We start from the raw sequence: 57,671 nt of genomic DNA on the forward strand, positions 1-57,671 counted from the left end.
CCCCCCAGCCGATAAAAGCAAGGAAGATGACGATGGCGCAGACACGCCCAAGCCAGGATTCAACAAAAACGCGACGCAGATAGGAAATCATGAACCCAAGGATCCGTTGAGACAGAACACCATGCCACGGGCAAACCCGGGCGCGGCACCATAAGCGGACCAGCCGCTCTTGACCAGCGGTAACGAACCGTTAAGGACCGAAACACGCACGCAGCATCTTGCCCCACAGCCCGAGTGTATGGTTTAGCCTGTTCCGACGGCCTCAGTGACGCAAGGATGATGCGGGCACAGGCAGCACGGAAGGACGAGGCGTATGACCAGACAGATTATCGTCGGCAACTGGAAGATGAACGGCACCAGCCGTGATTCGCAGGCGCTTGTTGAAGCTCTGCTGGCAGGGCTCCCGGCGACTGTGCCGGATATTGTAACCTGCCCGCCCTTCACGCAGCTTGCGCTACTGGCAGACAAGCTGAAAGGCTCTCCCATCGCTCTGGGTGCGCAGGATTGCCATAAGGATGTGTCTGGCGCGCACACCGGGGATATTTCTCCCGCCATGCTGACGGACCTTGGCGTATCCTACGTTATTCTTGGCCATTCCGAACGCCGGCAGGAACACGGGGAACTGGATGAAACCGTGCGTGAAAAAGCGGTTGCCGCCACAAAAGCCGGCCTGACCCCCATTGTCTGTATTGGTGAGACGGAAGACCAGCGTGAAAGTGGTGAGCACTTCGACACGCTGGGCTGGCAGATCAAAGGCTCCCTGCCCGACAATTTCTCCGGTATTCTGGCCTATGAGCCGATCTGGGCCATTGGCACAGGGCGTGCTGCGACTGAGGACGAAATTGCCGAAACCATGAAATTCCTGCGTGAAGAGCTGGTTCGTCAGTTTGGCGAGGCTGGCAAAACTGTCAGGATTCTGTATGGTGGCTCCGTTAATGCCAAGAATGCGGCTTCCATTCTGTCGATTGCAGATGTAGCAGGTGCCCTTGTAGGGGGTGCCAGCCTGAATGCAGAGGCATTCCTATCCATTATCGGCGCGGCTTCTGCTGCCTGATTTCCGCACTTTATCGGGAACTCGACATGACCACAGCCCTGCTGATTCTGCATATTTGCGTGACCATAGCCCTGATTGGCACTGTGCTGATCCAGCGCAGTGAAGGGGGCGGCCTCGGCATTGGCAGCAGTCAGGGTATGGGGGCATTCATGTCCGGCCGTGGCACAGCCAACCTGCTGACGCGCACCACGGCAGTGCTCGCCGGGCTGTTCATGCTGTTGTCTCTGGTGCTGGCGATTCTGAACCGTGGGTCTTCCACTGGTGCCGGGCATGACATTCTGGCTCAGCCCCCGGCTCCTGCCGCTGTCACAGCGCCTGCTCAGCCTGCCGCACCGCCGGCTGCTCCGGCACCGTCCAAACAGTAACATGTTTCCCGCTCTCTCCCTCCTTCCCGGAGCCGGAGAGAGGAAGAGTCTTTATTCCTCTGCGCTTGCATAAAGCTGCGGAGGAATTTTTGTGTCCATCTTTACCCACCCGGCTTTGTCCGTGTAGGAAGTCTGTTCATGACCCGTTTCGTATTTATCACCGGCGGTGTGGTGTCCTCTCTTGGGAAAGGCATTGCGTCAGCGGCTCTTGCTGCACTCCTGCAGTCGCGTGGCTATAAAGTCCGCCTGCGTAAGCTTGACCCCTATCTGAACGTCGACCCCGGCACCATGAGCCCGTATCAGCACGGGGAAGTGTTTGTCACCGATGACGGGGCCGAAACAGATCTTGATCTGGGCCACTACGAACGCTTCACCGGCGTTAACGCGACCAAGGAAGACAACACCACCACTGGCAAGATCTATTCCGATGTCATCGCGCGGGAACGCCGTGGGGACTATCTGGGCGCCACGGTGCAGGTTATCCCGCACATTACCGATGCCATTAAAGACATTGTGGTTGCCAATACGGATGATGTGGATTTCGTGCTGGTCGAAATCGGCGGCACGGTAGGCGATATTGAAAGCCTTCCGTTCCTTGAAGCCATTCGTCAGTTGCGCAACGACCTTGGTCCGGATCAGACCATGGTGGTCCATCTCACGCTGCTGCCGTGGATCCCGTCTGCTGGTGAACTGAAGACCAAGCCGACTCAGCATTCCGTCAAGGAACTGCAGAATGTCGGCATTCAGCCGCAAATCCTGCTCTGCCGCTGTGACCGCGCCATTCCGGACACCGAGCGTCGCAAGATTGCCAACTTCTGTAACGTGCGCCCCGAGGCTGTGATTGCCGCACGGGATGTGGACACCATTTATTCCTGCCCCCTCGCCTATCATGCTGAAGGCATGGATACCGAAGTCCTGCGTTATTTCGGTCTGCCCCACACAGAAGAACCCGACCTGTCCGGTTGGGAGAAAATTGTGGATGCCATCCGCCGCCCGGACGGGGATGTCCGCATTGCGGTGGTTGGGAAATATACGGCCCTGCTCGACAGCTATAAGTCTCTGAACGAGGCCCTGTTGCATGGTGGTATTGCGCACCGTGCGAAAGTGAAGCTGGACTGGGTGGAAGCTGAAACGCTGGAAGAATCCCCCGAGGCTCTGGAACGTCTGTCCACGGCACATGGCATTCTGGTGCCTGGTGGTTTTGGCGAGCGTGGTTCAAAAGGCAAGATTGCTGCTGTCCGGTTTGCCCGTGAGCGCGGTATTCCGTTCCTTGGTATCTGCTTCGGGATGCAGATGGCGGTCATCGAATGTGCCCGTAATCTCGCAGGCCTGCCCAATGCGTCTTCCACCGAATTCGGTGAAGCTGATGAACCGCTGGTTGGTCTGATGACGGAGTGGGCACGTGGTAGCGAGCGCCTGCGCCGGAGTGAGGGTGGAGAACTGGGCGGCACCATGCGGCTTGGTGCTTATCCGGCGACACTGACGGAAGGGTCTCGTGCGGCTGAGATTTACGGCACGACCAACATCCGTGAACGCCATCGTCACCGCTATGAAGTGAACATTCACTACAAGGACCAGCTTGAAAAAGCCGGGCTGAAATTCTCCGGTCTGTCTCCCGATGGGATTCTGCCGGAAGTGGTGGAGTATCCGGATCATCCGTGGTTCGTAGCGGTGCAGTATCATCCGGAACTCAAGTCCCGCCCCTTTGCACCGCATCCGCTGTTTTCCGGGTTTGTTGGTGCAGCACTTGAAAAGGCTCGTCGCGCATGACGCACGCTGCAGCACATAATTTTCAGCTTCAGTCTTTGACGGTCGGGAACGATCAGCCTTTTGTGCTGATTGCCGGGCCGTGTCAGATTGAATCCGCAGCTCATGCCATGGAAACGGCAATTGCGCTGAAAGAATTATGTGCTGCGGCGAATATCGGGCTGATTTACAAAAGCTCGTTTGACAAAGCTAACCGTACCAGCCTGTCCAGCGCCCGAGGCGTTGGTATGAAGGATGGTCTGGCTATTCTGGCAGACATTCGGAAAAGCCTGAACATTCCGGTGCTGACGGACGTTCATGCTCCGGAACAGTGCGCTCCGGTTGCAGAAGCTGTTGATGTTCTGCAAATCCCGGCCTTTTTGTGCCGCCAGACCGATCTTCTTCTGGCTGCGGGCAAAACCGGGGCCGTGGTGAACGTCAAAAAAGGCCAGTTTCTTGCGCCATGGGACATGCAGCACGTTGCAGCCAAAATTGCCTCCACGGGCAACCAGCGCATCATGCTGTGTGAGCGCGGAACCAGCTTTGGCTACAACACGCTGATTAACGATATGCGCGGTCTGCCCATTATGGCGCAGACGGGCTATCCGGTGGTGTATGACGCCACGCATTCTGTCCAGCAGCCGGGTGGACTGGGTGGCTCTTCCGGTGGTCAGCGGGAATTTGCCCCTGTTCTTTCCCGCGCGGCACTAGCGGTCGGGGTTGCGGCCCTGTTTATCGAAACACATGAGGACCCGGACCACGCTCCAAGTGATGGTCCGAACATGCTTCCCATCAAGTCTCTTCCGGCCCTGCTGAAGCAGTTCCGTGAGATTGATCAGCTCATAAAAACGGACACTAACACTTATTGACTGATTACCAATTAGGCATCGGTCACAAGTGAAAAGCGGAAAGAGGGTCTTCTGGGCCAGCTTTCCGCTTTTTTTGTAGCGGCTGTTTCATTTGTGCAGCGTGACAAGGATATCCGGCTTTATTTTTGGTCCGGATTAGTTGGAGTTTTTTGGATAAGGCGTGGAGAATGGAAGATAACGTTTCCCCTTCCGTTTAGTGCTTTTCCAAAAGTGCACTGCGTCGTGTTAGATTTCCGAAGGCTTTCAAACGGTAATTCTGTGAGGGGGGCAGATCTCCCGGTAGCCGACTCATTGCTAATCGGAATACCCCCTCAATCCCATGCACGGTTTGTCATGAAAGCGTGGCGTAATGTTACTGCGCGCCAAAAATGCCTTTACGCCAAGCGTGCAAAAAAAAATGGGGAGCCGCAGAGGCTCCCCATCAAAGAATGCCAGAAGTAAGGTCGCTGCCTTACACGTCCAAATTGGCAACCTTCAGAGCATTGCCAACAATAAAGTCACGACGGGGTTCCACCACATCACCCATCAGGGTCGTGAACACCTGTCCGGCTTCCTCAACGTCACCCACTTTAACCTGCAACAGGGTGCGCATGGCCGGGTCCAGCGTGGTTTCCCACAGCTGTTCATCGTTCATTTCGCCCAGACCTTTAAAGCGGTTGATGGCCAGACCACGGCGGCCCTGTGCAAGCAGGCGCGTATAGAGTTCAGACGGCCCTTTCAGCGGCAGCTCCGTGGTTTCCAGACGCAGGCTAACACCTGTGCCGAATTCACGAACCAGACGGTCCAACTGATTGGTCAGCCAGCGGGCATCGCCACCGGCCAGCATGTTCGGGTCAATGCGGTAGACTTCCCCGACGCCACGTACGCTGCGAGCCAGTTCCAGCCCATCGGTGCTGGCAACGGCTTTCCAGCCGCGCTCGTTTTCAGCAGATGCAGCATCCAGACGTTTCTGAAGATCAGGAATACGCTGCTGGAGCGTTTCCAGATCAGACGTCAGAGCACCAGCCAGTGCTGCCTGCTCGATAATCCAGTTCGGCACGCGGTTGGACAGGCGAGAAACAGCCTGCGTTGCTTGACGGATAAACGGCAGATCGGCTTCCAGATCAGCCCCGGACACCACCTTGCCGTCCGCATAGACAAAGGCTGCGTTGTTCAGAGCCTTATCCAGAAGATACTGCTCCAAAGCCGCATCGTCTTTCAGGTAGCGCTCTTCATTGCCGCGTTTGGCACGGTAGAGCGGTGGCTGAGCGATATAGAGATAACCGCGTTCAATCAGTTCCGGCATCTGGCGAAAGAAGAAGGTCAGCAGGAGTGTGCGGATATGGGAGCCATCCACGTCAGCGTCAGTCATGATGACGATGCGGTGGTAACGGAGCTTCTCAATAGAGAACCCACCCTGATCGGCCTCACCGCGGCCAATGCCGGTGCCCAGTGCGGTAATCAGCGTGCCAATTTCCGCAGAACCGAGCATGCGGTCAAACCGGGCGCGTTCCACGTTAAGGATTTTGCCTTTAAGCGGAAGAATTGCCTGAAAGCGACGGTCCCGCCCCTGCTTTGCCGTTCCGCCGGCGGAGTCACCCTCAACGATAAAGATTTCAGCTTTAGAGGGGTCGCGTTCCTGGCAATCGGCCAGCTTGCCAGGCAGGGAGGAGATGTCCAGCACGCCTTTCCGGCGGGTTAACTCACGAGCTTTACGAGCAGCTTCACGCGCAGAGGCTGCATCTAGCACCTTGCCAACAACAATCTTGGCTTCCTTGGGGTGCGTTTCAAACCAGTGGCCAATCATATCGGCCGCGGCCGCATGCACCACCGGCTGCACTTCGGAGGAGACCAGCTTGTCTTTGGTCTGGGAGGAGAATTTCGGGTCAGGCACTTTGACGGACAGAACAGCCGTCAGACCTTCACGCATATCTTCACCCACCAGAGAATGGGCGTCTTTTTTGGCAATGCTTTCCGCATATTTGCCAACAATACGTGTCAGCGCCTGCCGGAACCCTGCCAGATGGGCACCGCCATCACGCTGAGGGATATTGTTGGTGAAGCACAGCATCGTTTCGTGAAAGCTGTCATTCCAGCTCAGCGCGAACTCAACCTTGATCCCGTTATCCGCGTTTTCCATGCTGCCCGTAATGGGGGGCGTAACAATGGGAGTGCGGGAGCGGTCAAGCCATTCCACAAAGGCTTCAAGGCCGCCTTCGTAATAGAAAATTTCTTCCCGGACCTCTTCTGTGCGGGCATCGCGCAGAACAATTTCGAGCCCAGAGTTCAGGAAGGCCAGCTCACGCAGGCGACGTTCCAGAATGGCAAAATCGAAAACTGTTCGGGGGAAGGTTTCGCCGCTCGGCTTGAAGGTGACCTGTGTGCCACGTTCTTCGTCAGACGGGCCAACAACTTCCAGAGGCCCTTCCCGCTCACCGTGCCGGAAGCGGATGACATGCTCCTGCCCGTTACGCCAGATGCGCACTTCCATGGATTCAGAAAGCGCATTCACCACCGCAGCGCCCACGCCGTGCAGGCCGCCTGAAACCTTGTAGGAATTCTGGTTGAACTTGCCGCCCGCATGCAGGCGCGTCAGCACGACTTCTGCAGCGCTGATGCCTTCTTCGGTGTGCATGTCGGTCGGGATGCCGCGGCCGTTATCCCGCACCGTCACGCTGCCATCGGCATTCAGGGTCAGAATACAGCGGGTTGCATAACCCGCCTGGGCTTCATCAACAGCGTTATCAATAATTTCAAACGCCATGTGGTGCAGGCCGGAACCGTCATCAGTATCACCGATATACATCCCTGGCCGCTTACGAACGGCATCTAGCCCTTTCAGCACAGAGATCGACGCGGCGTCATACTCTTCCATTCCGGTGGATGGTGTGGGCTGAGAAAGGTCTGTCATATGGTAACGGTACTCCGGAAAAGAAGAATAGGACCTGATGTTGTCTTATACTCCGGCCAGCGCAGTCCGACCAGATTGGAAGCTCTCTTTTATGGGATTGTTTCCCGATTTATCCGAGAAATTCTCCTTGTTTTAGTGCGACAAATCGTGCCTGCGTCCGTAAATCCTCAAAAGGTGCTTCATCAGTTCCGGTCAGGATCACAGTGGTGCGGAAGTCTTTGACAATTTCCAGCAAAGAACCACGTCGTGCGCGGTCCAGATGCACCAGTGGTTCATCCAGCAACAGGACCGGCGGCATCCCGCGATAATCTTCCACCAGCCGGGCATGAGCCAGAACTGTGCCCATCAGGAGGGTCTTTTGCTGACCCGTGCTGGCAGTGGCCGCCGGAAGGCCTGTTTGCAGATCAGAGAGCCGGAAATCTGTACGATGCACACCAAATGTGGCGCGCCCGCGTTCCCTGTCCTGCTGCCGATTGGCGGCAAACTGCTCGCGCAGCCAGTCTTCCACAGTCAGCGCCGGGTTGTATTCCAGCTGGTCTGCCACACCGCAAAGCAGCGTAACATTCACGCCGGGAAACGCGCCCAGACTGGACTGCGCAAACAGGCAGAGCTGCTGCACCATCTCGCGCCGACCAGCAGCAACGGCGACGCCATGTCGAGCCATGGAAGCCTCCAGCCCGCTCAGCCATGAAGATTCAGAAAAACGGGTTTGGAGTAGCCGGTTCCGCTGCGTCATAGCGCGGTCATAGGCTAACAGTTCGCGTGCATGATGCGGTGTGACGGCCATGACCAGTCGGTCCAGAAAGCGTCGTCGGCCAGAAGTGCCCTCGCTGAAGAGGCGGTCCATCTGAGGCGTGATCCACACAGCCGAGAGTGTATCGTCCAGCGCATCACGATTACGGACCTGCTGGCCATTCAGCAGATAGACGCGGCGCGCGGACTCTCCTGCCCCGGCCATGCCAGTGCCGAGTTCCAGAACATCCTGATCAAAGGAAAAACGGGCAGAGATACCCCAGCTTGCGGTGTTGTCGCGTCCCAGCTGCGCTAACGGCGCGCCACGCAACCCACGACCTGGCGTCAGAAGAGAAAGGGATTCAAGCAGGTTGGTTTTGCCGCTTCCGTTCTCGCCGGTAAGCACAACAAGAGAAGCGTCTGGTGACCACACCAGACGCTCATAATTACGAAATTCGGAAAGGGTCAGTTTAAGAAGCTGAGCCACTTTTTACCCGATAAGGCTCAGAAAGATGCCTATCGCCTTAAACGCGCATCGGCATCAGCACGTACAGTGCTGAGGGGCTGTCGACATCGCGGACGATTGTGGGCGCTGAACTATCAGAAAACGCAAACTCAACGTCCTTTTCCACCTGATCAGTAATGTCGTTCAGGTAACGGGCCTGAAAGCCGATCTCCAGAGCTTCCGCATCATAAGAGATCCGGGTCTTGTCCAGCTCTTCCGTCGCCATACCCTGTTCCGGACTGCTGGCAGAGAGCGTCAGAAGGCCAGGTTCCAGCGCCAGTTTGACCGGACGAGACCGCTCCTGACTGATAGCGGCCACACGCGCGACCGCGTCCGAGAAGTCTTTTTTGCCAACGCGCAGAATACGCTTGTTGTTGAGCGGAATTACGCGGTCATATTCCGGGAAGGTGCCATCAATCAGCTTGGAGGTCAGCATGACCGGGCCGGCCGTGAACTGTACGCGGGTCTCCGAGAGGGCCACCTCAATTTCTTCTGGTGCCTCATCAATCAGCTTGCGCAGTTCCGCCACCGTTTTGCGTGGAATAATCACGCCCGGCATGGTTTCAGCGCCCGCGGGAAGTTCTGTTTCCACACGAGCCAGACGGTGTCCGTCGGTTGCAACAGCACGGAGCAGCTTTCCGGCGTCCGTGTCAGCAGCATGGAAGAAAATACCGTTCAGGTAGTAGCGTGTTTCCTCAGTGGAGATCGCGAAGCGCGTCCGGTCAATCAGCGAACGCAGCACCCCTGCCCCGACTTTGAAGTGACACGGCAGATCACCTGTGCCCATGGACGGGAAATCGTCAACGCTCAGTACGTTCAGGCGGGTAGCGTAGCGGTCTGCGCGGAGCAGCAGCGGCCCTTCACTGTCGGCCTGATCCAGTTCCACTTCCACACTGTCGGGCAGTTTGCGAACAATTTCATACAGAACCGACGCCGGGACGGTTGTCGCACCATCCCGTTTGATGGTCGCCGGAATTTCTTCCACCACCTCGATTTCCATATCGGTGGCTTTCAGGCTCAGTCGCCCGTCTGCCGCCTGAATCAGAACGTTAGCAAGGATGGGGATGGTGTTACGCTTTTCAGCAACACTCTGGATGTGTGCCAAAGCTTTGAGCAGTATTGCGCGCTCAGCTGAAAACTTCATCTATGCCTCTTTCCTGCATGACCGGCCCCACGCAGGAATTCAGGCGGGCCGGGATCTATCCTGTTGAAAACTAACAGCAGTAACGGTGCAGTCAATCTTTGAGTGCCTGCATCCCCGTGTGGGTGTGCAGGCACCTGTCGGTCTAGCTTTCCAGCATCCGACGCATCAGTTCGACATCCTCTGCAAAAGCGGGATCTCGCTCCATTAGTTCCGCCACACGCGAGACAGCGTGCATGACGGTTGTATGGTCACGGTTTCCGAATTTGCGGCCGATCTCGGGTAAAGAACGGCTGGTGAGCTGTTTGGCGAGATACATGGCAACCTGACGTGGCCGGGCAACGGCTCGGGCACGACGCGCAGAGGACATATCCGTCAGACGGATATTCCAGTGCTCCGCTACCCGCTTCTGGATTTCCTCAATCGTCACACGACGATCATGCGCTTTGAGGATGTCGTGCAGAACGTCCTGCGTGGCTTCCAGTGTCACTGGGCGCCCAAACAGATTGGCATGAGCAATCAGGCGGTTCAGGGCGCCTTCAAGCTCACGCACGTTCGACGTGATTTTATGCGCAAGGAATTCCAGAACTTTGCCGGGCACAACCACGCCGGATGCAGCGGCTTTGGATTCCAGAATGGAAATACGAAGCTCAAACGTGGTGGCGTGAATATCCGCTACCATGCCGCAGCCCAGCCGGGTCCGCAGACGATCTTCCAGCCCGGACAAATCAGACGGCGATTTATCCGCAGAGACCACAATCTGCCGTCCGGCATCCACCAGCGCGTTAAACGTATGGAAGAATTCTTCCTGTGTATTGTCTTTGCCGATCAGGAACTGAAGATCATCAATCATCAGCACATCCACGGAGCGGAGCTGTTCCTTGAACTCCATGGTCGACTGAGACCGGATGGCCGCAATAAAGCGATACATGAACTTTTCAGCGGACATGTAGGCAACAGAGACATTGCCGCTCTGCACCAGTTCCGCGCCAATGGCATGCATCAGATGCGTTTTACCGAGACCCACCCCGCCATACAGAAAGAGCGGGTTAAAGCCGACGCTGGAGGGCTTTTCCGCCACACGCCGTGCGCAGGCATAAGCAAATTCATTCGGCTTCCCCACCACAAACGTATCAAACGTAAAGCGGGTATCCAGTGTGGTGACGAGGTCACTCCGCACTTCCGGCGCGCTGCGGGGGGCGTCTTCCACCTCAATGCTGGGGGCCGCAACCGGCGCGTCCTCGGTGGCAAGTGCAAGTGGCGGTGCCACCGGGTCACCAGGGCGCGCAACCTGAAGCTCTACCCGACGAATGGTGGGCTGAACCTGATTCCATAATTCGCTCAGGCGGTCGCCATACTGGCTGCGTACCCAGTCACGCAAAAAACGGGTAGGAAGGAGGAGTGTAATCTCGTCACCATCCACAGGCCCCAGCGCGATCTTGGTCAGCCAGGTGCGGTATTCAACCTCCCCGACTTCCCCTTTCAGCCTTGAACAGATCTGTAACCACGATTCCTCAAGCGCCTTGCCATCCTCTGCTTGGGGGAAAGCCCTTTCGTCATCGTCCACTCCGATTGTCATCTACGCTCCCGAGCGGTCATAAACGCGGCCAGCCGCGCGTGATTTTCGATAAGGGGCCGCTTGCACGGCCACCAGGCAGCCGGGCTTCCGGCAGGCCTACACTGCCGCCATAAAACGCGGCGCAGGAGCGCGCATAAAGACGCTCTCCTGAGGGTGGAGACTAGCTGCCAGAACTAAAGCACGGCCGAGGGAGGAGCAATGAAAATCTCTGTGCTCTTGCCCTCATCTCTGCCATGCCATGCCGAGGGCTACACAAAAGTAAAGCCGAACCACCCCAGGATGATTCGGCTTTACAAAACGCATGTGTCTAAAGGCTGCGGATGCAGCCTGAAGGTCTCAGGCGGTGGCCAGAGACTTCACACGAGCAGACAGGCGGGAAATTTTGCGTGCAATGGTGTTTGCATGCACAACGCCCTTGATCACGCCGCGCTGCAGTTCCGGCTGAGCAACGCGCAGAGCTTCACGAGCTTCGTCATGGTTGCCAGCAGCAATTGCAGTTTCGACCTTCTTGATGAAGGTGCGCATGCGAGACTTGCGGGCTGTGTTACGAGCAGTCCGCTTTGCGGTCTGCCGGATGCGCTTACGCGCTGAAGCGATATTCGCCATGAGTTTCTATTTTATCCAGCACAAAAGAAATGGTAGCAGCCCGGCAATGCCAGGGTGGCTGCAAAGATGTAGCGGTGCTGTAATCCACAGCGGTATCCACAGTCAAGTCGCTTCCCTCATTATAGAGGTAATTTCACCTTATTTTCTGCCGCAAGGGGCAGAAAAATGTGGAACGTCCTGCTTGTGTGATCTGCTCAACCCCAGTGCAGGCCGGAGGCCCGGGGCAATCCGGGCATGGTTGTCCCTTGCGCCCATAAACGCGCCAAGCATGCTGAAAATAGCCCAGCCCGCCTTCCGGGCGCACATAATCTTTCAGGCTTGAGCCGCCAGCGGCAATCGCTTCATTCAGAACATCCTTAATGGCCTGAACGAGCCGCTTTGTTTCCTGAGGCTTCAGGGTGCCGGCTGCGGTCGTGGGATGGATGCCCGTGCGATACAGGGCTTCACAAACATAAATATTGCCCAGACCGGAGACAACTTTCTGATCCAGAAGCGCCGTTTTAATAGGAGATTTCCGACCTTTGAGGGCAGTGTGAAGCACAGGCCCCGTAAACGCAGGTTCCAGCGGCTCCGGCCCCATAGCGGCGAGAAATTTATACTGCTCTTCCTGCTCGGTAGGCACGATGTCCAGCATCCCGAAGCGGCGCGGATCAACAAACCCGCAGCGGCGCCCATCCGCCGTGATGAAGGTGGCATGTTCATGCAGCGCAGGCGCCGTCGGAGAATCGAGAATAATGCGCCCCGACATGCCCAGATGCAGCACGACAGACAGATTATTCGACAACCGCATGAGAATATATTTCCCGCGGCGACGAAAGCCCGTAACGGTCTGCCCGACGACGGAAATACGAAAATCGGCAGGAATCTGCCATCGCAGGTCCGGCCGACGGAGAATGACATCGCTGATTTCGTGGCCTTGCAGAGCGATCTGCATACCACGCATCACGGTTTCGACTTCAGGGAGTTCCGGCATGAGTGCAAAGCAGGGTATAGGGTAACACCATGACCGACAATAGCTTTGCGCCCTCCCCCTCATCTTCCGCCGCGCCGCAGGTGGAAGAAACCGATTTCGGCTTCCGCTCCGTCCGGAAGGAAGAGAAGAAACCCCTCGTCCGCGCTGTGTTTGACAGCGTTGCGGGTAAATATGACGTCATGAATGATCTGATGTCTCTGGGGATTCACCGGATCTGGAAACGTATTTTTGTCACGGAACTGGGGCCTCAGCCCGGTCTGTCCCTGCTGGATCTGGCAGGTGGCACGGGTGACATCAGCTTTGGCTGGCTGCAGGGCGGCGGCGGTCCGACCATTATGACCGATATTAACGCCAGCATGCTCTCCGTCGGACGTGACCGTGCATTGAGCCGGGGTTTTGTCTCAGACCTCTCCTTCGCTGTGGTGGATGCGGAAGCCATTCCGCTGAAAGATATGTCGGTTGATCGCGTTTCCATCGCCTTTGGCCTGAGAAACTGCACCGACAAGATGGCAGTGATTCGGGAAGCCCGCCGCGTGCTGCGTCCGGGTGGCCGTTTCATGTGCCTTGAATTCTCCCGCGTGCAGGTTGCCGCGCTGGCTCCTATTTATGATGCCTGGTCCTTCAAGGTTCTGCCGACTATGGGCAGCATGGTGGCGGGTGACCGGGAAAGCTACCAGTATCTGGCAGAAAGCATTCGCACCTTCCCGGATCAGGAAACGCTGGCGGAAATGTTCCGTGAGGCTGGTCTGTCTCATGTCCGCTATCAGTCCCTGTCTGGCGGGATTGCTGCCATTCACTCTGGCTGGCGTCTCTGACCCTTTATGACTACCCCCCCCGCCCTTCGCTCTGTTCTGCTGATTATCAGCGGAAGCATCGCCGCCTTTAAAGCGCCGGAACTCATCCGGTCTTTGCGGGCTGATGGCATACAGGTGCGCTGTGTGCTCACACAGGGGGGTAGTCAGTTTGTCACACCGTTGACGTTGCAGGCGCTCAGCGGTCAGCCTGTTCATACGGATCTGTTTTCCCTCACGGCTGAGCAGGAGATGGGGCACATTGCTCTTTCCCGCTCGGCGGATCTGATTGTTGTTTGCCCTGCATCAGCCAATCTGCTTGCCCGCATGGCAGGAGGGCTGGCGGATGATCTGGCCAGCACAGTGCTGCTGGCGACGGATACCCCCGTTATGGTGGCTCCGGGCATGAATGTGCGGATGTGGGACCATCCCGCTACGCAAGCCAATATTCAGACGCTCAGGCAGAGAGGCGTGACTTTTCTTGGTCCCGTTGCCGGTGAGATGGCTTGTGGTGAATATGGCCCTGGCCGGATGGTGGAGCCTGCCGATGTGCGGGATGCTATTCTGGCATTTTTCCGCCAACAGAGTCGTCAGGTCGGCCCTTTGGCAGGCAAAACTTGTCTTGTAACGGCAGGCCCGACACATGAGCCTCTGGACCCCGTGCGGTATCTCGCCAATCGCTCATCAGGCAAGCAGGGTTATGCGCTTGCTGAAGCGCTGGCGGATCTGGGTGCGGAAGTGACGCTTATCAGCGGCCCAACAGCTTTACGTCCCCCGCCCGGCGTGACTGTTTCCTTTTGTGAGACAGCGCGTGAGATGCGTGATCTCGCTCTCAAGGCCGCGCAAAAGACGTCATTTGATGCAGCCATCTGCACGGCAGCCGTGGCGGACTGGCGACCTGCGCATGTGCAGGATCAGAAAATCAAAAAAACAGGCAAGGATGACCTGCCCCCGCCGCAGGCCCTATTGCCGAACCCGGATATTCTGGCCGAACTTTCAGAACCCTCGCCTTCCCGTCCGCGTCTTGTTATTGGTTTTGCAGCCGAGACGGAAACGGTGGAGGCCCATGCCCGTGCCAAGCTGGCTCGCAAGGGATGTGACTGGATTGTTGCCAACAATGTTGGGGCGGGTTCGGATGTGATGGGCGGTTCCGAAAATCAGGTGATCCTGATCACGCCGGATAAGGCAGAGCACTGGCCGCGCCTGAGTAAGGAAGACGTGGCCCGCAGGCTTGCCAGAACGCTTGCAGACTGGTTTTTAAAGCCTCACAAGTCGTTATAAGAACTATGAGATATGGAGTGCCTGATGCCTGCAACTGAATCCCGGAACACCGGCCTTACAGTGCGGGTGCAGCGCCTGCCACACGGGCAGGATCTACCGCTGCCGTCTTACGCCACGGCAGGTGCAGCCGGGATGGATCTTCTGGCGGCCGTGCCGGAGCCTGTCACGCTCCAGCCGGGTGGTCGTACTGTTATACCGACCGGTCTGTGCATTGCTTTGCCCCCCGGATACGAGTTGCAGGTGCGCCCCCGTTCCGGCCTTGCGTTGAAGCACGGGATTATTCTGCCGAACTCGCCCGGCACTATTGACGAAGATTATCGCGGTGAAGTCGGCGTCATTGTTCTGAATGCGGGCGATCAGCCCTTTACCGTTGAACATGGTATGCGCATTGCTCAGGCTGTTATTGCGCCGGTTGAGCGTGTCTCCTGGGCCGAGTGTGACAGTCTGGACGCAACCGCCCGCGGCACAGGCGGTTTTGGCAGTACAGGAACCGGACTGCCATGACGGCAGCGCGACCAGATTTTTCTCTTTCTTCTCAAAACCCGTCTACGCGTCTGCCGTTACGCCACCTGAATACAGCAGACGCCATCCTTCTGATCTGCGTGGTGGGGCTGGCTATTCTGGCCGGCAACAGTGTGCGGCATATGTTAGCACCACTTGCTGCTCCGGCGCAGGCTCCGATCCATCTCGATGTCCTGTATCTGCCCGGCTATGCCTTGCGGACCACTCTGAGGATGTTCGCGGCCCTCGGGGTCTCCCTCGTTTTTACCTTTCTTTACGCAACACTGGCTGCCAAAAGCAGCCGGGCGGCACAAATTCTGGTGCCCTTGCTGGATATCCTCCAGTCCATTCCCATTCTGGGCTTCCTGAGTTTTACGGTAACTTTCTTTCTCGGGCTCTTTCCCGGACAGGTGCTGGGGGCCGAACTGGCAGCCGTCTTCACCATCTTCACCTCTCAGGCATGGAACATGGCCTTTGGGATGTATCAGTCCTTACGGAGTGTCCCCACAGAGCTTGAAGAAGCCGCACGATGCTTCGGGCTAACCGCCTGGCAAAAATTCTGGCGGCTGGAAGTGCCTTGCGCCATTCCCTCGCTTGTGTGGAATTCCATGATGTCCATGGCCGGTGGCTGGTTCATGGTGGTTTATTCAGAAACCCTTACGGTCGGCAACACTCAGGTGGCCCTGCCGGGGATTGGGTCTTACGTTGGTGTTGCCATCAGGCAGCAGAATATCGGCGCTGTGCTGGCAGCCATCCTCGCCATGATGGTTATTATTCTGGTGTATGATCAGATTCTGTTTCGCCCCCTCACCGTCTGGGCAACGCGCTTCCGGCTTGAAACAACGGTGCAGGATGAAGCGCTGGCAGAGCCGTGGGTGCTTCGGCTGCTTCGCCGCACACGTGTCCTGCGGAACAGTATCAATCTATTCCTGTCTTTTATGCGCAAGATCGGCTCTCTCCCTCTGGGACGCCGACAAGGACGGTTTCAGTCTTCGCAGACGGCCGTTTCAAAACGGCTCTCTGATGCTCTGTGGTGGGGGGCGCTTGGGCTGATTTTCCTGTGTGCGCTGGAACAGGCGTGGGTTTACGGCAGGACGGCGTATACGCTCGGGCAAATTGGGCATGTTGTCGTGCTGGGGTTTTATACGCTTCTGCGTGTTGTCAGTATGCTGTGTCTTGCCTCACTCATCTGGGTGCCTGTAGGCGTCTGGCTGGGGCTCAAGCCTGTGCGGGCGCATCGGGCACAACTGATCGTGCAATATTGCGCAGCATTCCCGGCCAACCTGTTTTTCCCCATTTTTGTGGGCGGAATTATTTATTTTCATCTGGCACCTGATATCTGGCTTACCCCTTTGATGATGTTGGGGGCGCAATGGTACATCCTCTTCAATGTCATTGGGGGCACCTCATCTTTTCCGCCCAATTTGCTGGAAGTTGGCGAAAATTTTGAAGTCAAAGGCTTGCTCTGGTGGCGGAAAATCATTCTGCCCGGCATTACGCCTTATTACCTTACAGGGGCTCTGGCGGCCTCGGGCGGGGCATGGAATGCCGCTATTGCCTCAGAAGTGGCGCAATGGGGGAGCGTGACGCTGAAAGCGCACGGCCTTGGAGCCTATATTGCGCAGGCCACGACCGAAGGCGACATTAGTGAGGTTGCGCTGGGTGTTGTCGTGATGGCGTTGTTTGTGCTCATCCTCAACTGGCTGGTTTGGCGTCCTCTTTCCGATTACGCACACCGCCGACTGAAACTGACCTGATACAGGACCGAACCATGACGTCCCCTTCCCTTGCCGATCACCAGACAGCCAGACAAGCCACAGCGCTGGTTGAGGCGCGGCATGTCAGTCAGTCCTATCATAAAGACAGTGCTGTTGATCTGCTGGTGCTGGATGATGTCAATCTGACGCTCAACACGGGCGAGATTGTTGGTCTGCTCGGCCGGTCCGGTTCTGGGAAGTCAACATTTTTGCGGATTCTGGCCGGGCTGCTTTCTCCCTCATCTGGTGAGGTCCTCTGGAAAGGTGCCCCCCTGAAGGGGTCAGCCGATGGCGTAGCCATGGTTTTTCAGTCCTTCGCGCTCTTCCCCTGGATGACAGTGGAAGAGAATGTGGCTCTCGGGCTGGAAGCCAAGGGTGTTGCTGGCGAAGAGCGTGACAGGCTGGTGGAAAATGCCATCGATCTGATTGGCCTTGGCGGCTACGAAAACGCATGGCCAAAGGAGCTTTCTGGCGGGATGCAGCAGCGTGTGGGGCTGGCCCGTGCGCTGGTCGTGCAGCCGGATCTGCTTCTGATGGACGAGCCTTTTTCCGCCCTGGACGTGCTGACTGCTGAAAATCTCCGGACAGATCTGGTTGAGCTCTGGTCAGAAAAAAAGCTGCCCGTTCAGGCCATGCTGGTGGTGACCCACAATATTGAAGAAGCTGTTCTGATCTGTGATCGGATCATGATTTTCTCTTCCAATCCCGGCCGTATTGCCCATGCGCTGACGGTCCCGTTTGCGCACCCCCGTGACCGGGAAGATCCAGCCTTCCGTCAGTTTGTGGACCATATCTATGCGCTGATGACACAACGTGCGCCGATTATTTCTGAGGCTGATCTGGCTATGGGCGTGAAGCAGGCCATCCAGGCAACGCCGTCCCTCATGGCTTTGCCTATGGTGTCCATCACGATGATGATCGGGATGATGGAAGCGCTGGCGGCCCCTCCACTCAATGGCCGGGCTGACCTGCCCATGCTGGCAGAAAAGCTGCAACTGGAACTGGATGACCTGTTCCCGTTAGGCGAATCCCTCGAATTACTGGGCCTCGCGGAACTGGAGGATGGTGACATCCTGCTTACCAATGAAGGGGTGCATTTTGTGCTGAGTGACCTTGATGAGCGCAAAGCCATCATGAGCCATGCTTTGCTGCATCATGTGCCACTGGTCAAAATGATTTGCACTGTGCTGGATGAGCGCCCGTCTCACAGCGCAAATGCTGACCGCTTCCGGGATGCGCTGGAAGAGGCGATGTCACCCGACTATGCCCGCCAGACGCTCCAGACCGTTATAGGCTGGGCACGCTTTGCGGAACTGTTCGATTTTGATGAGGAAGGGGATCGCTTCTATCTGGAAGAAGCGATCTCTGAATAAATCAGCAGTTCAGACGTCTGCGCGTTTGAAGTGGGACGCGTAGAGTTTGCGGGCCTTAGCAACCTTAGGTGCAATAACGGCCTGACAATAGCCTGTGTTCGGATTGCGCTCATAGTAATCGAAATGCATGGCTTCAGCGGGCCAGAAGGTCTCTAACGGGACAATCTCGGTGACAATCGGCGCATCCCATAGGTCAGCCTTTTCAATTTCCGCCTTAACCATCAGGGCAGCGTTTTTCTGCTCTTCATCCGCGTAGAAAATGGCAGAGCGATATTGTGTGCCAATATCGTCCCCCTGCCGGTTCAAAGTGGTGGGGTTGTGGAGTGTGAAGAAAATTCTCAGCACATCCTCATATCCGATTACGTTCGGATCGAACTCCAGCCGAATGACTTCTGCATGGCCGGTCTGGCCGGTGCAAACCTGTTTATAGGTCGGTTCTGCCGTATGGCCGCCCGCGTAACCGGGGGCGATGGAGAGAATCCCCGCCATGTCCCGAAAAACAGCTTCCATGCACCAGAAGCACCCGCCGCCAAGAACGATAGACTGGGACATGCTCATTCCTTCACTGTATTGCGTTCTGAGGCCTGTGGCGCTCCTTTAAAAAGCGTCACAGGCCTCAAAGCTAGGTGGTTCAGGCGATGCGGGCGAGTGCCGCTTTCAGCCGAATACTTTCACCTTGCTGCGCCTCCAGACGACCCCGCATTTCCTGAACGATTTCAGGTTTAGCGCGTGAAACGAAATTTTCGTTCCCGAGTTTTTTCTCAGTCTTGGCAATTTCATCGTCTGCCTTGGTAAGCTCCTTCTTCAGGCGCTCCTGCTCGGCGGTAATATCAATCAGCCCTTCCAGCGGAATGATCAGCGTTGCTTCATCCACAACGGCCTGAGCCGAACCACGCGGCACGTCACCCTGTTGCGGGGCAACATGAGAAACCCGCGCCATGCGGCCAATGGCTTCCTGCCAGCGTTCAGCCCGCTCCATGGTTTCCGGTGCAGCATCCTGCAGGAAAACCGGGGCTTTCTGTGACGGCGGGACATTCATTTCCGCACGGACCGTCCGGATTTCAGAAATCAGCCGGATGATGTGATCGCACTCTGCCTGAGCTGCTTCAGCCCCAGCTACAACGATCGGCTCTGGCCATGCCTCAGAAATCAGGCTGCCCTGTTTACCAAAACCGAATTCGGTCCAGAGTTCATCCGTTACAAATGGCATGACGGGCTGCAACAGCCGCAGAATAATACCCAGAACATACGCGGCAACAGCGCGGATTTCAGCGGCTTCTGCTGCATCATCGGACGCAAAAATTGGCTTGGCGAATTCAAGGAACCAGTCACAGAAGCGGTTCCAGACAAAGCGATAGCAGCTCAGCGCGTATTCATCGAAGCGATAGGCTTCCAGAGCTTTGGTTGCCTCCTGAATAGCCGTGGAAGCTTCCGCAATAATCCACTTACCAAGAGGAGATGTCACGCTGTGCGGGTCAAATCCGTCCTGCGCCTTCACGCCATTCATTTCACAGAAGCGGGCCGCGTTCCAGATTTTGGTGACAAAGGCGCGGTAGTCTTCAACCTTTTTCCGGCCCAGCTTCACGTCACGGCCAATGCCTGTCAGCGCGCAGATGGTGAAGCGCAGCGCATCAGCACCGTAGGCGTCAATAAGCTCAAGCGGATCAATCCCGTTGCCTTTGCTCTTGGACATTTTCTGGCCGCGTTCATCCCGCACCAGACCGTGGATGAAAATGTCGCGGAACGGCACGTCATGCATGAAGTGCTGGCCCATCATGATCATCCGGGCGACCCAGAAGAAAATGATGTCAAAACCGGTTACCAGAACGTCGGTCGGATAATAGCGTGCGAGTTCAGGTGTCTTATCCGGCCAGCCCAGTGTGGAAAACGGCCACAGACCAGATGAGAACCACGTATCCAGAACATCTTCATCCTGAGACAGGGTTTCGGTCTTGCCGTAATGGGCATCGGCCTGCTTCTGCGCGTCCTCTGCATCATGCGCCACAAACACGTGCCCGTCCGGGCCATACCATGCCGGGATACGGTGCCCCCACCAGAGCTGGCGGGAAATGCACCAGGGCTGGATGTCTCGCATCCACGCAAAGAACGTATTTTCCCACTGTTTGGGCACAAAGGAAATTTTACCGCTGGTGACGGCCTCAATGGCAGGTCCGGCCAGCTTGCCGGCATCGCAATACCATTGTGTGGTCAGACGCGGTTCAATAACTGCGCCGCCCCGCTCTGCATGGGGAACCTGATGGCGGTGCGGCTCAATCTTCTCCAGCCATTCCAGTCTTTCCAGCTCAGCGACGATGTTCTTACGGGCGTCCTCTCGGGAAACACCTGCCAGACTTCTCACAAAAGCCGGGTCAGCAAGACCGTCAACGCTGGTCAGTTCTTCTTCAATTTCGTCCAGAACAACGCGTGCCTGCTCATCCAGAATGGAGAGCATAGGCAGGTTGTGTCGACGCCCCACCTCGAAATCGTTAAAATCATGCGCCGGGGTGATCTTCACCGCACCGGTGCCTTTTTCCGGGTCGGAGTGCAGATCGGCTACGATGGGAATCAGGCGTCCCGTCAGTGGGAGGCGAACAGACTGGCCAACCAGCGCTGCGTAGCGCTCATCTTCCGGATGGACAGCAACAGCGACGTCGCCCAGCATGGTTTCAGGCCGTGTCGTAGCGACCGTAATGGTTTCACCGGCTTTGCCCTCAACGGGGTAACGGATGTACCAGAGCTTCCCTGCGACGTCTTTGCTTTCGACTTCAAGGTCGGAAATGGCGGAGCGGAACATCGGGTCCCAGTTGACCAGACGACGGTCCCGGTAAATCAGCCCTTCCTTATAAAGGGTGACAAAAACCTCCTTGACCGCGCGGGACAGCCCTTCATCCATGGTAAAGCGTTCACGCGGCCAGTCGAGAGACGCCCCCAGTCGACGCAACTGGCGCGTAATGCCGCCACCAGACTCTTCTTTCCATTTCCAGACGCGCTGGACGAAAGCTTCGCGCCCCATCTCCTGTCGGGTGGTGTTTTCTGTGGCCAGTGCCCGCTCGACAACCATCTGCGTGGCAATGCCAGCATGGTCGGTGCCAGGCTGCCACAGGGTATCAAACCCCTGCATCCGCTTCCAGCGCACCAGCGTGTCCTGCAGGGTCATGGTCAGAGCATGCCCCATATGGAGGGTGCCTGTCACATTCGGCGGTGGAATCATGATAGTGAACGACTTCTTGCCGCTCTGCGGGTTAGCCGAAAATGCCTTTTCGCTCTCCCACAGCTCGTAAAGTTTCTTCTCTGTCTCAGCAGGCTCAAAAGTCTTGTTCAGCATGATATCCAACCAGAAAACATAAAAAGGCGGAAGGCATGTCCTGCCCCCGCCTTTGCAGAGTTATAGTCCGAGCTTCCCGTGCAGGAAACATCTGACAGGGCTACTTTTCATCGAAGGGACAAAAAACAAGACTGTCAGACTAAAAGCCGATCTATATTTGTTGGCAACCCGGTGCCAGTTTTTAACGACCAGGCTGGTTCACAGCATAGTCGTTCAGCCCCCACAGACGATCTTTTACAGCTTTGTAATAAGCTTTGTCGTCATAGAGTGGAACGTTCAGTTGGAGATCTGCTGCTGTCAGACGACCGATGGCAGAGGCGACATTATAGGACGCGAGAACCATGTTGCTCAGGCTCTGCACCAGTGCGACCTGAGCCTGAAGCAATGTTTCCTGCTGCTGCAGGACTTCCAGCGTTGTGCTGGTGCCCACAATAGCCTGACGCTCAACACCATCAAGAGCGACCGTACCGGCTTTAATGGCCATCCGGTTGCTGGAGATAGCCGCCTGATAGGAAACCAGCTTCTGCCAGTTTGAAACGGCGTCCTGTGCGGCTGTCCGGCGCTGAATATCAACTTCGCGATGGGCTGCCTGCGCCTGCTGTTTGGCCTGCCGGACAGCCGCATATTCCGAACCACCCTGATAAACAGGAATATTGAAATTCAGCATGGCATATTTATTTTCATCAATCTGATGATTCAGGCTTTGGTTGATTTGCCTGCTGTAAGCTGCCGTTGCTGAAATCTTGGGCATGATAGCCGCCATAGCCACAGCGACTGCATCTTTCTGAGAGGATTCGGTGAAAAGAGCGTTAATCACGTCAGGATTGTTCTTGACCGCCATAGCGGCCGCAGTCTGTTCGTTTTTAACGGGCAGCACGAGAGGTTGAGGTGGCACAAGATTAGGGGGAGGAGCCATCCCCACAATCTGCATGTAGGTGGCTTGCGCTGTCTGAAGGGTGCCTTCGGACTGCTGTCGCGTGGCTTTCGCTGACGCGTAAGCAGATTCAGCCTGAGCCACGTCGGTCCGGGTAATTTCCCCGACCTTGAAGCGTTCATTGGTAGCCCGCAGCTGCTGCTGCAGAACGCGTTCGTTATTGATGTTGAGCTGCAGAAGCTGTTCGTCTTCAATTACGCTCACATAAGCGTTTACAACATTTTTGAAGACCTGCTGTTCAACTGAAATCAGGTTGGCGCGTGCTGCCATGACTTTATTGACGGCCTGATGCGTGGACGCTGTCGTTTTGCCGCCACTATAGATCGGCTGCTGAATAGTAACACCTGCTGTATAGCCGGGGGTATCATAAACACGTAGATAACCAGGCTGATCTGCTGAGCCTTGATAATCGTTTGTCCCCTTGTAATAACTGAGACCGACACTCCCTGTCACTGTAGGACGCCAGCCAGCCAGCGCTGTGGGGACTTGCTCATCTGTTGCACGTAATGTTGCACGTGCCTGCTGCAGTGTGGGGTTGGTCAGATAAGCTGAGGCAAGAGCTTCCTGCAGCGTATGCGGAATAAAGCTGGGGGAGCCGCTTCCATCATACTTCTGGGCCCACGCAGTGGAACTGCAAAGCATGGCGGCCATGCCCATCCCGACCCCGTAAATACGCCGCATTTGTTTCTCCTGCCTAAATTAGAGCACAAATAAATAGTTGCCACTTCATGCCACGATGAAGGGTGCATTTCTATCTTTTATCATCTAAAAAATCTGAATCATGACAAAAGCTGGCGTTTCATTGCGTTAAAAAGCGCAATTACGAAAATCAAAAGAAAACCGACTGGCCATTACAGTTTTCTGCAGTTTTCCTGGAAACGCATTCGCTTAGGCAGCTTTACAAATAACTACCCACTAAATTTTGGAAAAACCACATGAGATTTTTAGCTTAACTAAAAACTGGAGGTCCGGGCGGGAATCGAACCCACGTACGCGGATTTGCAGTCCGCTGCATCACCATTCTGCCACCGGACCGGCGTGGTGTGTGGGCCTTATCTCTCTTAAAGCCGCTTTGGTCAAGTCATTGTATGAATGATTTTTAGCACACTTCATGACAAGGCTTTGCGGCGTTTTTTTATCGGTCTTCAACCCGGAGAGCGGGCCGTAAGTTTGTTTGGTGGCCACCCTCGTGGCATCCGCCAGATACCGGACAGGTAAACTCACCGGAGATGCTGGATTTCATCCTATCCGCCTGCGTGCTCTTTCTGTCCCACATCCAGACTTTGCAGGATATGCTTGCGCAGGAATGCCGGCAGCAGGCGTTCAGCAACACGCAAGACCCGAAATGGCCAGGGGAAAATAAGCTCTTCCTGCCCGTTCTTGATGGCTTTCATGATCCGGCGAGCAGCACTGCCTGCTGAGACCAGAAACGGACGCGGCCCTTCCAGTCTCTGGCTCATCGGGGTGTCGACAAAACCCGGCACAACGAGGGTCAATTGAATATTTTTGGGTCGCCAGGCCAGATTGGCGGCCTGAGCAAAGCAGGCGAGGCCTGCCTTGGAGCTACTGTAGGATGCCGCAAATGGTAGTTCATAGAAGCCGGCGACAGACCCAATCAGAACAATTTTTCCGTAGCCTTGATGGAGCATGCTTTGTGCTGCTGCCGTCGCAAGCGTTACCGGCGTTGCATAATTGACCAGCGCGAGCTTCAGAACGCCGGCAGGGTCTTCTGTCTGCTGATCGGGTGATTTGATATCGGACAACCCTGCTCCCAGGATAACCAGATCGAGACCGTGTCTAGCCTGATCTTCCCGGATAGCGCTAAGGGCTGCCTCACCATTGGAGAGATCAATCTGACGAGGGAAAACCTCAGCTCCACGGGCGCAGCACAGCTTGGCAATGGTGTCCAGCCGCTCTTTATTGCGCCCCCAGAGCATGAGGGTGCGGCCCGGTTTCGCATAGCGTTTTGCCAGCTCCATCCCAATGCCGCCAGTGGCTCCGGTAATCAGCACAGACCGGAGTTCGTGCCCGCTCGTTGAGACCTTGTTCACACTTCCCCCTTTTCCATTCCGTCGGAATGATGCATCACCTTGCGGTTTCCAGGCCCAGTTTGATGGAGTACCGATGACTACCCCGAACCAGATCGTCGTTTCCGCCGTCTCGGGCGCTCGTCAGCTTTCGCTCTTCATCAAGCTTCCGCGCCTTCTTTACAACGACCAGCCCAGCTATGTCCCGCCTCTGGATATGGAGCAGCGCGATATGCTCCACCCGCGTCGGTCGCCGTTCTTCAGCCATGGCACAGCATGTTACTTTCTGGCCTGGCGGGATGGGAAGCCCATCGGGCGAATATCCGCTCAGATTGATACACTCGCTCTTGAGCAACCTGGCCCCAGAACAGGTTTTTTTGGTGCACTGGATGCTTTGGACACCGAGTGCGTCAAACCCCTGCTGGATGCGGCAACGGGCTGGCTCAAAGCGCAGGGTATTGAACGGATCAGAGGACCTTGGACCCTGAATTATCATGGTGAATCGGGCACTATGATTGAAGGGCAGATGGAACCTCCCATGATCGGTACAGGCTGGCACCCGGCTACACTGGGGCCAGCTATTGAACAGGCCGGCTTCTCGAAAGCCATGGATCTGCTGTCTTACAGAATGGAAACCAGCCCGGCAGCCGAGCAGGCCAACCGGATTCCCGCCAATCTGCGCCAGCGGCTGGGTGGCATCACGGTGCGCGGGCTACGCAAGGACCATATTGATGAAGACGCGGACATCCTGCGGTCGATCTATAACGACGCATGGGAAGGCACGTGGGGCAATGTCCCCATTACAGAAATTGAAATCCGCTCCCTGCTCAAAGCGTTAAAGCCCGTTTTGCGGCCGGAGCAGTATGTTCTGGTTGAATTTAAAGGGGAGCCGGTTGCGATTGCGCTGGTTATCCCGAATATTTTTGACCTGAATGGTGATGTTGGCGGTGCGCCCTCCCCGCTTGGCTGGGTCAAGCTGGCGTCGCGTTTGATTGCGCATGATTTTTATTCTGCGCGCGTAATTCTTCTGGGCGTAAAGAAAAAGCTCGCTGGTACGGCCCTCAGCGCCATTATTCCCGGGTTGCTGATTGATGAGCTAATGAAGCGCGGTCGGGACCTGCCTTATCGTACGATTGAGCTGGGCTGGGTGCTGGAAACCAACATGCCTATTCGCAACCTGATCGAGCGGATTGTGCCTGTTCCCTACAAGCGGCATCGCATGTACGAAAAGCTGCTTTCCTGATGGCGTCAGGTCAGGCTGAAAATTCTCTTTTCAGCCTGATCGTCCCGCTTAAAGATGGCTCCAGCCACCTTTGGTGAACGTCATGGACTGGCCATTGCCGTCAAGAACCTGTACGCCCACTTTTCCTTCGTGAAACTGGCCAATACGAGTTACCGGGACGGAGCCGTGAGGGGTTTCTAATGCCCCAGCCTGTTTGAGGGCAGCCTCGTGGGCAGGCGGGACTGCAAACAAAATCTCGTAATCGTCGCCACCCGTGAGGCATACGTCCAGCCAGTCGGGACCACAGGCTATAGCTGCATCGGACCGTGGAACAGCATGAGCAGTCAGGGTCACAGCCAGCCCATTCTCACGCGCAAGGTGGCCTGCGTCCTGCAGGAGGCCATCAGAGACGTCCATGGCTGCGGAGGCCAGACCATAGAGTGGCAGGCCTATACGGGGCTGAGGGAGCCTGTAACGGCTTGCAAGGTAACCGGAGGGGTCACTCAGATGCCTTTGCAGGACACGCAGACCTAGCGCGCCGTCACCAATCGTTCCGGTCACCCAGAGGCCATCCCCGGCCTGTGCGCCGACGCGTCGGATAGCCTGCCCGCGAAGAACGGAGCCCAGAATGGTCAGAGAAAGGACGAGAGGCCCCGACGTGGAAGTTGTGTCCCCTCCCAGCAGACTGAGGCCAAAATGCTTCTGATCAGCCTTCAGACCGCTACAGAAGGCTGTAAACCATGCATCATCCAGTCCCGGAGGGCGGGCCAGTGTAAGCAACCACCCCTCAGGGGTCGCGCCCATGGCGGCAAGATCGGACAGATTGCAGCGGAGGAGCTTGCGCCCGATTGTCTCAGGGGGATCGTCTGGCAGGAAATGAACGTTTTCCACCATCGCATCGGCGGCAATAACCAGTTCCATGCCTGCCGGGGGTGTAAAAACAGCAGCATCATCCTTCAGGCCCAGCGCTGCCGGGCCTGCAAGCTCGGAAAAGTGCCGATGGATGAAGCTGAATTCCTGCGGCAGATCAGTCAGCGGGACCACCTTCTTTTTCTTCGTCTTCCGTCGGACCGCTGACCAGTCTTTTCATAATGGTATCCAGCACTCCGTTAACCAGCTTGGGTTCATCACCCGAGAAGAAGCCGTGTGCGATGTCCATATATTCGTTAATCAGCACACGTGCCGGCACGCTGGCTTCCAGCGCTTCCCCTATAGCTGCCTGAAACAGGGCACGCAGAACCGGGTCCAGACGCGCCACAGGCCATGAGGCCGGAAGTGTTTGAGTCAGCTGTTCCAGAATAACACCGCGTTCCGCAACACCTTGCCTGACAATGGTGCAGAAAAGCTGCGTGTCTGCCTCAGGGATGCATCCTTCGTCATAAGACGCATTATCCAGCGTGGTGCCAAACCGGTGCACCAGAAACTGCTGAATGACGCTTTCCGGGCGATCTTCATTCTGCTCAATCTGAAAAAGAGCCTGAATGGCGGCAACGCGGGCAGCGGTGCGGGGCCGTTGCGCGCCTTTAAGTTCTGAATGGTCCTGCAGCTCTGTCATTCCCTATCTCCTGCTACCCGTGTGAGGGAGCGGGGTTTCATGGCTTCTTTATGCCACGAGGTCCAGTCTTTTCCTGCGAATCAGGCTCTAACGAGTCCATTGACGTCAGAATTTCCGAAAAATCCCGCCCTTCCGTGAAGTCTCTATAGACACTCGCAAAGCGGACATATCCGACAGTATCGACCTCTCTTAACCCATCCATCGCCAGTTCCCCGATACGCGCGGAGGGCACCTCTGTTTCCCCGGCCGCCTCAAGCTGCCTTACCAGACCTGTGACAATCTGTTCGATTCTGCTTTCAGACACAGGACGCTTGCGCAGAGCGATCCGGATGGAACGGGTGATTTTCTCCCGCTCGAAAGGCGCACGCCGACCATCAGCCTTGACGACAATCAGATCGCGCAGCTGTACACGTTCAACTGTTGTGAAACGCTGGCCGCAGGACAGACAGGCTCTGCGCCGGCGAATGGCAGAACCTTCCTCGTTGGGACGACTGTCCTTGACCTGACTATCCGGGTTCCCACAAAAAGGGCAACGCATCGTGACGTGAGCCTTTCTCACTCTGGCACTGAAAGGGCCGATGCTTTTTCAAGCTTGGCCTTCTGGCGCGACATTGCGGTATAGTGACCGCAATAAAATTCTTTTGCCCCACCAGTTTATACCGGTCCCGGGCTATTAAAAACTGGAGTTACGATGAAAATGCGTTTTCGTGCTGGCTGTGTCGCTGCAATGCTGGCTGGCTTTGCTCTCGCAGGCCCCGTTTTGGCGGAAGATCGGGACCCTGATAAATCCCTGCCCGGCCAGACTGACGCTCAGAAAGATATCACCATTACCAACACGAGCATGCAGTTCATCAAGAGCGAAAACCGCATGGCAGGCGTTTATTTTACAATCGCGAACGATGGTGGCAATGCCCACCTGATGACCGATGTCCGGTCTTCTGCATGTCGGACACTGGTGGGGCACCACTCTGATCAGGAAAGCACGCCGGGCACACTGTCCCTGTTTACGCATCTTTCCTTACCCGCGCATACAACGCTCGTGTTTCCGCGTGGAGGGTATCATCTGCTGTGTCTGGATCCGGACGCCTCCATCCAGCCGGGGCAAGATGTTTCCTTTACCTTCAGCTTTCTGGGCGGTTCGTCTAAAACCGTAACAATGAAAATGGATCAGGCTCAGTAAGCGCGCTCTGCTAGCAGGGTTTGTTTTCCTCCCGGCTGCTGCCTCATCATGAGACACAAGCCGGGAGAGAAAAGTAGTGCAAACGTTAAACGGAGCTGGGGTTCGTCAGCGTCCGCTTAACGGCCTGATGCCAGCCCGCAATCATGGTTTTACGCTGCTCGTTGGCCATGGAGGGCTTGAACAGCGCGCCGCGGGCCCATTCAGACGCCAGCGTCTTTTCATTTTCCCAGACCCCGGTTGCCAGACCGGCAAGGAAGCCGGCACCCAGAGCTGTCGTTTCAATGTTGCTCGGACGCTCAACATTGACTTGCAGCATGTCGGCCAGGAACTGACAGAACCAGTCATTGGCGGCCATACCGCCATCAACGCGCAGAGCTTCAGTGGTCCCTGCCCCGTCCTGCGTCATGGCTGTGACCAGATCCAGCGTCTGATAGGCCACAGATTCCAGAGCCGCACGCGCAATATGAGCAGCTGTCGCATCAAGCGTCAGACCGCAGATCAGGCCGCGAGCATCCGGGTCCCAGTGCGGAGCGCCAAGCCCGACAAATCCCGGCACCATGTAAACGCCATGGCTGTGTGGCACGCGCGTCGCCATATCGTCTGTCTGTGATGCATGCGTAATCAGATGCAGGCCATCACGCAGCCACTTGATAGCGGCACCCGCCACAAAGATGGAGCCTTCCAGCGCGTAAGACGTCTTGCCGTTGATACGGTAAGCAATGGTCGTCAGCATCCGGTTTTTGGAGGTGACTGGCTTTTCACCCGTATTCAGCAGCACAAAACAGCCTGTCCCGTAAGTCGCTTTCGCCATGCCCTGAGAGAAACAAGCCTGCCCGACAACAGCGGCCTGTTGGTCCCCTGCCATACCGGCAATGGGGATGGTACGGCCGAACAGAGCGGGATCTGTCTCACCAAAAATGGTGCTGTTGTCTTTTACCTCTGGCAACAGAGCAGCCGGAATACGGAACAACCGCAGCAGATCATCATCCCACTTCTGTGTGTGGATATCGAACAACAGGGTTCGCGCGGCATTGGTGATATCCGTGGCATGCACCTTCCCGCCCGTCAGACGCCAGAGCAGGAAGGAATCAATCGTGCCGAATGCCAGTTCGCCTTTTTCGGCTCTGGCGCGTGCGCCGGACACATTATCAAGCAGCCAGGCCAGTTTGGTGGCGGAAAAATAGGGGTCCAGTAGCAGGCCCGTCCGTTCACGGACAAGCGCTTCAGCTCCTTCATCCCGCAGTTTCTGGCAGACAGATGCTGTGCGGCGATCCTGCCAGACAATGGCACGATGGATCGGCTTACCCGTTGCGCGTTCCCACACGACGATGGTTTCGCGCTGGTTGGTAATACCAATCCCGGCAATGCGGCTGGTGCCACCGGCTTTTTCCAGCGCTGCTGTGGCTGTGGCCTTTGCGTCGTTCCAGATGTCTTCCGGACAATGTTCTACCCAGCCGGGTTCAGGATAGTGCTGAGCAAACTCCTGGCGAGCACTTGAAATTTCCTGGGCATTTCGATCGAACACAATACTGCGCGTAGAGGTCGTGCCCTGATCAATCGCCAATACGTAGTCTTGCTTGCTCATCGCACGTTATCCTTATGGCTGGAGCAATTAATCTTGAGCAACGTCAGGCTGCCGTGCCCGAACGATCGCTGGCATGAAGGGTTTTACAACCCCCTGATAGAACCCGGCCCCCACTACACCGCCCAGAAGCGGTCCGGCAACCGGCACCCACCAGTAATTTCCAGGAGACGGGAAAGCTGCTTCCCCCCACCCGGCAAAGTAGCAGAACAGGCGAGGTCCAAAATCGCGCGCCGGATTAATGGCCCACGCTTCCAGATAGCCCGCAGAAGCGCCGATTGTTGCCACCAGCAGGCCGATAATCAGAGCGCCGGAGTTCGCCTGCGGAGCCTGCGTGTTGTATTCACAGGTCACCGCAAAAATTCCCAGAAGCAGCATGGCTGTCAGGATGGTTTCGTCCACAAAAGCATGCATCGGGGTGATGAAGTCGCCCGAATGGGTAAAGAAGACGCCTGCGGCTGCCCCGTCATGCCGCCAGTCCAGATGGTTGACGGCAGCATAATGCGCGATGACGGGAGAGAAGAGCGTGTAAACAATCACCGCGCCCAGAAAGCCGCCTACAACCTGTGCGGCCCAGTAGGGCACAACTTTTTTCCATGAAAAACCACGGTAACAGGCCAGCGCCAGTGTTACTGCGGGGTTGGCGTGTGTGCCGGAGACTGCGCCCGTGACGTAAATGGCAATCGTCACGCCCAGTCCCCAGACAATACAGACGCCCCAATACGCCATTTTATAGGGGCTGGGGTCGTAGAGCGCATACATCGCTGCTACGGAATCCCCAAAAACAATAATAATGAAGACCGCAATACATTCAGCGATCAGCTCGCCAATCAGGGCGCGTTGGGTGGTGGTCATACTTTCCTCTTTTTTGTTTTTTTATTTGGAAAGAGATGGCTCGGAATTAAAAAATCAGGCTACCTTCTTCTTAACATAGTCCGCAACAGCGTTCTTTTCTGCCTCGTTCAGGTGTAGGCCCATCTTGCTGCGACGCCACAGAACATCTTCCGGTGCGCGCGCCCATTCCTTGCCGATGAGGTAATCAACTTCACGCGTGGTGAGATCCCCACCCAGAAGTTCGCCCATATCCTGCATAGAGGCGGCCTCACCGATAATCTCATAGGCCCGGCTTCCATAATTGCGCATCAGGCGCCATGCAAGCTGTTCCGGCAACCACGGAGCCGCACGACGCAGACGAGCCAGTGCGCCAGCAAAGCCCCCTTCCCCGATATCACCACCAGGCAGCACTTCGCTGGCGGTCCAGCTTGCTCCGGCAACCACCGGCAACACGGGGGCCAGTTTTTCCAGAGCATGCTCAGCCAGCTTGCGGTACGTGGTGATCTTACCACCAAAGATGGAAAGCAGTGGAGCGCCGTCCGTCGTGTCCAGATCCAGCACGTAGTCACGCGTGACGGCAGATGCGTTGGCTGAAGCATCGTCATAGAGCGGACGCAGGCCAGCATAGCTCCAGACAACATCGCTTTCTTTGACCTGCGTCTGGAAATAGCGGTTCACGCTTTCACACAGATAGGTCACTTCATCCAGCGCAATCCCGACGGTGCCGGGAGCTTCCTTCCACGGAATATCCGTGGTGCCGATCAGCGTATAATTCTGCTCATAAGGGATAGCGAACACGATACGCTTATCCGGGTTCTGGAAGATATAAGCCTGCGGCCCCTCAAACACACGCGGGACAATGATATGGCTACCCTTGACCAGACGCACGGATTTGGAATTAGGAATTTTCAGTGTTTCAGAAAGCAGCTTGGCAACCCACGGGCCGGCCGCATTGACCAGCGCACGGGCGCGTACCGTGCTGGTCGTGCCTGTGGCACGATCTTCCAGAACAGCTTCCCAGACGCCATTTACCCGGTCTGCTTTGATCAGGCGGGTGCGGGTACGGATTTCGGCACCACGCTCAGCGGCATCCAGCGCATTCAGCACAACCAGTCGGCTATCCTGCACCCAGCCATCCGAATACACGAAGCCTTTGGTATATTCAGGCTTGAGCGGGCGACCGGAAGAATGCGTGCGGAAATCAACCGCACGGGACTTGGGCAGCGTCATGTTGGACGCCAGATGATCGTACAGGAACAGGCCTGCCTTGAGCATCCATGCCGGACGTACCAGTTTGGAGTGCGGCAGTACGAAGCGCATCGGCCACATGATGTGCGGTGCCATGGCCAGAAGGCGCTCACGTTCTGTCAGCGCTTCACGCACCAGACGGAATTCATAATATTCCAGATACCGCAGGCCACCGTGAATCAGTTTGGTGCTGGCGGAAGACGTATAACTCGCCAGATCATCCTGTTCGACAAGCAGAACGGAAGCCCCGCGCCCAACGGCATCGCGCGCAATACCTGCGCCATTAACGCCGCCACCAACAATCAGAAGATCATAGGGCTGTGCAGGAGAAGGAGCGGAATCTGACATTTTTTCTTCCAATTACACCAAAACGGGACACTGGCCTTATTCGTATCCGAAAAGGTAAGCCAAAAACAATGGCTTTAATGTGACGCAAATCGGCTCAGGAATCCTTTTTTGTTTTCTTTTCCGAAAATGCGCTTTCGTTTGCGATGTGCAGACGAACCCCCGCCTCTTTTAGAAGGTTACGAATGCCTTCAGGGGGCGCCTGATCTGTATAGAACGCACTGACCTCGGAAATGTGCCCGACACGGGCCATCGGCCGTCGTCTGAACTTTGTGTGATCAGCCAGAAGAAAGACGGTGCGCGAGTTTCGGATAATGGCCTGCGCAGCAGTAATTTCATCGACATCAAAGTCCAGCAACGTGCCGTCCTCATCAATGCCGCTGATGCCGATCACCCCAAAATCAGCCCGATACTGCTCAATCATGGCAGCAGCTGCCGGGCCGACAATGCCGCCATCACGCAGTCTTACCGTGCCGCCTGCAATCACAAGATTGCATTCCGGGGCTGGCGTCAGCAGGCTGGCAACATGAATGTTGTTGGTGATGACGCGCAAGGCTCTGTGCATCCTCAGAGAGCGCGCAAAAGCCTCGGTCGTGGTGCCAATATTGATAAACAGGGAGGCACCGTCCGGGATTGCCGCCGCTGCGCGCTCTCCAATGGCCTCTTTCTGTGACAGATTGAGAATCTGACGATCTGAGTAAGCAATATTTTCGGCAAAAGAGAGGGCACTGGCTCCCCCATGGTGGCGCGCCAGAGCACCTTCTGCCGCCATGCTGTTCACATCGCGCCGGACCGTCTGCACCGTGACATGCAGGGCCTTTGCCAGATCCTCATTCGCCACATAACCCTGCTGCTGCACAAAGTGCAGGATACGGGCGCGTCTTTCATCTACGGAGGCCATGTTATACTCCCTGTGCGGTCTTCAGAACCGCCAGAACGGCTTCCCCATAGCGCTCCAGCTTGGAACGACCAACGCCTTTCACTTCACCGAGTTCGGCAAGACTGGTCGGCATTTCCAGCGCAATATCCCGCAAGGCGGAGTCATGAAAGATCAGATAAGGCGGGATCTCCTGTTCCCGTGCCTCATCCAGCCGCCAGCTTCGGAGAGCCGCAAACAAAGCCTGTTTCTCTTCAGGCAGCTCGGCCAGCGCTTCCGGGGCACGGCTGCGGCTGGCAGCTTTTTCCAGTTCCTGCGTGGCATCAGCCCGCAAGTTAACAGATTCTTCGCCCCGCAGAATAGGCCGGGCGACCTCCTGATTAAGGGCAAGGCCGCTATATTGCCCTTCACTCCGCAAGGCCCCCCGGGCAATGAGCTGACGCCCGACGCCACGCCAGAACGGTTCGCTCTTGTCTTTCCCAATACCCCAGACAGACAGCGTGTCATGATGGTTACGCTCAACCGCCTCGGTCAGCTTGCCGCGTAAAACGGCGATAATATGCAGTGCGCCAAATCTTTGCCCGGTGCGATAGACGGTGGACAGAAACTTTCTGGCGGCATCCGTGCCATCAAACGTCACCACGGGATAACGGCAGTTATCGCAATGGCCGCACGGGCCTTCCAGCGTCTCACCAAAACAATGCAGCAACGCTCGTGTACGGCAGCCAGTCGTTTCCGTCAGGGCGATCATGGCTTCCAGACGGCTACGCATAATCCGCTTTTCGCTGTCCGGTGCACTGGACTGGTCCAGCCAGTAACGCGCGCGAGCCATATCCTCGCCACCATAAAGCAGAACGGTTTCAGACGGCAGGCCATCACGCCCTGCCCGCCCGATCTGCTGATAATAGGCTTCCGGAGAGCCGGGCATATCGAGATGGATAACAGCCCGCACGTCGGGCCGATCAATCCCCATCCCGAAAGCTACCGTCGCGACAATTACAATCGGCTCCCCTGAGCGGAACCGCAGTAAAGCGGCCCGCTTTTCAATCGCGGAGAGACCGGCGTGGAAAGCCAGCGCTGTCCAGCCCTTATCCCGCAGGGCGGAAGCAATACGCTCCGTGCGTGCGCGGCTGCCGCAATAGACGATACAGGCCTCGTCCCTGTGCCGTTCAAGCACAGCAGTGAGTTGCCGCATTTCTGAGGCTTTGGGGAGCGCGGCGATATTGAGGTTGGACCGATGGAAGCTGGAAACCAGAACCTCGGCGTGCGGCATATCCAGCGCACTGAGGATATCTTCCCGTGTGCGTTCATCGGCTGTGGCTGTAAGCGCAATGCGCGGAACATTGGGAAAATGTTTGGGGAGCGAGGCCAGCGCACGATATTCCGGCCGGAACTCATGCCCCCATGCAGAAATACAATGAGCTTCGTCAATCGCTATGATGGAAATAGGTTGCCGAGTCAGCCGCTCCAGCGTGCCGGGTGAAAGCAGGCGTTCAGGGGACACATACAGCAGATCAACGCGCCCGGCAGCCAGATCCGAGCGAATTTTCGCCGCTTCATCCCCTTCCAGTTCGGAATGGAGTGCTGCGGCGTTAATGCCAACCTGCCGTAACCCCGCCACCTGATCGTCCATCAGGGCAATTAAAGGAGAGATCACCAACCCCATGCCGGGGCGGCACAGAGCGGGGACCTGATAGCAAATACTTTTGCCACCACCTGTTGGCATCAGGACTAAGGCGTCACGGCCTTCCATGACGCATTCCACCGCCTGCCCCTGCAGGCTGCGGAAATCAGGAAAGCCAAAAACGGCGTGCAGGACGTCTTTTGGACTGGCACCCACAAACCGGTCACGCCCCCCGGCATCCCGCGCCAGAGCAGGAGCCGGAGGTGTCATGTCAGTTTGTAGTTCAGTCATAGAAAATCAGGGCGCTACCAGTTCAATTTCCACGCGACGCGCGCCAACAGTCATACCCTCGCCATTGCTCGGAGCGCGCGGTGTCTGGCGAATGCGATCCCCGGAGACACCATCCTCATGCAAGGTTGCCGCCACCAGTTTGGCACGCTGAATAGCAATCAGAGCGTCTGCTGAGAGGTCTCCGCCGCCGGCACCAGCATAGCCTTCAACCTGCACAATGCTGCCAGGGTTGCTCTCTGCCTTGCGTGCCGCTTCCGCAATCACGTTTCTGGCAGTGTCATTCAGTTCCACAGACTGATTGGAAAAGAAGACGACATATTTACGCCCCGGCTGGGAGGCGCACGCAGCAAGAATGGTCAGGCCCAGAAGAGGCAGGAGGCGACGCATGATGTTTATCCTCAACACGATAAAAAGACGCTCAAAGTAATTCTGTAAATTTGCCTGTAAAACTTACGGGAAGCCAACTCTTTTCGCGCTCTGCGCATCGTAAAGCATCCCGGTCCGCAGCTCAGGCCGCTGCGGCCGTCGCAACCCCACCAGACAAACGCCAGATCCGGTCCAGTGATTCCACGCCAGTCAGACGATGTGCAATCAGGATCACGGTGCGGCCTTTTGTCACAGTGTTGAGGGTACGCAGAAACTCCTGCTCTGTTTGCGCATCAAGGCCGGTGGCTGGTTCATCCAGAATCAGGATGGGAGCCTGTGTCAGCAGGGTTCGGGCCAGTGCGATACGCCGCCCCTGCCCGCCAGACAGTTTGATACCCCCTTCACCCAGCCAGGTATCCAGCCCGTCCGGCAGGGTTTTTACCACGTCGGCCACGGCGGCCTCTTCCAGCGCTTTCCACAGATCATCTTCCGTGGCGTCCGGGCGGCCAAGCAGCAGGTTGGCACGAATGCTGTCATCAAACAGATGCGTGGCCTGAGACAGCCACGCCATGCGCCGACGCAGGGAGTCCGCTTTAATGTGGGAAATCTCTTCTCCACCCAGCGTGATGCTGCCCGCTTCCGGCGCCGCGGCTTTAAGCAGCAAGGCCGCAAGGCTCGATTTCCCCACACCTGAGGGACCAAGGATGGCGACCCGTGTGCCTGCCGGGATATCCAGTGTCAGCCCATCAAACACCAGCGGCCGATTAGGCGCCCAGCGGAATTTCACACCTTCAAGATGAATGTGGGTATCTTCTGGCGCGTCTGTCTGCGCCTCAGGCTGTGTAGTGTCAGGCGTGCTGACGGCCACTTCTACCACGCGCCGTGCGGCTGCACCCATCACACCGGCCTGCAAGCCGGCGCGGGTCAGCGCTCCAGCACTTTCAAAAGAGGCCACAGTCAGGAACAGGATACCGACAGCAGCGAGTGCCGAAATATGCAGAGAAAATGCTCCGGCAGCAGCCAGCAGAACCAGAAAGATTGCGGCCTGTCCGCAGAGAAAGGCCGAGGCATTGGCATAGGCTGACCGACGCGCAAGCCGCATCTGACCAGCAAGCAGAGTGGCATCATCTGCCTGAACATGGGAGAGAATGCGGCCTTCTGCGCCAAAAGCGCGAATTTCCCGCAGGCCGCCCACCAGATCCAGAACCCCAATGCGTAAGGCTGCGAGGTTTTTCCCCAGACGCTCACCCTCTGCCTGACCAGACTGAGCAATCAGGTAAGGCACGAGAAATGCGGAGCAGGCAAACAGCACACCCACGAGTGCGCCCAGCACCACACTCTGCCGACCCAGTTGGATGACCAGAATGGGCAGCGTCAGGCACGCACAGGCAAACGGCACCAGAATGCGCAGATACAGACCATCCAGTGTGCCAATGTCTGAAACGAGGCGGGAGAGCATATCCCCTGCCCGCCGGAACCCAAGCCCGGCAGCTGCACCCTGTGCAAGAGAATGGAAAAACCAGACACGCAGATCAGCCAGTGCCCGAAACATGGCATCATGCGCAAAAAGGCGCTCCGCATAGCGCAAAATGACGCGCCCACCACCAACCCAGCGTAACAGGGCTGTCGTGATGACCACTTCCCCCAGCACGCTACTAGCTAGCCGCAGCCCGGAGGCCTGCATCAGCACCAGCCCAAGGCAAAGGGCGATGAGTGCCAGCATAACGCCAATAAGCAGCCGGGGAGCCTGCCGATGCCAGAGGCCCAGAATGCGCAAGATGGCCTGGCGATCCGTCAGTGCCGGTGTGCCGTCTTCTGTCTGATCTGAAGTTTTCATCTCACGCAGCTCCCTGCCGTGCCACAACGCGCCCCATTTGCAGATCCACACGCCGTCCGTTGAACATATGGACGGCGGCGGAATGGGTGGCGAGAACAACAGTCCGACGCAGCGCCAGACGTTGCAGGCTTTCAAAAACGCTTTTCTCTGTGGCCGGATCCAGATGAGCTGTTGGTTCATCCAGCAGCAAAATGGGGGCGTTTTTCAGATAGGCACGGGCAATGGCAATACGCTGGGCCTGACCACCAGAAAGGCCAAAGCCCCCTTCCCCAATCCGTGTTTCGAGACCATCGGGCAGAGACGGCAAAAACTGGTCCACGGCAGCCGCTTTGACGGCGGCCATCAGATCCGCCTCATCCGCATCCGGGCGCGCAAACAGAATATTGTCTTTCAGCGTGCCGGCGAACAGAACAGGCTTCTGGCCAATCCATGAAATCATGCGGGACAAGGAATCCGGGACAATACTGTCCAGCGGCGCTCCGTTAAACCGCACACTCCCACTATCCGGCTGGATGAAGCCAAGTAGCAGTTCCATAATGGTCGATTTACCAGAACCGGAAGGACCCGCCAGAATCAGCGTCTCCCCGGCGGGAACGGTAAAGCTGACATGATCCAGCGCAGGACCACGTGCCGGATCCCACGTAAAACAGACATCTTCCAGAGACACCATCACGCCAGACGCATTAACGGTGCGTGCCCCGTCCGGTGAAGGACGGGGCTGAGCCTCTGGCAAATCGAGAATAGCTGTCGCTGCCCCCTGAGCATGAGCGCGATCCTGATAGGCCAGCGCCAGACCACGTAAAGGGGCAAAAAATTCGGGGATGACCAGCAGCACGAACAGTCCGCTGGTGAGCGTATAAGCCAGAGCCGGGGAAACGCCCCCTGAAAGCAGCGCCATGGCCTGCTTGCCGTCCATAATGGCGATCAGCACCAATGCAACAACCATAGCGCAATCAATGGAGGCGGAAGACAGAAACGCAACGCGCAGAATTTTCATGGTGCGCTGGCGCAGTTCCTCGGCAGCCTGTCCCAGTCGTTCTGTTTCATCATCCGCGCGGCCTGCCAGAACAATGGTGGCAATCCCTTTCACACGGTCCAGAAAACGGGCCTGAAGGCGGGTCATTGCCAGAAACTGGTTGCGGGATGCCACGGCAGCGCCAATACCGAACAGAGCCTGACCGAATGGCACGGCAGCGCCACACAGGCCGAGCACCAAAGCTGCTCGAGGCTGAACGAAGGCTACCGGTAGTAAAATCAGAAGAGGCGCGGCAATCCATAAAACAGAGGCCGGCACCCAACGGGCAAAAAAGCCGTCCAGAGCTTCAATACGATCCACAGCGATTGTCGCCAGCTCGCCGCTATGGGTTTTACGGAGAAGTGCCGGGCCACCCGTCAGGATCGAGGCCAGCACCTCACCGCGCAACCTGCGCCGGGCGTCAATTCCAGCCTTAGCTGCGGCTGTATCGCTCAATGCCATAATAAGGGCACGAAGGAGCGCTAACCCTGCAAAAGCCAGCACAGGCCACAAGGCAAGCGTTTGTGCGCTGCCACCCGAGACAAGGCCAACGAGGGCATGTCCGAGAACGGTTGCTACACACCATGCCTGCCCGACACCCAGTAGACTGGACAGCAGCCCGAAAACTACAACAGGTCGCGCTGCCTGACGCCCCAGACGCGACTGTGTCCGCGTCCAGCCACGTATCGCTGCTTTGTCACCACTCATAAACTAGGCATTTATACCGGACAGCGAAGGACGCAAACACCTAAGGACGCCGCTCCCTACTGCGGGCAGAGCATAGCGCCCATGCCGGGGTGTCTGAGCCTCGCGTTTTTTCTGTATTAAAAGAGACTTTTTTCACTCCCTGATCAGCGGAAATACAAATTTATAGACAGTCCCGTTTTCCCCGCTGCGGGAGAGTTGAGCATTAAGCTGCCGGGCAAATCCACGGATCAGTTTTCGGCCAATCCCATGCCGTTCTCCCGGCGTGTCCTCATCAAAACTGCATCCGATTCCATCATCTGCAATCGTCAGGGTCACAATCTGATCCACCAGACGCAGCGCGACGGAAATGGTACCTCGTCGCCCATCCGGAAAGGCGTATTTGATGGAGTTGGTGACAATCTCGGTCATAATCAGCGCCAGAGGGACTGCCTGATCCGGGTTCATCCGGAAGTCATCGGATTCAACTTTGAGCGTAATCCGCCCCGTTTCCCCTTCCCCCGCAACATGTAACGTTTGTTCGCACAGCTCCCGCAGGAAGCTGGCCATATCCAGACTGTCCAGCCGATCTTCCGCATAAAGGGTTTTGTGCAAGGTGGCCAAAGCCCGCACCCTGTCACGTGCCAGAGCAAATTCTGCCCGGACCTCGGGATGAGAAATCCGGCTCGCCTGCAAGTTCAGCAACGACGCCACAATCTGGAGATTATTTTTTACCCGGTGGTGAATTTCACGCATCAGCAGTTCCTGATGCGCCATTGCCTTGTTCAGACGGGCCTCGTGCCGGCTCAGTCGGCGAGTGGCGCGGGTAAAAGCTTGCCCTAGGCGCTGGAGTTCCAGCGGCATGGCGCGGGTGATGCGGGCATCAAAAACCCCCTCCATCTGCCATTTTTGCACGGAATAGGTCAGGCGGCGCAGCGGCCAGACCAGAACGATGTTGGCAGCCAGTGTCACGCCAATCAGGCCAGCCACGAGAAGGATCATTAAAGCCGAAATTTCCAGCACCATCGTGCGCAGCGCATCGGCTTCACGCGGCGTTCTTTGTGTTGCCACCAGAATATCGGCCCCACCAGCAATCGCCCCCAGCGCATAGCCTCCTTCCGAGGTAGGTATGGAGACAACCGAGCCCTCACTGGCATCAAGCTTCTGCTGCAACTGACGCACCACAGCGGCGGAAGGTGGCACCCAGCGGCAGTCCGTACAGACGGAAGACAGCGTTCCATCCTGATTGATCAACCAGGCCTGAAGCGGATTACTCTCATCAGAAAACGCCTGCCAGCCAGCACTGTTGGCCAGATAGGCTGCCTTTCTGGATAATTGCAGGATACCGACCAGATAGCCGCGTGTTTCCGGAATGGAGAGAAAAATTGCCGGAACCGTAATGCGCAGGAACGTTCCCTTGGAATCGGGATTTCCATCTTCCTGCACGGCCTCCAGCAAGGTTCCCTGAAAGGAGGGAGCTGGTTCTGTGACACCGATATTCTGGCAACCACTACCCGGCGGCGAGACGGTCTGGATAAGCTGCCCGTCGTTATCCAGAATACCCAGAAAACAGTACCGCTGCCCGCTCATGGTCTCAGCCAGACGCAGGGCATGGCCAATCTGTTCCGGGGTTAGCCCCATTCCACCAATGGTTTCCAGCGCACTCCGCAGGCGGTCCGTATCGTGCCTGAATTGCAGGTCCAGCCGCGCAATAGCCGTGGCAGCACGCTGAGCGCTGCCAACCATCAATTCATTATAATTATGAAGGGCCAGAACAGTGCTGATTGCCAGAACGGGGATACCCGATAGGCAGATTAGCACCCGCATCCGCGCACTGGTGGTTGCGAAAATGTGGCCCAGTCCGGATAGCAGGGAGAGGAGGACATAGCGCACTGAGCGCCACTGCCGCCTCCCCTTCACCTGCTGCTCGGGACTATTCTCCGCGATCTTCTTCAATGAGCTTCAGCAATTCTTCAGGAATAGGCTCGTTCGCCACGTCATCGAAAAGCTGGTGCAGCCCGCGCTTTAACCAGAGATCAAAGGCCTGATCTGACGTTGTTTCTGGTTTTTTTCGTGGCTTTTTATCCATCGTCTTGCCCATCTGGCGGCATTGCTGCACTCGGCCGGATGGAAAGGTCACATCGTCCGCGTAAATCGTCATCTGACATGCCCAAGCCGCTCAGTCTCTTCCGCTTCTTTGGTGGGCTAATGCCCACCCATTCGTATTATTCAGACAGCCTTAGAAGCGTTCTGACTGTCCTGCTGGCCCAGCTTGCGGCGCAGGGCTGCTGCCTGTGCTTTAAGCCGTTCATTACCAACATGCTCTTCACCCGTCATCCAGGCTTCAAGCTGCCGTCTTGCACGGAATACACGACTTTTGGCGGTACCAACAGCGCACCCAGCAATATCAGCCAGTTCCTGATAGCTCATTCCTTCCAGCACACCCAGAACAAGAGCTTCCCGCTGGTCGTCTGGCAGACGTGCAAGAGCTGCATCAAGGTCTTTCAGAACAATCCGGTCTTCATGCGGGGCGTTCGTCGCCAGGAAGGAGGCTGGCATATCATCAATATCTGTAGTGTCACGCTTCTTGCGCAGGTCCGAGATAAAGCGGTTGCGCAGAATGCGGTGCATCCATGCTGCAAAGTTTGTGCCCGGCGCAAAGCTGTTCTGGGCAGCAAGCGCATTGCAAACGGCATCCTGCACCAGATCTTCCGCTGCCGCGCGATTGCGGGTGAGAGCGAGAGCCTGAACGCGCAGTTTAGGGAGAATACCGATAACCTGATCGTGGAATGAAACTGTCATGATCTTTTTCTCCGCCTTTTGCATTGTCTTGCAGGGTGAATGAATGGCGGAGAAGAAAGGTTACATGGATTTCTAAAAAAATTTGCGTCACGTTTCTGGTCACGCTGACGGCTCATCCGCCGCGTCCGGATTTTCCACAAGAGATTGCAACTGTGTACGGGCGCGGGAGACACGGGTTTTCATAGTGCCAACCGTTACACCACAGACCAGAGCGGCATCCTCATACGTCATCTCCTGCGCGCCAATCAGCACCAGAGCTTCCCGCAGGAGCGGAGAAAGACGCCATAAAAAATGGTCCAGTTCCCGGATGGTCTCCCGTTCCTGTGTCGGGGAGCGGCTTTGCGTCACCCGATCAGGGCTTGCCGCGTAATCGCTCAGGACTTCCCGCTCCCGGTTGCGATTCCTGGCGTGTTCCAGAAAAAAATTTCGTAAGATGGAAAAAAGCCACGCTTTGAGGTTGGTGCCCGGCATGAACTGTTCTGACTTGCTGAGCGCTCGCAGAACCGTTTCCTGCACCAGATCATCCGCCAAAGTGGCGTCTCTTGCCAGAAAACGGGAAAATGCGCGCAGCGACGGAACTAACGCTAACAGCTCTGTGCGAGAGAACGATGTCGTGGCAACATTGTCAGAATGTTGTCGGTCCCGAATCAGAACACTTCCCCTTTTCTGCAAACGATGACACATGTCACCGTTACGGTCGTGCTTAATCTAAGCCCTACTCCACGCGAAGGAGCCTTGTCATGCCAGAGTCGCTGCGCAGCGCTTTAATTCAGGCGTTACCCTACGGCAGGCGTTATGCCCGCGCACTGACAGGGAGCCAGCCCAGGGGAGATCTGCTTGTTGCGGAAAGCCTGCGGACCCTCACCACGAGCCGCCCGACAGATGATCTGCCTTCTCTTTGCAGGCTTTATCAGGCGATTTCCAGGCATTTTGCAACGCAGCCGGAGAACGATGGGCCGGAGCATGGCCTCACCATCGTGCAGCGCCAGCTCCTTCTGCTGACAACACTGGAAGAAGTCTCCCTGGACATGGCGGCCAGAATTGTCGGGCTCTCGAGCAAAGACGCTTCTGAAGACCTTGAAAGTGCCTATACCTATCTCAAGACAGGTATCCAGACATCCGTCCTGATTATTGAGGACGAACCGATTATCGCCATGGATATTGAAGATCTCGTGCTGCAATGCGGGCACAAGATTGCAGGAGTAGCCCACACACAGGCCGACGCCATTCGGCTGGCGCAGGAAACGCGGCCCGGCCTGATTCTGGCAGATATCAATCTCGGTGCTGGCGGCGATGGCATGCGCGCTGTGGCTGAAATTACCAAAAGCCACTCCGCTCCGGTCATTTACGTCACCGCCTATCCTGAACGTCTGCTGACAGGCGAAACGTCCGAGCCCAGCTTTGTTATCACCAAGCCATTTGAACCTCTGACGCTGGCTGTTGCCACGTATCAGGCCGTCAGCAATCAGGCTCTCGCGCGCTCAACGTAAGATAGCCTCTTGCGTCCGCAGGCGCTGTGCCACAGAAACAGGGAATGGCTCCCCCTCTCCTTCTCCTCCAGGACATTACTCTCACGCTTGGCGGAAATCCTCTGCTCGATAAGGCAGGTTTTTCTGTTTCAGCGGGTGAGAGGCTCTGTCTGGTCGGCCGTAATGGGTCCGGCAAATCCACTCTCCTGAAAATTGCGGCAGGCGTTATCCAGCCTGACTCAGGAACGCTGTTTCTGCAGCCCGGCGCCACCCTGCGTTATCTGCCGCAGGAACCGGACCTGTCCGGTTACGCCACAACAGGCGATTATGTGCTGGCACAAATTACCGACCCTGCCTCGGAATGGCGGGCTGCAGCCATGCTGGACGCACTAGGGCTGACCGGAAAGGAAAACCCGGCCAACGTGTCCGGTGGTGAAGCCCGACGCTGCGCTATTGCCGGTGCACTGGCATCTGCTCCAGATATCCTGCTGCTTGATGAGCCCACCAACCATCTGGACATGCCAACCATTGAATGGCTGGAGCGTGAACTTCTCAGCCTGAACTGCGCCATGGTCATTATCAGTCATGACAGGCGGCTGCTTTCCACCCTCTCCCGCTCGGTTGTCTGGCTGGATCGCGGCATGACCCGGCGTCTGGACCAGGGGTTCAGTCGGTTTGAAGCCTGGCGCGAAGAGATGCTGGAGCAGGAAGAGCGCGATGCGCACAAGCTGGACCGGCAAATTGCGCGAGAAGAAGACTGGATGCGGTATGGTGTGACAGCCCGCCGCAAACGGAATGTGCGTCGTGTTGGTGAGTTGGCAGCTCTGCGGGCAACCCGACGAGAGGCTGTCCGCGCACAGGGCACAGTGACGCTCAATGCTCAAAGTGCTTCCACGTCCAGCCGTCTGGTTGCCGTGGCGGAAAATATTAGCAAATCGTGGGGTGAACGCTGCATTATCCGCAATCTGGATCTCCGTGTGCTGCGCGGAGACAGACTTGCAATTGTTGGGGCCAATGGGGCTGGCAAAACAACCTTGCTGCGGCTTCTCGTGGGACAGGACCAGCCCGATAGCGGCACAATTGCTCTGGGGCCATCACTCTCCATGGTCACGCTGGATCAGCAGCGCCGCACATTAGACCCTGAGAAAACACTCGCTGACACGCTGACAGGCGGCGGTGGTGACATGGTGCAGGTCGGTACCGAAAAGCGCCACGTTATTGGCTACATGAAGGATTTTCTCTTCAAACCGGAGCAGGCTCGCACACCTGTGGGTGTTCTCTCAGGTGGGGAGCGTGGCCGCCTGATGCTTGCCTGTGCGCTGGCACAGCCTTCCAACTTGCTGGTGCTGGATGAGCCGACGAACGATCTGGATCTGGAAACCCTCGACCTGCTTCAGGAAATGCTCGCCAGTTATGACGGCACTGTCCTGCTGGTAAGCCATGACCGTGATTTTCTGGACCGTGTCGCCACCTCTGTTCTGACCACAGAGGGTGACGGAATCTGGACGGATTATGCTGGTGGATACAGTGATATGCTGGTCCAGAAAAAAGGCGGCATCGAAGAAACTGTTGCCTCCGAAAAACCTGTTGTCCGATCAGCCCCGTCAGCCAGAGAGACATCAGGCGCTTCTCGGGTCCCAGCAAAAAAGCTGAGCTACAAGGATCAGTTTGCGCTGGATAATCTCCCTAAGGAAATGGAAAAGCTGGAGCGGGACGCTGAAGCTCTGCGCACTAAACTAGCAGATGCTGGTCTGTATAGCCGGGATCCGAAGCTCTTCCAGAAATACAGTGCAGACCTTGAGAAGATTGAGGCGAAACTCGCTGAATCTGAAGAAAAATGGCTGGAACTGGAGATGAAGCGCGAAAGTCTGGCTGCCGGGGAAAATTAATTGCTTTCCCGGCTTGCCAAGCCCCCACTGCTCAGCTAATAGGATCCCCACAAACCGGGTGCGTAGCTCAGCGGTAGAGCATCGCCTTCACACGGCGGGGGTCACAGGTTCAATCCCTGTCGCACCCACCACGATAAACCGCAGTTTTCTGCGGGTCTTGCGTGGCTTCCGGTTGTTATTCAAAAATAAACACATTAGTCCGATTTAGTTCGTAGTATTGGCCTTTGGCACGAATAAATCTATGCCAGACCCGTACCGTTTTTTTGCGATTTATTGTGACAGGCATCACCTTCATCTCCCGGATCAGGATTGCGAGGGTATTGCACGCATATTCGCATCGGCTTGCGTATTTCATCCTTCGCATGTCGTAAAATTTGCCTAAGAACCATATAAACTGGCAGCCCAGAATATAGCGCAAGGCTCCCCTTCTTCTCACTCTTGCGGATTCATGCGACGCTTTTCGTAAGCAGGGTGAACGTTTCTGTGCAATCTGCTTTTCTTCGCAAACGTAGAAATAAAAGGTGTCACAATGAAGCTGTATTACGCGCCGGGCGCATGTTCACTGGCGGCACATATCGTAATGAACGAAGCAGGCTTGCCGCATGAGCTTGTGCAAGTGAACCTGAAAGAGAAAAAAACGGCCGATGGCCGGGATTATACAACCATCAATCCTCGGGGTGCGGTGCCAGCACTCGAAATTTCTCCGGGTGTTGTTCTGACGCAAAATGTTGCCGTCCTGACTTATATTGGCCAGCAATCAGACAATAAGGCTTTCCATCCGACGCCAGACACCACCGAATTTTACCGCCTGCTTGAAGCGCTGGGCTTCTGCGAAGATGTGCATAGTGCCATTGGCGCACTTTTCGCGCCGAACGTGCCAGATGTAACCCGGGAGAGATTGCAGGTCCTTATCACGCGGCGTCTTACTCAGGTTGAAGCACAACTTGCAAGCGGCACCAATGGCTACCTGCTCCCTACCGGGTTCACGCAGGCTGACGCTCTTATGGCAGTTATCCTGAACTGGACCGGGCCGCTGAAAATAGACATTTCTGCTTACCCTAAAGCCGTTGCGTTGCGGGATGCTGTCTTTAGCCGTCCTGCAGCTCAGAAGGCACTGAAGGAAGAAGGGCTGATCTAAAAGCTTCTGATTATTCAGCCAAAAAAAATACGGATCAGACTGCGATAGTCTGATCCGTATGAGATGATCGTGTCGCTACGAGTTAGTGTGCTGGTACTGCCGCTACTTCCGGGTTCAGGCGATAGCCACCCCCTTCTGTAATCAGCAGAGTAGCATTAGCGGGATCGGGCTCAATTTTCTGGCGGAGGCGATAGATGTGCGTTTCCAGCGTGTGTGTGGTGACCGCAGCATTATAGCCCCAGACCTCGTTCAAAAGCACCTGCCGCGGCACGGGGCGCGTGCCTGCGCGGTAGAGGAACTTCAGAATAGCCGTTTCTTTTTCCGTCAGACGGATGCGGCGGTTCTTCAGAGGTTCCTGAAGCAGCTTGGCGGAGGGACGGAACGTGTATGGCCCGATGCTGAACACCGCGTCTTCACTGTTCTCAAAAAGGCGCATCTGGGCACGCAGACGGGCCAGCAGTTCCGCAATCCGGAAAGGCTTGGCCACGTAATCATTGGCACCGGCATCCAGCCCACGAACAATGTCCGCTTCATCATCTGACCCGGTCAGCATGATGATGGGCATGCGCAGGCCGTCTTTACGCAGTTCGGCGCAGAAGTCACGTCCATCGCCATCGGGCAGGCTGACATCCAGCAGCAGGGCATCAAACCGGCTATCCGGCGCCTTCAGTTTTTCCCGCGCCTCAGCCAGAGACGCAGCTTCCTGAACCGTAAACTCCCCTTCAAGCTGCAATTGCTCAACAAGGGTCTGGCGAAGTATCCGGTCGTCATCAACAACCAATATTGGACGTGCACCCGTCATTGGGTTTTCATCTCCTCAGTGTCAGCCTTCTGGTCGGGCTGTCTCGTCTGTTCGTCTTCTCGTAAACTTGTCACGATTCCGCTCAGACCTCTAGTGTGAGCGTGCTATGCGACCTTCACGAAAAATCTGCGAACGGGCAATGTTTGACTATGATGATACACCTCCTGTCTGCTTCATACAGCGGTTCTGACGCACAACTGCATTGCGGACACAAAGTCATGAGCGCCGTAATTGGAAAGAACGGCCTGACTGACCAAAAACAGGAGGGCGATCATGCGACACCCATTGGTATTTTCGCTCTCAGAAAAGTGTATTACCGGGCAGATCGGCTGATAAAGCCGCAAACAATACTTCCGGCTGAACCACTTAGCCCTCATGATGGGTGGTGTGATGACCCGCAGAGCCCTGATTACAACCGCTTTGTGCGCCTCCCTCACCCAGCCCGACATGAGCAATTATGGCGGGAAGATCACGTCTATGATCTCATAGTCGTGATGGGATACAATGATAATCCTCCCGTCTCCGGGCGCGGTTCGGCCATTTTCATGCATTTACAACGCCCGGATCGTACCCCGACAGAAGGCTGCCTTGCCCTCAGCGAATCAGATTTGCGTGCCTTGCTGGCTGCCGGAGCAGATACCGTGCAGGTTCACGTTCCGGGTTGAAAAGCCAGTCTGGCGGTTATGAAGCCTCCTGTTCCGGTTCCGCCTGCACAGGCGGGACAAGAGCGATGACGCATTGTCCGACTTCCGGCTGAGATAGGGCTTCATCCTCAGCAGACACAATCGTCATGGAAACCCCCTTCTGCAAGACGATGACCACCAGAAGGTTACTGCTTTCCTGCAGGAGAGTTTCCTGATTCTCTTGCGTGACCTCAACGCTCCTGAACACCCACCCTTCCCGGATGAGTGTGTCCAGAAGTGTGAAGTTCCACGCAGGTTCCCCAAGCACCTTACCACGGGCATCCCGGCTCAGGCCGCGATACAAGTCCAGCCGGGCAATGCCAGGACTGACCTGATAAACACGCTGACGGCCGAAATGGGGGGCAAGATGGGCGCAGACCAGTCCGTTATAAATGGCGTCTGGCGTTGCGGCGATCAGATAATCTCCGGGCCGCTCTTCCAGACTTTCCGCCCCTTCTTCTGACAGAACTTCTGCTCTGAGCACGGGCACGCCAGCTTTCTCAGCCCTTTGCAGATCCTGACGCGAGTTATCGACCAGCAGGACGGGTGCGCCTGCCTGATGGACGGCAATGGCGAGACCCGTTGACCAGTCATTTGCCCCGACAATTGCCAGAGCCTGTTCATCCGACAAGGTCAGCTTCAGCCTGCGGCCAAGCGGACGCAGCGAGAAACCGTGTAGGATCATGGTAGACGCGATCACGGCAAACACGGCGGGCATGACCAGACCGGCTCCCGGATAGCCTGCATCCTGCAACCGCAGCCCGGCAATACCGGCCACAGCGGCTGCCACAATCCCGCGCGGAGCAATCCAGCCCACAAAGATGCGTTCTGCCCAGCTCAGACTGGACCCCATGGTTGCAAGGAAAATCCCCAGAGGCCGCACCAAGAACAGAACGGCCAGCGTCAGCGCGCCAATAGACCATGAAAGGTTGGAAAGCTGTGTCCGCTGGAGGTCTGCTGTCAGCAGCACGAACAGTACCGAGACAATCAGAACTACCAGAGATTCCTTCATCCGCTGGATTTCGGCCATGCCGGGAATACGCAGATTAACGAGCGCCATGCCGAAGACGGTGGAAGCGATCAGCCCCGCCCCGTCCATGGTAAGAGTGCCCAGCGCGAACAGAACAAGCGCAATGGTGATCAGAATAGAGCTTTTCAGCACTTCCGGCATCAGGTCCCGCACCAGAAGCCAGCGCACACCCAGTGCCGCACCAATCCCCAGTCCAATGGTCAGCCCGGCGCTGGCCAGCATATGCGGCAGAATGAAGCCGAAGAATGTGCCGGACCCTTCACCTGGCCGCATCAGCAGCACTTCCAGCACCAGCGTTGCCAGAATGGCCCCGACAGGGTCATTCACAATAGCTTCCCATCGCAGAAAGGCGGCTATTTTAGGTTGAAGCTTGGCACTGCGGAGCAAGGGCAAAACGACCGTCGGGCCGGTCACGACAATAATAGAGCCAAACAGGAACGCCGGCCCCCAGCCCATACCGCCAATATAATGGGCCGCCATACTACCAAGAATGAGATTGATCGGCAGAGCCACGAGGGTAAGGCGCAGAACCCCTTCCCCTGCTTCTTTCAGTTGCCTGAAGTCCAGTATCAGGCCGCCTTCAAACACGATAAGGGCAACCGCGAGGGATACGAGGGGGTGAAAGGCCGCCCCAATCATCTCGGACGGATGCAGGATTTCCAGCACAGGCCCATAAAGCAGACCAAGGCTGAACAGCAGCACAATAGCCGGCAGACGGAAACGCCACGCCGTCCACTGTGCAAGCATGCTGCCGCCCAGAACACAAAAGAGGAAGATCAGTACACTTTCACTCATGGGCATCCATCTTAATAAACCCTGCTCCACGCCTGTGCGTGACGCAACAGCAATGAATTATGCACAGGCTCAATAAGTTAGATACTCAATTCTTTGTCGAGCAGATCTACTCTTAAAGCTCTGCGGCCTCAGCATCCGGTTCCGGCTTGCGCTCCAGCACGGCAGCAAAAAATCCATCAGTTTCATTCTGATGCGGCGTCAGTGAAAACATGGAAGTGCCCCGCAAGGATTCAGGCAGCGCTGTGCTGTCTGACGGTACAAGCTGGAAATCCGAGTGACGAGTCAGGAAGGCCTCGACCTGACTGGCATTTTCTGCCCGCAGCACGGAGCAGGTGGCATAGACCATCCGGCCGCCCGGTTTGACGAGAGACGAGGCTCTGTCCAGAATTTCGGCCTGCTTGACCAGCAGTTCTTCCAGATCCTGTTCCGTCATCCGCAAGCGGGCATCGGGGTTACGCCGCCATGTGCCTGTGCCGCTGCACGGTGCATCAACCAGCACGCGGTCAAATGATTTAGCGCGACGCTTGGCCCATTTGTCACCGGCTTTCAGCAAATGCCGTTCCACATTATGCACCCCGGCGCGACGCAGGCGACGCACTGCACCATCCAGACGAACTTCAGACACATCGCACGCAGCAATATGCCCTTTGTTTTCCATCATCATGGCCATAGCCAGCGTCTTGCCACCAGCCCCGGCGCAGTAATCCAGCACGCGCATCTCCGGGGTTACCCCCATGATGGCAGCAACAAGCTGGCTGCCTTCGTCCTGAATTTCAATCCGACCGTCTTTGAAAGGCGTGGTGGACGTAACGGGCAGACGCCCGTTCAGCCGCAGGCCCCACGGAGAAAGCGGCGTTAAAATAGCATGCAGCCCTTCACGCCCCAGCGCATTCTGCGCATCCCGCCGGTTTGTGCGCAGGATATTAACACGCAGATCCAGCGTTGCAGGTTCGGAAAGAGCTGCCAGTTCGGCGTCCAGTTTGTCGCCAAATGTTTCTTCCAGACGGGGCAAAAGCCAGTCTGGCAATTCCAGCCGGACAGCGCGCGGCATATCCGCATTGTCCAGTGTGCCACCCGCCAGAGCGGCGACAACATCCTGCTCGGCATAGGTCAGCGCACCGGGAGCAAAGCGACCCTCAGCAAAGAGATCCGCAATTTCCCGCGCAGGCCAGCCTTTGAGCACAAGGTTGGCGGCAGCAAGAGTGCGAGGCGTAATATCGGCCCCGCATTTGGTCAGCCACCAGCCAAGCCGACGCCAGGCCCGCATGATCTCCCAGACCATGCCGGAAACTGCCCGACGGTCTCCCCCACCGATATAACGCCGTTCACGAAAAAAGCTGTTGGCAACGGCGTCAGCCGGTTTTCTGGGAGCAGCCTCCATAGCTGTCAGAAGATCAATGGAGGCACCCAGCCGAGCAGAAGGAGTCATAGGTAAGGTTCAGTCCCGACGATAGTTAGGGGCTTCACGCGTGATGGACACGTCATGAACATGGCTTTCACGCAGACCAGCACCAGTAATGCGGCGGAAACGCGCATTCTGCTGAAGGTCTTTGAGTTCCGGAGACCCGGTATAACCCATACCAGCTTTCAGGCCACCCACCAGCTGGTGGATAACGGCAGCCATCCCGCCCTTATAGGCAACGCGGCCTTCAATCCCCTCCGGCACCAGTTTCAGAGAGTCCCGCACTTCCTGCTGGAAGTAGCGGTCTGCCGAGCCACGCGCCATGGCGCCAAGGCTGCCCATGCCACGATAGGATTTGTAGGAGCGGCCCTGATAGAGGAAGACTTCGCCCGGAGCTTCTTCCGTGCCAGCCAGCAGAGAGCCAACCATCACGACATTCGCGCCAGCACCAATCGCCTTCACGATGTCACCTGATGTGCGGATGCCACCATCAGCAATGCAGGGCACGTTCAGTTCGCGGCAGGCAACAGACGTTTCCAGCACGGCGGAGAACTGCGGCACACCCACACCGGCCACAATACGCGTGGTGCAGATGGACCCCGGACCAATGCCGATTTTCACGCAGTCAGCGCCGGAGGCAATCAGCGCTCGGGCGGCTTCCGGCGTGGCGACGTTACCGGCGACAATCTGAATGTTGCTATCAAGGGCTTTCAGGCGCTCGACAGCCCGCAGTACGCCGGAGGAATGACCGTGGGCGGTATCCACCACCAGCACGTCCACCCCGGCTTCTACCAGCAGTTTTGCCCGGTTAAACCCGTCATCACCCACCCCGGTAGCAGCGGCGCAACGCAGGCGGCCAAGGCTGTCCTTAATAGCCAGCGGGTAAGCGACGGCTTTGTCCATGTCCTTGACGGTGATGATCCCGACGCAACGGTCGGCTTCATCCACCACCAGCAGTTTTTCAATGCGGTGTTTATGCAGGAGCTGGCGCGCTGTATCCGGGTCTGCACCGTCACGCACTGTCACCAGTCCGTCATGCGTCATCAGTTCGGAAACGCGCTGGTTCGGGTCAACCGCAAAGCGCACATCACGGTTAGTGATGATGCCGATCAGCTTTTGCGTGTCCGGCTCAACCACCGGCAGACCGCTGATGCCGTTGCGCTGCATGATTTCGCGCACTTCAGCAAGCGTCTGATCCGGGCCGACAGTTACGGGGTTAACCACCATGCCCGATTCGAAGCGCTTGACGCGGCGAACATGCTCAGCCTGTTCTTCCGGCGTCAGGTTTTTATGGATCACGCCAAGGCCGCCCTGCTGCGCCATGGCGATAGCCATCTGATCTTCCGTCACCGTGTCCATGGCGGCAGAAACCAGCGGAATATTGAGTTCAATGGAGCGTGTCAGACGTGTGCGAACGGACGTCTGGTTGGGGACAACCTCAGAAGCAGCGGGAACGACGAGAACGTCATCAAACGCCAAGGCTTCGGTAACACGGCTGTAGGGGGAAGAAGTCATACAACGGGAACCCTTGACCAGATTGCGATTGGGGGCACCCGACAGCAGAGTATCGCCGCAGGTCACCGACCATTGGCGCTTCCTCTTATGGTCTTGCAGGCCTAAAGGCAAGAGAAAGAGACATAAAATTGACAGGTTTTTAAAATTGCTGCGGCTTGAGTGTTCCGGTTTTTAAGGCCCGGCGGAACGCTTCCAGCGTTGCGTCACTCACAAAATGTTCCATGCCTTCTGCATCCAGACGAGCTGTTACGGCATCCACCCCAAGGGCCAGCAGAAATTCTTCCACCAGCTGATGCCGTGCCCGGACAGTTTCCGCCAGCGCAATACCGGCCTCGGTCAGAAACACACCACGGTAGGGTTTGCGGGTGACAAACCCCTCCGCTTCCAGACGAACGAGCATTTTAGCCACTGTGGGCTGCGAGACCCCGAGCCTGTCGGCAATATCAACCTGCCGGGCCTCCTGCCCTTCTGTCAGCAGGTCATCAATCAGTTCGACATAGTCCTCAATCAGAACATTACGTCTTGCTTCCCGTGCATGCCGAAAGCCCTCACTCTGGCTTTCAACATCAGGCATGACGGGCTGGCGTTCTTTCAACTGAGGATCTCCGCGTAACAGCATGGTGAGGGAGCTATAGCGAATTAGGAACCTCAGCAAAAGCATCTTCACACCCTGCTATCTCCTTCTCGGCACAGCACAAAAACGCAAAGACTTTACCTTATAGCCTATTGCATATTTCTGAGATCCGTTTCTAATGCTTCAAATCATTTTTCGATAAAGCCCTTAATCTCATGCCAGCCTCCCCGGTCTCACACCTCCGCACAGCCCTGAATTCTGTTTTTTCCGCACAGGAGAGCCGGCTGAGTCTGCCCGAAGCACACGCTTCCATTGCTGTGCCGGAAGGGGCGTCCAGACTGCGGCGTTTTCTGGCCTTTGTGGGGCCGGGTTACATGGTGTCCGTCGGGTATATGGACCCCGGAAACTGGGCGACTGACCTAGCTGGCGGCGCGCAGTTTGGTTTCACGCTGCTGTCCGTCATCATGCTGTCCAACCTGATGGCTATTTTGTTGCAATCGCTTGCCGCCCGGCTGGGAATTGCGACCGGGCATGATCTTGCACAGGCTTGCCGGGCCTATTTTCCGCGCAGTGTGAACATTCTGCTCTGGCTGGCCTGTGAGGTGGCGATTGTTGCATGCGATCTGGCGGAAGTAATTGGCACCGCGATCGCGCTCCAGTTGCTGTTCGGCATGCCGCTGCTTCTGGGTGCCTGTCTTTCTGCGCTGGATGCCATTGTGCTACTGTTGCTGATGCGTCTGGGCTTCCGGTGGCTGGAGGCGTTTGTCATGGCGCTGCTCAGCCTGATTGCCGTGTGCTTTGCCTTCCAGATTGCTGCGGCAGCCCCGCCAATTGCGGCCATCATGAAGGGCTTTATCCCCTCCCCGGTTATTCTGACCAACGCGCAGATGCTGTATGTGGCCATTGGCATCGTCGGGGCGACGGTCATGCCGCACAATCTCTATCTGCATTCCGCGCTGGTGCAGACCCGCACCTATGCGCGGACGTCTGCTGGCCGACGGGAGGCTATTCGCTGGGCCACGCTGGACAGCACCATAGCCCTGATGCTTGCCCTGTTTGTGAATGCGGGCATCCTGATTGTTGCTGCTGCGGCTTTCCATACAACTGGACATCAGGACGTTGCGGAAATTGATCAGGCCTACAAGCTGATTTCTCCTCTCCTCGGCCTTGGGATTGCCTCCACGCTATTTGCCGTCGCTCTGCTGGCGGCAGGCACCAATTCGACCGTGACCGGCACACTGGCCGGGCAGATTGTCATGGAAGGGTTTTTGCACCTCCGCATGGCGCCCTGGGCACGACGGTTGCTGACAAGGGGGCTGGCTATCGTGCCGGTTATTCTGGTCACGCTGCTCTGGGGTGCAAAAGGCACCGGAGATCTGCTGGTGTTGAGTCAGATCGTTCTCTCCATGCAGCTTCCCTTTGCGGTCATTCCGCTGGTCTGGTTTGTCTCTGACCGTCAGAAAATGGGAGAGTTTGCGCTTTCCCGCCCTGTCTCACTCCTTTCATGGAGTGTGGCGGCCGTGATTCTGATCCTGAATTTCAAACTGCTTTACGACACGATGTGCGGATAACCCATCCCGCACCCTCGCCCTTCTGTCTGCTTCCTTCTGACTTTTTTACCTGTGAAAGAGACGCACAAAGTGTTTCAGTTCAACCTTAGATATAGCAAATGCTATGATAAAATCATATTTGTTCATTCTGATGCTAAGGGTAAATTATATCCGGCTTTGTCTCGCGCCGTAAAATCGGCCCCTTATGCGGCTCTGGTGGTTTGGTGCACCGTTCCCGTTGCGCAGAGCTGTGCGGAAACTTTGCCTCTCGTCCACGCCGGTCAAAACAAAACATCGGGGCATCTGAAAGCCCCGGCTTTCCCCTCCGGTATCCTGCCTGCATCAGGGCAACATACAGAGACACAGGAACGACGGACGCCACAACGCCAGATGGACGTCGCGGCAGGAAAAACAGAATCTGTCACGGTCCACGCAGCGTTCAACTCAGCGCGGGCGCGTATTGCGCCTAACCTAGGGGCCGTCGCCTACCGCATGGGGCAAGCGCAGATCAATACGACACCGGGCGGAGAGAACGCGGCCTTTAATCAGGTCTTGCTCCGCATGCCTGGCGTGGTGATGGATTCATTTGGGGAGGAACATGTTCGCGGCGAGCATGGCGGTCTGACCTACCGGATTAACGGTGTTCTGTTGCCGGAAGGTTTGAACGGGTTTGGCCAGGAACTGGACACCCGGATTATTGACTCTGTCACACTGATGACAGGCACCCTGCCCGCGCAATTCGGCTTTCGGACTGCGGGGATTGTGGATGTGACGGCAAAGTCCGGAAACTCTCTGAATAATCGGGAAGTCTCTCTGTATGGCGGCAGCTATAATAGTTTTAACCCGTCTTTTCAGGTCGGCGGCACAAAAGGGCAATGGGAGTATTTTGTTTCAGGGTCGTTTAACCGGAACAATATCGGCATCGAAAACCCAACCCCGGCTTTTCGTGCCACTCATGATGTGACTGAGCAGGGAAAAGCTTTTGGTTACGCGTCTTACCATTTTGATGACACAAGCCGCATCAGTCTGCTGACGAGCGTTTCGGATGCAAATTTCGAAATCCCCAACGCAGCCGGGCTTCCCAAGCTATACGCCATTCAGAATGTGGGAGATGTTCAGTCTCAGGACGTGAATGACCGACAGAATGAGCAGAATTACTATGTGGTTCTCTCTTACCAGAAAACCGGGCAGAGGCTGAACTACCAGATCTCCCCCTATTTCCGGTATGGCGGCATTCATTACACGCCGGACCCGGTGCGGGATATGGTCTTTCAGGGCGTGGCGGAGAAGGAAAACAATACCTTCACCACGGGCGGTCTTCAGTTCGATGCTTCGTATGAAGCCTTCACAGCGCACACCATCCGCTTTGGCGTGCTGGGGCAATATACGTCTGAAAAATTGTGGACGCGCACAGATGTCCTGCCGGTTGATGAGACTGGTTTCCAGACTTCCACGAACCCGGTCTCCATTCAGGATAATACCGGTAACTGGGCAGCAGAAGCTGGCGCTTATCTTCAGGATGAATGGAAGCTGCTAAAAGGCGTCACGCTGAATTACGGTGTGCGATATGATCGGTTTGAATCCTCTTTCGATCATGAAGGGCAAGCCAGCCCTCGCGCTAACCTCGTCTGGGAGGTTGACCCGTCCACGACCGTACATTTTGGCTATTCACGCTATTTTGCCCCACCAACAGCCCAGTATATTGGCCAGTCTACCCTGCTAAAATTTGCGGGAACCACCAATTCCCCTGAAAATTTCAACGCGACAGCCACCAAGGTCGAGCGGTCCAATTACTTCGATATTGGTCTGTCGCATCGCTTCCCACAGGGGCTCTCCATCACCGTGGATGGCTTTTACAAACAGGCCAGAAATCTTGGAGATCTGGGGCAGTTTGGGCGCGCCGTTATTTTAACGCCCTTCAGCTACAGAACCGGCAAGGTTTACGGTGCGGAATTTGGCGGGAACTACCATTACAAAGGCCTGACGGTTTTCGGGAATTTTTCCTTTGTGAACACCGCCGCCAAGGACGTGAATTCGGCGCAGTATCAGTTCCCGGCAGACGAGCTGGCTTATATCAAAAACCATGCCATCAAGCTGGACCATGAAGGTGAATTTACATCCAGCGCTGGGGCATCGTATGGCTGGGCAGGTAACAAAGCCTATGTGGATTTCCTTTACGGCTATGGTCTGCGCTCAGGCTTCGCCAATACTGGAAAGCAACCCAGCTATCACATCATCAATATTGGATATGAGCACACCTTTAAAAATATCCGCCCCCTTAAAGGGCTGAAACTGCGCATGGATGTCATGAACCTGTTTGATGAGCGCTATCAGATCCGGAATGGCAGTGGTCTGGGGGTTTTCATGTCACAATATGGACAACGCCGGGCCGGATACCTGACAACTGTGATCCAGTTCTGACCCCGCGCCAGTCAGGGTGACACAAGCTCTCAAACGATTGATAATGAGGTTTTTTTAGGCGTAAGACAAAATTTGTTCTGCAAATGTCCCTTACATTTTGTCCCGTCAGGCCCCATAACAACGCCAGAGATTTTTGTGCGGTTCTTGCCCGCGCAAACTGAGTTCTGGAGAGATGACGCATGGATTTAGAGCATACGGAAGAGGTTTCCATTGTAACGGAAACACCGCAACCAGCCCCGGTTCCGGCTCCTCCCGCGTCGCCTGTGCTCAAAGTCTCCCTTCAGGACGCGCTGAACGCCTCGCTCTGGGAAAATAGCGTCCCCGTTCTGCTGGAACTGGCCCTGCAGAACGAAACGGATCGCAGCTTTTCTCAGATTGACGTGACGGTCAGCAGTGAGCCCCCCGTTATTCGCCCGCGCGCGTGGCATCTCCAGCAGATCGACCCCGGGCAGTTTCGCACTCTGAAAGATCTTGATCTGAAACTGGATGGGG

Annotated in this window: 49 protein-coding genes and 2 tRNA genes (1 of these 51 running past the window's edge); 19 read left to right on the plus strand and 32 right to left on the minus strand. The window is 56.5% G+C overall.

What is annotated here, in order from left to right; genetic code table 11:
* Positions 1–313: 313 nt before the first annotated feature.
* From tpiA to kdsA, 4 genes are all read left to right on the plus strand, one after another.
* Entirely contained in the window at positions 314–1,054 is a 741-nt protein-coding gene (gene tpiA / locus HK23_RS01445; protein WP_043552678.1) for a triose-phosphate isomerase, read from the plus strand.
* 26 nt (positions 1,055–1,080) lie between these two features.
* Positions 1,081–1,419 (plus strand): preprotein translocase subunit SecG, encoded by a 339-nt coding sequence (gene secG, locus HK23_RS01450; RefSeq protein WP_062140328.1) that lies wholly within the window; start codon positions 1,081–1,083, stop codon positions 1,417–1,419.
* Between the two features lie 138 nt (positions 1,420–1,557).
* On the plus strand, positions 1,558–3,189 hold the full coding sequence (locus HK23_RS01455) for a CTP synthase (protein WP_063908258.1): 1,632 nt from the start codon (positions 1,558–1,560) through the stop codon (positions 3,187–3,189).
* Entirely contained in the window at positions 3,186–4,034 is an 849-nt protein-coding gene (gene kdsA / locus HK23_RS01460) for a 3-deoxy-8-phosphooctulonate synthase (protein WP_086652617.1), read from the plus strand. The genes HK23_RS01455 and kdsA overlap by 4 nt, the downstream gene beginning before the upstream one ends.
* Positions 4,035–4,485: 451 nt before the next feature.
* On the opposite strand, the gene gyrB is transcribed toward kdsA, so the two are convergent.
* The 7 genes from gyrB to mutM all read right to left on the minus strand — a co-directional run bounded on the left by gyrB (position 4,486) and on the right by mutM (position 12,460).
* Positions 4,486–6,924, minus strand: a complete 2,439-nt coding sequence (gene gyrB, locus HK23_RS01465) for a DNA topoisomerase (ATP-hydrolyzing) subunit B (RefSeq protein ID WP_086652618.1) — start codon at positions 6,922–6,924, stop codon at positions 4,486–4,488.
* A 109-nt stretch (positions 6,925–7,033) separates the two neighbouring features.
* Positions 7,034–8,143 carry a DNA replication/repair protein RecF gene (recF, locus tag HK23_RS01470; protein ID WP_086652619.1) on the minus strand — a complete coding sequence of 370 codons (1,110 nt, stop codon included), beginning with the start codon at positions 8,141–8,143 and terminating at the stop codon, positions 7,034–7,036.
* 37 nt (positions 8,144–8,180) lie between these two features.
* Complete coding sequence (gene dnaN / locus HK23_RS01475; protein WP_086652620.1) at positions 8,181–9,305, minus strand: DNA polymerase III subunit beta; 1,125 nt, start codon at positions 9,303–9,305, stop codon at positions 8,181–8,183.
* A gap of 142 nt (positions 9,306–9,447) precedes the next feature.
* Positions 9,448–10,881: a chromosomal replication initiator protein DnaA gene (gene dnaA, locus HK23_RS01480; protein WP_086652621.1), complete on the minus strand. Its 1,434-nt coding sequence runs from the start codon at positions 10,879–10,881 to the stop codon at positions 9,448–9,450.
* A gap of 336 nt (positions 10,882–11,217) precedes the next feature.
* Positions 11,218–11,487 carry a 30S ribosomal protein S20 gene (gene rpsT / locus HK23_RS01485; protein WP_043552691.1) on the minus strand — a complete coding sequence of 90 codons (270 nt, stop codon included), beginning with the start codon at positions 11,485–11,487 and terminating at the stop codon, positions 11,218–11,220.
* A complete protein-coding gene (locus tag HK23_RS14695; protein ID WP_256940007.1) occupies positions 11,462–11,593 on the minus strand; it encodes a hypothetical protein in 132 nt (43 codons plus the stop codon). Before HK23_RS14695 ends, rpsT begins: the two co-directional genes overlap by 26 nt.
* A gap of 27 nt (positions 11,594–11,620) precedes the next feature.
* Positions 11,621–12,460: a bifunctional DNA-formamidopyrimidine glycosylase/DNA-(apurinic or apyrimidinic site) lyase gene (gene mutM, locus HK23_RS01490; RefSeq protein WP_086652622.1), complete on the minus strand. Its 840-nt coding sequence runs from the start codon at positions 12,458–12,460 to the stop codon at positions 11,621–11,623.
* 29 nt (positions 12,461–12,489) lie between these two features.
* Between mutM and HK23_RS01495 the strand changes: the two genes are divergently transcribed.
* From HK23_RS01495 to HK23_RS01515, 5 genes are read left to right on the plus strand one after another with little or no spacing between them, the layout of a single operon-like run.
* Complete coding sequence (locus HK23_RS01495; RefSeq protein ID WP_063908261.1) at positions 12,490–13,275, plus strand: class I SAM-dependent methyltransferase; 786 nt, start codon at positions 12,490–12,492, stop codon at positions 13,273–13,275.
* Between the two features lie 6 nt (positions 13,276–13,281).
* Entirely contained in the window at positions 13,282–14,532 is a 1,251-nt protein-coding gene (gene coaBC / locus HK23_RS01500; protein ID WP_086652623.1) for a bifunctional phosphopantothenoylcysteine decarboxylase/phosphopantothenate--cysteine ligase CoaBC, read from the plus strand.
* Positions 14,533–14,556: 24 nt separating this feature from the next.
* The gene (gene dut, locus HK23_RS01505) at positions 14,557–15,036 is read left to right on the plus strand and encodes a dUTP diphosphatase (RefSeq protein ID WP_062273754.1); all 480 of its coding nucleotides are present in this window, start codon (positions 14,557–14,559) and stop codon (positions 15,034–15,036) included.
* Positions 15,033–16,790 carry an ABC transporter permease gene (locus HK23_RS01510; protein WP_086652624.1) on the plus strand — a complete coding sequence of 586 codons (1,758 nt, stop codon included), beginning with the start codon at positions 15,033–15,035 and terminating at the stop codon, positions 16,788–16,790. The genes dut and HK23_RS01510 overlap by 4 nt, the downstream gene beginning before the upstream one ends.
* Before the next feature lie 14 nt (positions 16,791–16,804).
* The gene (locus HK23_RS01515; RefSeq protein ID WP_086652625.1) at positions 16,805–18,163 is read left to right on the plus strand and encodes an ABC transporter ATP-binding protein; all 1,359 of its coding nucleotides are present in this window, start codon (positions 16,805–16,807) and stop codon (positions 18,161–18,163) included.
* Between the two features lie 9 nt (positions 18,164–18,172).
* Here HK23_RS01515 and msrA read toward each other — a convergent pair whose 3' ends face one another.
* From msrA to HK23_RS01540, 5 genes are all read right to left on the minus strand, one after another.
* On the minus strand, positions 18,173–18,715 hold the full coding sequence (msrA, locus tag HK23_RS01520) for a peptide-methionine (S)-S-oxide reductase MsrA (protein WP_086652626.1): 543 nt from the start codon (positions 18,713–18,715) through the stop codon (positions 18,173–18,175).
* Between the two features lie 79 nt (positions 18,716–18,794).
* The gene (locus HK23_RS01525; protein WP_086652658.1) at positions 18,795–21,488 is read right to left on the minus strand and encodes a valine--tRNA ligase; all 2,694 of its coding nucleotides are present in this window, start codon (positions 21,486–21,488) and stop codon (positions 18,795–18,797) included.
* Positions 21,489–21,669: 181 nt separating this feature from the next.
* Positions 21,670–23,103, minus strand: a complete 1,434-nt coding sequence (locus tag HK23_RS01530) for a TolC family outer membrane protein (RefSeq protein ID WP_086652627.1) — start codon at positions 23,101–23,103, stop codon at positions 21,670–21,672.
* Positions 23,104–23,383: 280 nt separating this feature from the next.
* Positions 23,384–23,457 (minus strand) — tRNA-Cys (locus HK23_RS01535).
* 209 nt (positions 23,458–23,666) lie between these two features.
* Complete coding sequence (locus tag HK23_RS01540; protein WP_256940008.1) at positions 23,667–24,473, minus strand: SDR family NAD(P)-dependent oxidoreductase; 807 nt, start codon at positions 24,471–24,473, stop codon at positions 23,667–23,669.
* Positions 24,474–24,546: 73 nt separating this feature from the next.
* Between HK23_RS01540 and HK23_RS01545 the strand changes: the two genes are divergently transcribed.
* A complete protein-coding gene (locus tag HK23_RS01545) occupies positions 24,547–25,692 on the plus strand; it encodes a hypothetical protein (RefSeq protein ID WP_063908266.1) in 1,146 nt (381 codons plus the stop codon).
* Positions 25,693–25,740: 48 nt separating this feature from the next.
* Here HK23_RS01545 and thiL read toward each other — a convergent pair whose 3' ends face one another.
* From thiL to nrdR, 3 genes are read right to left on the minus strand one after another with little or no spacing between them, the layout of a single operon-like run.
* On the minus strand, positions 25,741–26,715 hold the full coding sequence (gene thiL, locus HK23_RS01550) for a thiamine-phosphate kinase (RefSeq protein WP_256940009.1): 975 nt from the start codon (positions 26,713–26,715) through the stop codon (positions 25,741–25,743).
* Positions 26,699–27,226, minus strand: coding sequence for a transcription antitermination factor NusB (gene nusB, locus HK23_RS01555; RefSeq protein WP_086652629.1), 528 nt, complete (start codon positions 27,224–27,226; stop codon positions 26,699–26,701). The genes thiL and nusB overlap by 17 nt, the downstream gene beginning before the upstream one ends.
* Before the next feature lie 37 nt (positions 27,227–27,263).
* On the minus strand, positions 27,264–27,764 hold the full coding sequence (gene nrdR, locus HK23_RS01560; RefSeq protein ID WP_063908416.1) for a transcriptional regulator NrdR: 501 nt from the start codon (positions 27,762–27,764) through the stop codon (positions 27,264–27,266).
* A gap of 153 nt (positions 27,765–27,917) precedes the next feature.
* Between nrdR and HK23_RS01565 the strand changes: the two genes are divergently transcribed.
* Entirely contained in the window at positions 27,918–28,406 is a 489-nt protein-coding gene (locus HK23_RS01565; protein ID WP_086652630.1) for a copper chaperone PCu(A)C, read from the plus strand.
* Between the two features lie 85 nt (positions 28,407–28,491).
* On the opposite strand, the gene glpK is transcribed toward HK23_RS01565, so the two are convergent.
* The 12 genes from glpK to HK23_RS01625 form a co-directional block, all read right to left on the minus strand.
* Positions 28,492–29,991 carry a glycerol kinase GlpK gene (gene glpK / locus HK23_RS01570; RefSeq protein WP_086652631.1) on the minus strand — a complete coding sequence of 500 codons (1,500 nt, stop codon included), beginning with the start codon at positions 29,989–29,991 and terminating at the stop codon, positions 28,492–28,494.
* 27 nt (positions 29,992–30,018) lie between these two features.
* Positions 30,019–30,843, minus strand: a complete 825-nt coding sequence (locus tag HK23_RS01575; protein WP_086652632.1) for an MIP/aquaporin family protein — start codon at positions 30,841–30,843, stop codon at positions 30,019–30,021.
* A 54-nt stretch (positions 30,844–30,897) separates the two neighbouring features.
* A complete protein-coding gene (gene glpD, locus HK23_RS01580) occupies positions 30,898–32,418 on the minus strand; it encodes a glycerol-3-phosphate dehydrogenase (protein WP_086652633.1) in 1,521 nt (506 codons plus the stop codon).
* 94 nt (positions 32,419–32,512) lie between these two features.
* Complete coding sequence (locus HK23_RS01585) at positions 32,513–33,316, minus strand: DeoR/GlpR family DNA-binding transcription regulator (protein WP_086652634.1); 804 nt, start codon at positions 33,314–33,316, stop codon at positions 32,513–32,515.
* A 1-nt stretch (position 33,317) separates the two neighbouring features.
* Positions 33,318–35,186 carry a DNA helicase RecQ gene (recQ, locus tag HK23_RS01590; RefSeq protein ID WP_086652635.1) on the minus strand — a complete coding sequence of 623 codons (1,869 nt, stop codon included), beginning with the start codon at positions 35,184–35,186 and terminating at the stop codon, positions 33,318–33,320.
* 27 nt (positions 35,187–35,213) lie between these two features.
* Positions 35,214–35,594 (minus strand): OmpA family protein, encoded by a 381-nt coding sequence (locus HK23_RS01595; protein WP_063908273.1) that lies wholly within the window; start codon positions 35,592–35,594, stop codon positions 35,214–35,216.
* A 121-nt stretch (positions 35,595–35,715) separates the two neighbouring features.
* A complete protein-coding gene (gene cydC, locus HK23_RS01600) occupies positions 35,716–37,410 on the minus strand; it encodes a thiol reductant ABC exporter subunit CydC (RefSeq protein WP_086652636.1) in 1,695 nt (564 codons plus the stop codon).
* 1 nt (position 37,411) lies between these two features.
* Complete coding sequence (cydD, locus tag HK23_RS01605) at positions 37,412–39,133, minus strand: thiol reductant ABC exporter subunit CydD (protein WP_086652637.1); 1,722 nt, start codon at positions 39,131–39,133, stop codon at positions 37,412–37,414.
* A 132-nt stretch (positions 39,134–39,265) separates the two neighbouring features.
* Positions 39,266–40,936: a sensor histidine kinase gene (locus tag HK23_RS01610; RefSeq protein WP_086652638.1), complete on the minus strand. Its 1,671-nt coding sequence runs from the start codon at positions 40,934–40,936 to the stop codon at positions 39,266–39,268.
* A 106-nt stretch (positions 40,937–41,042) separates the two neighbouring features.
* A complete protein-coding gene (locus HK23_RS01615; RefSeq protein ID WP_231558340.1) occupies positions 41,043–41,198 on the minus strand; it encodes a NepR family anti-sigma factor in 156 nt (51 codons plus the stop codon).
* A 140-nt stretch (positions 41,199–41,338) separates the two neighbouring features.
* Positions 41,339–41,911, minus strand: coding sequence for a sigma-70 family RNA polymerase sigma factor (locus tag HK23_RS01620; RefSeq protein WP_063908419.1), 573 nt, complete (start codon positions 41,909–41,911; stop codon positions 41,339–41,341).
* 99 nt (positions 41,912–42,010) lie between these two features.
* On the minus strand, positions 42,011–42,442 hold the full coding sequence (locus tag HK23_RS01625; protein WP_231888486.1) for a sigma-70 family RNA polymerase sigma factor: 432 nt from the start codon (positions 42,440–42,442) through the stop codon (positions 42,011–42,013).
* Between the two features lie 209 nt (positions 42,443–42,651).
* On the opposite strand from HK23_RS01625, the gene HK23_RS01630 reads away from it, so the two are divergent.
* The 4 genes from HK23_RS01630 (at position 42,652) to HK23_RS01650 (ending at position 46,407) form a co-directional block, all read left to right on the plus strand.
* Complete coding sequence (locus tag HK23_RS01630; protein ID WP_086652639.1) at positions 42,652–43,401, plus strand: response regulator; 750 nt, start codon at positions 42,652–42,654, stop codon at positions 43,399–43,401.
* A 44-nt stretch (positions 43,402–43,445) separates the two neighbouring features.
* Positions 43,446–45,269, plus strand: coding sequence for an ABC-F family ATP-binding cassette domain-containing protein (locus HK23_RS01635; RefSeq protein ID WP_086652640.1), 1,824 nt, complete (start codon positions 43,446–43,448; stop codon positions 45,267–45,269).
* A 56-nt stretch (positions 45,270–45,325) separates the two neighbouring features.
* Positions 45,326–45,400 (plus strand) — tRNA-Val (locus HK23_RS01640).
* Between the two features lie 398 nt (positions 45,401–45,798).
* Positions 45,799–46,407: a glutathione binding-like protein gene (locus tag HK23_RS01650; protein WP_086652642.1), complete on the plus strand. Its 609-nt coding sequence runs from the start codon at positions 45,799–45,801 to the stop codon at positions 46,405–46,407.
* A gap of 82 nt (positions 46,408–46,489) precedes the next feature.
* Here the strand turns inward: HK23_RS01650 and HK23_RS01655 are convergent, their stop codons facing one another.
* Positions 46,490–47,209 carry a response regulator transcription factor gene (locus HK23_RS01655; RefSeq protein ID WP_062140383.1) on the minus strand — a complete coding sequence of 240 codons (720 nt, stop codon included), beginning with the start codon at positions 47,207–47,209 and terminating at the stop codon, positions 46,490–46,492.
* Positions 47,210–47,358: 149 nt separating this feature from the next.
* On the opposite strand from HK23_RS01655, the gene HK23_RS01660 reads away from it, so the two are divergent.
* Positions 47,359–47,874, plus strand: coding sequence for a L,D-transpeptidase family protein (locus HK23_RS01660; protein WP_086652643.1), 516 nt, complete (start codon positions 47,359–47,361; stop codon positions 47,872–47,874).
* 16 nt (positions 47,875–47,890) lie between these two features.
* Here the strand turns inward: HK23_RS01660 and HK23_RS01665 are convergent, their stop codons facing one another.
* From HK23_RS01665 to mntR, 4 genes are all read right to left on the minus strand, one after another.
* Positions 47,891–49,717, minus strand: a complete 1,827-nt coding sequence (locus HK23_RS01665; protein WP_086652660.1) for a cation:proton antiporter — start codon at positions 49,715–49,717, stop codon at positions 47,891–47,893.
* Between the two features lie 112 nt (positions 49,718–49,829).
* The gene (locus HK23_RS01670; RefSeq protein WP_086652644.1) at positions 49,830–51,146 is read right to left on the minus strand and encodes an RsmB/NOP family class I SAM-dependent RNA methyltransferase; all 1,317 of its coding nucleotides are present in this window, start codon (positions 51,144–51,146) and stop codon (positions 49,830–49,832) included.
* Positions 51,147–51,155: 9 nt separating this feature from the next.
* Entirely contained in the window at positions 51,156–52,634 is a 1,479-nt protein-coding gene (gene guaB / locus HK23_RS01675; RefSeq protein WP_063908422.1) for an IMP dehydrogenase, read from the minus strand.
* Between the two features lie 139 nt (positions 52,635–52,773).
* Positions 52,774–53,253, minus strand: coding sequence for a manganese-binding transcriptional regulator MntR (gene mntR, locus HK23_RS01680; RefSeq protein ID WP_086652661.1), 480 nt, complete (start codon positions 53,251–53,253; stop codon positions 52,774–52,776).
* A gap of 170 nt (positions 53,254–53,423) precedes the next feature.
* Here mntR and HK23_RS01685 point away from each other — a divergent pair, with 170 nt between their 5' ends.
* The 3 genes from HK23_RS01685 to HK23_RS01695 form a co-directional block, all read left to right on the plus strand.
* Positions 53,424–54,779, plus strand: a complete 1,356-nt coding sequence (locus HK23_RS01685; protein WP_086652645.1) for an Nramp family divalent metal transporter — start codon at positions 53,424–53,426, stop codon at positions 54,777–54,779.
* Positions 54,780–55,148: 369 nt separating this feature from the next.
* Positions 55,149–57,179 (plus strand): TonB-dependent receptor, encoded by a 2,031-nt coding sequence (locus HK23_RS01690; RefSeq protein WP_086652646.1) that lies wholly within the window; start codon positions 55,149–55,151, stop codon positions 57,177–57,179.
* 179 nt (positions 57,180–57,358) lie between these two features.
* Positions 57,359–57,671: the beginning of a DUF3320 domain-containing protein gene (locus tag HK23_RS01695; RefSeq protein WP_086652647.1), read on the plus strand. It continues 5,753 nt past the right edge of the window; only the first 313 of its 6,066 coding nucleotides appear in the window; the start codon lies at positions 57,359–57,361; its stop codon lies beyond the right edge, outside the window.

It is taken from the genome of Acetobacter malorum, from assembly GCF_002153605.1.
Classification (GTDB): Bacteria; Pseudomonadota; Alphaproteobacteria; order Acetobacterales; family Acetobacteraceae; genus Acetobacter; species Acetobacter malorum_A.

What these genes read in the sequence shown, in the direction of transcription:
- tpiA (WP_043552678.1), top strand. Translation starts at nt 314, where the DNA reads ATGACCAGACAGATTATCGTCGGCAACTGGAAGATGAACGGCACCAGC.
- secG (WP_062140328.1), top strand. Translation starts at nt 1,081, where the DNA reads ATGACCACAGCCCTGCTGATTCTGCATATTTGCGTGACCATAGCCCTG.
- HK23_RS01455 (WP_063908258.1), top strand. Translation starts at nt 1,558, where the DNA reads ATGACCCGTTTCGTATTTATCACCGGCGGTGTGGTGTCCTCTCTTGGG.
- kdsA (WP_086652617.1), top strand. Translation starts at nt 3,186, where the DNA reads ATGACGCACGCTGCAGCACATAATTTTCAGCTTCAGTCTTTGACGGTC.
- gyrB (WP_086652618.1), bottom strand. Translation starts at nt 6,924, where the DNA reads ATGACAGACCTTTCTCAGCCCACACCATCCACCGGAATGGAAGAGTAT.
- dnaN (WP_086652620.1), bottom strand. Translation starts at nt 9,305, where the DNA reads ATGAAGTTTTCAGCTGAGCGCGCAATACTGCTCAAAGCTTTGGCACAC.
- dnaA (WP_086652621.1), bottom strand. Translation starts at nt 10,881, where the DNA reads ATGACAATCGGAGTGGACGATGACGAAAGGGCTTTCCCCCAAGCAGAG.
- rpsT (WP_043552691.1), bottom strand. Translation starts at nt 11,487, where the DNA reads ATGGCGAATATCGCTTCAGCGCGTAAGCGCATCCGGCAGACCGCAAAG.
- mutM (WP_086652622.1), bottom strand. Translation starts at nt 12,460, where the DNA reads ATGCCGGAACTCCCTGAAGTCGAAACCGTGATGCGTGGTATGCAGATC.
- HK23_RS01495 (WP_063908261.1), top strand. Translation starts at nt 12,490, where the DNA reads ATGACCGACAATAGCTTTGCGCCCTCCCCCTCATCTTCCGCCGCGCCG.
- coaBC (WP_086652623.1), top strand. Translation starts at nt 13,282, where the DNA reads ATGACTACCCCCCCCGCCCTTCGCTCTGTTCTGCTGATTATCAGCGGA.
- dut (WP_062273754.1), top strand. Translation starts at nt 14,557, where the DNA reads ATGCCTGCAACTGAATCCCGGAACACCGGCCTTACAGTGCGGGTGCAG.
- HK23_RS01510 (WP_086652624.1), top strand. Translation starts at nt 15,033, where the DNA reads ATGACGGCAGCGCGACCAGATTTTTCTCTTTCTTCTCAAAACCCGTCT.
- HK23_RS01515 (WP_086652625.1), top strand. Translation starts at nt 16,805, where the DNA reads ATGACGTCCCCTTCCCTTGCCGATCACCAGACAGCCAGACAAGCCACA.
- msrA (WP_086652626.1), bottom strand. Translation starts at nt 18,715, where the DNA reads ATGTCCCAGTCTATCGTTCTTGGCGGCGGGTGCTTCTGGTGCATGGAA.
- HK23_RS01525 (WP_086652658.1), bottom strand. Translation starts at nt 21,488, where the DNA reads ATGCTGAACAAGACTTTTGAGCCTGCTGAGACAGAGAAGAAACTTTAC.
- HK23_RS01530 (WP_086652627.1), bottom strand. Translation starts at nt 23,103, where the DNA reads ATGCGGCGTATTTACGGGGTCGGGATGGGCATGGCCGCCATGCTTTGC.
- HK23_RS01545 (WP_063908266.1), top strand. Translation starts at nt 24,547, where the DNA reads ATGACTACCCCGAACCAGATCGTCGTTTCCGCCGTCTCGGGCGCTCGT.
- nusB (WP_086652629.1), bottom strand. Translation starts at nt 27,226, where the DNA reads ATGACAGAGCTGCAGGACCATTCAGAACTTAAAGGCGCGCAACGGCCC.
- nrdR (WP_063908416.1), bottom strand. Translation starts at nt 27,764, where the DNA reads ATGCGTTGCCCTTTTTGTGGGAACCCGGATAGTCAGGTCAAGGACAGT.
- HK23_RS01565 (WP_086652630.1), top strand. Translation starts at nt 27,918, where the DNA reads ATGAAAATGCGTTTTCGTGCTGGCTGTGTCGCTGCAATGCTGGCTGGC.
- glpK (WP_086652631.1), bottom strand. Translation starts at nt 29,991, where the DNA reads ATGAGCAAGCAAGACTACGTATTGGCGATTGATCAGGGCACGACCTCT.
- HK23_RS01575 (WP_086652632.1), bottom strand. Translation starts at nt 30,843, where the DNA reads ATGACCACCACCCAACGCGCCCTGATTGGCGAGCTGATCGCTGAATGT.
- glpD (WP_086652633.1), bottom strand. Translation starts at nt 32,418, where the DNA reads ATGTCAGATTCCGCTCCTTCTCCTGCACAGCCCTATGATCTTCTGATT.
- HK23_RS01585 (WP_086652634.1), bottom strand. Translation starts at nt 33,316, where the DNA reads ATGGCCTCCGTAGATGAAAGACGCGCCCGTATCCTGCACTTTGTGCAG.
- recQ (WP_086652635.1), bottom strand. Translation starts at nt 35,186, where the DNA reads ATGACACCTCCGGCTCCTGCTCTGGCGCGGGATGCCGGGGGGCGTGAC.
- HK23_RS01595 (WP_063908273.1), bottom strand. Translation starts at nt 35,594, where the DNA reads ATGCGTCGCCTCCTGCCTCTTCTGGGCCTGACCATTCTTGCTGCGTGC.
- cydC (WP_086652636.1), bottom strand. Translation starts at nt 37,410, where the DNA reads ATGAAAACTTCAGATCAGACAGAAGACGGCACACCGGCACTGACGGAT.
- cydD (WP_086652637.1), bottom strand. Translation starts at nt 39,133, where the DNA reads ATGAGTGGTGACAAAGCAGCGATACGTGGCTGGACGCGGACACAGTCG.
- HK23_RS01610 (WP_086652638.1), bottom strand. Translation starts at nt 40,936, where the DNA reads ATGCGGGTGCTAATCTGCCTATCGGGTATCCCCGTTCTGGCAATCAGC.
- HK23_RS01615 (WP_231558340.1), bottom strand. Translation starts at nt 41,198, where the DNA reads ATGGATAAAAAGCCACGAAAAAAACCAGAAACAACGTCAGATCAGGCC.
- HK23_RS01620 (WP_063908419.1), bottom strand. Translation starts at nt 41,911, where the DNA reads ATGACAGTTTCATTCCACGATCAGGTTATCGGTATTCTCCCTAAACTG.
- HK23_RS01630 (WP_086652639.1), top strand. Translation starts at nt 42,652, where the DNA reads ATGCCAGAGTCGCTGCGCAGCGCTTTAATTCAGGCGTTACCCTACGGC.
- HK23_RS01635 (WP_086652640.1), top strand. Translation starts at nt 43,446, where the DNA reads ATGGCTCCCCCTCTCCTTCTCCTCCAGGACATTACTCTCACGCTTGGC.
- HK23_RS01650 (WP_086652642.1), top strand. Translation starts at nt 45,799, where the DNA reads ATGAAGCTGTATTACGCGCCGGGCGCATGTTCACTGGCGGCACATATC.
- HK23_RS01655 (WP_062140383.1), bottom strand. Translation starts at nt 47,209, where the DNA reads ATGACGGGTGCACGTCCAATATTGGTTGTTGATGACGACCGGATACTT.
- HK23_RS01660 (WP_086652643.1), top strand. Translation starts at nt 47,359, where the DNA reads ATGATGATACACCTCCTGTCTGCTTCATACAGCGGTTCTGACGCACAA.
- HK23_RS01665 (WP_086652660.1), bottom strand. Translation starts at nt 49,717, where the DNA reads ATGAGTGAAAGTGTACTGATCTTCCTCTTTTGTGTTCTGGGCGGCAGC.
- HK23_RS01670 (WP_086652644.1), bottom strand. Translation starts at nt 51,146, where the DNA reads ATGACTCCTTCTGCTCGGCTGGGTGCCTCCATTGATCTTCTGACAGCT.
- guaB (WP_063908422.1), bottom strand. Translation starts at nt 52,634, where the DNA reads ATGACTTCTTCCCCCTACAGCCGTGTTACCGAAGCCTTGGCGTTTGAT.
- mntR (WP_086652661.1), bottom strand. Translation starts at nt 53,253, where the DNA reads ATGCTGTTACGCGGAGATCCTCAGTTGAAAGAACGCCAGCCCGTCATG.
- HK23_RS01685 (WP_086652645.1), top strand. Translation starts at nt 53,424, where the DNA reads ATGCCAGCCTCCCCGGTCTCACACCTCCGCACAGCCCTGAATTCTGTT.
- HK23_RS01690 (WP_086652646.1), top strand. Translation starts at nt 55,149, where the DNA reads ATGGACGTCGCGGCAGGAAAAACAGAATCTGTCACGGTCCACGCAGCG.